Source organism: Streptococcus sp. (assembly GCF_030825805.1).
In the GTDB taxonomy this organism is placed as follows: Bacteria; Bacillota; Bacilli; order Lactobacillales; family Streptococcaceae; genus Streptococcus.
In genome coordinates, this window is the sequence record NZ_JAPJPF010000006.1 from 1 (window position 1) to 51,082 (window position 51,082).

Genomic DNA, 51,082 nt, shown 5'->3' on the forward strand with positions numbered 1-51,082 from the left:
AGAGCGCATCCATGGTAAGGATGAGGTCGCCGGTTCAATCCCGGCAACTAGCATATAAGAAGAGAGAAGCTTAGAGAGGATCTAGGCTTCTTTTTTGTGCTTTAATTTCTAATTGAGTGCCTATTTATGGATCTTTTTTCAACAATTTTCAAAAAAACGTTGACAAGCACAGAAATCCGTGGTAAAGTTAGAACAACAAAGAGAAAGGAGAAAACCATCATGAACAAAGTAACATTCTTGATGACACAATTGAATACACAACTTCTCCAATCTCAGTTGAGTTCTATGTAAAAAATTGAATGAAACCCAAGATGGAGGAGTCTGTCTTGGGTTTTTTGTATGCATTTTTGCCTGCCTTAACTGAATTGGTGACAGGCATCAGAAGGCCCAAGTGTGGACTGAGCACGTACTCAGCTCCTACTTGGGTTTTTTCTGTGCCAAATTGAAAGGGGAGAAGATGATAGGAGCTTTATGGAAGTACATCTGGGAGCTTAAGTGGCTGTATCTCAGCATTGCTGTGGTCCTAGTAATTTATGATTATACAATTTTAATACCGACACAGGTCATTCAACGACTAGTCGACCAGCTGAGCAAGCAGACCTTGACTCAGGCAAGTTTTACGAGAGATATTGCTCTCTTGTTGGGAGCTACTTTTTTAAATTACATTTCTGCTTACTACTGGCATCTGAAGTTGTTTCAAGCTTCGGTCCATTACAAGGCTAGGCTACAGGGGCAAGCTTTTCGTAAGCTCGTAGTTATGAGACGGCCATTTTATGAAAAGTTTCGCTCAGGGGATCTCCTGACTCGTTTTACCACGGATGTAGACGGGATGATGGGGATGGTCGGCTATGGGATGCTGATTGTCCTTTACGGGGGAGGCTTGTTCCTTTTTATCATTCCAGCCATGTTCTTGATTTCCTGGCAGTTGAGTTTAATTTCCTTTATTCCTATGAGTTTTCTGGTTTTATCAACCTATCTCCTGGGGAAAAAGGAAGAGATCTATGTGGATGAAAACCGTGATGCCGTGGCTAACTTGAATGATGAGGTCCTAGAATCCATCGAAGGGATTCGGGTCATGCGGGCCTATAGCCGCAAGGAGCGTCAGGTGCGACAATTTCAAGAGCGGACAGAAAGTTTGGCCAAGACGGGGGATAAGATTGCCTCTATTCAAAATGCCTTTGGTCCTTTTGCCCTCTGCTTTATCGGGGTTTCAACCGTCCTGCTTTTGGTCTGTGGGGGTCACTTCTTGAAGACTGGACAGATTAGCTTGGGTCAACTGCTAGGTCTAGAATTGTATCTAGTGGCCTTGATTGAGCCGATGTGGATGCTAGCAGACTTCATCCTTGTCTATCAAACAGCCAAGACATCCCACAAAAAGTTGTCAGAATTGGTCGAAGAGGATGATGACTTGGAAAGAGATGGAGATGATTGGCTAGAGGAACTGAATGAGGTAGTTTTCGAAAACTATTCTTTTACCTATCCGATGGCGGAGAAGGAGAGTCTTTCGCAGATTTCTTTGCAGTTCAATAAAGGGCAAACCATTGGGATTGTGGGTCGAACAGGAGCAGGAAAGACAAGTTTGGTCCGTCAATTTTTACGTCAATACCCACTTGGGCAAGGGACGTTTACCATTAATGGGGAGTCCGTTACACACTATGTGAGACGCTCTATTGAGGAAAAAATCGGTTACGTCTCTCAGGAACACATCTTATTTTCGAAGTCTATTTTAGAAAATATTTCCCTTGGTAAGAAGGGAGCTAGTCAAGAGGAAATCATGGATGCTATCGCTCAGGCAGCCTTCGCAGATGATTTGGAACGGATGTCGGATGGTCTGGACACTTTGATCGGAGAAAAGGGAGTATCTGTATCGGGAGGACAGAAGCAGCGGATTTCCTTGGCACGCGCCTTTTTACGTGATGCCCAGTTGCTCCTCTTGGATGATTCTTTATCCGCAGTGGATGCCAAGACGGAACAGGCCATTATTGAGACCATTCAAAGAGAGCGACAAGGAAAGACAACCTTGATAGTCTCTCACCGTCTCTCAGCTGTCCATCAGGCAGATTGGATCCTTGTGTTAGATCAAGGACGGATTGTAGAAGAAGGAACAGCTAGTGATTTACTAGCTCAAGAGGGTTGGTATTACGAACAATACCAACGGCAACAAAGACAGGAAGGAGAATAAGATGGGTATTTTAAAACGACTCTTACAAAAACTATCCCTTTTTCCTGGTATTTTTGGGCTAGGTTTCATCTGTCTTTTGCTGGCAACGATTTTGTCAGATCTATCGCCGTTTATTCTGCAAAAAATGATTGATGGTCCCTTGACAGCCTTGAGTCAGGGAGGAGAGTTAGGAGCACTCTATCCTATGGGTGTCCTCTATCTGATTGTTTTGGCTGTGGGTCAGATTGTCAGTTATATAGGCAATCGGGTTTTGATCCATGGAGGCAATAAGGTAACTGCACAGCTACGCGATCAAGCCTTCCTTGTGATGCAACAACTACCGATTTCCTACTTTGATGACAAGCCAGCAGGGAAAATTGCTACACGAATTGTTAATGATACAGAGACCTTACGGACTCAATTTTACAATTCCTGCATGTATTTGGTGATTCATTTGATGCGTTTCTTCTTTATCATGGGAGTTCTCTTTACTATCAATCCCATGATGGGTCTCCTCTTATGTTTGATGTTCCCTATCTTTTACGGGATTCAGGCCTTGTATAAGCGTATGACGGACAAGCCCATGAAGGACTTCTTTGATTCCAGAAGTGAGATCAATACCCAGGTTAATGAACTGCTTCATGGAGCGAGTATGATCCAACTTTACGGACAAGAAGAGCGCGTGATTGATGAGTTTGATCAGACGACAGACAAGATGACTGTGGCCTATGATCGTTTGGTTCTAGCAGACTCCATTGCCTCTTGGAGCCTGACAGAATTCTTGAAATACATCGTCATTGCAGGAATTTTAACTATTGCAGGCCTATCCTATCTTGGGGGAGATTTGGGGATGACTGCAGGTTTCTTATTTATCAATCTCAATTATGTTATTCAGCTTTTTGATCTCATGGCCAATTTGATCCGCCGTCTTCCAGATATCCGGCGCTCTCTGGAAACAGGGGAGCGGGTCTTGACTTTCCTAGATGAAAAGGAAGAGGCAGATGCAACCGAAGAGATCCAAATAGATCGGGCGGCTGTGGAGTTTGATCAGGTCACTTTTGCCTATGAAGAAGGCAAGCCAGTTCTGAAGGACATTTCCATCCAAGCTCATCCGGGTCAAACCCTTGCCTTGGTTGGCCATACCGGTTCGGGTAAATCCTCCATTATGAACTTGCTCTATCGTTTCTATGATCCGCAGGAGGGGGAAATCCGGATCGACGGCCAGAATATTCGCCATTTCTCTAGAGAGAGTATTCGCTCCCATATGGGAATTGTCTTACAGGATCCCTATCTGTTCTCAGGGACCATTGCTAGCAATGTGGCCATGAGTCAAACAGATATCGACCTTGATCGCGTCTTGGATGCTCTAAAACAGGTCGGTGCCCTGCCTATGATCCAGAGATTAGAAAAAGGAATCGACCATCCAGTGGTTGAAAAGGGATCTGCCTTCTCAAGCGGGGAGCGCCAATTGATTTCCTTTGCGCGGACCCTCTACATGAACCCGAAAATTTTGATTCTGGACGAAGCAACCTCCCACATTGATACGGAGACAGAGGAGATCATTCAGAAGGCTATGGCAGTCCTGCAAAAGGGCCGGACGACCTTTATTATTGCCCACCGCTTATCGACCATTCAAGATGCAGATCAGATCTTGGTTCTATCAGAAGGGCGCATTGTCGAACGTGGGCAACATGCAGACTTGATTGCTCATGGTGGCATCTATGCCCAGATGCAAGCTATCCAACAGACGGTTGAATAAAAGGGCATTCTTCAAATAGTAAAAGTAGCGTGTATTCTAGTATATACGCTATTTTTATGCTATAATTGAAATGATAGTGAGGTGATCCAAGATGTATATTGAAATGGTTGATGAGACCGGTCAAGTCTCTGAAGAAATGATCAAACAAACCCAGGAAATTTTAGAATTTGCTGCAAAAAAATTGGGCAAAGAAGACAAGGAAATGGCAGTGACCTTTGTAACCAACGAACGTAGCCATGAATTGAACTTGGAATACCGGGACACGGATCGCCCAACGGATGTAATCAGTCTGGAATACAAACCAGAGATGGACATTGCTTTTTCGGAAGAAGATTTAGAAGACCATCCAGAGTTAGCCGAGATGATGGCAGAGTTTGATACCTATATTGGAGAGCTTTTTATTTCTGTAGACAAGGCGCGTGAGCAAGCAGCTGAGTATGGTCATAGCTTTGAGCGCGAGATGGGCTTTTTAGCAGTGCATGGCTTCCTTCATATCAACGGTTATGATCACTATACGCCGGAAGAAGAAAAGGTAATGTTTGGCTTACAGGAAGAGATTTTGACAGCCTATGGACTCACAAGACAATAAACGAAAATGGAAAAATCGAGAACTGATTGCCAGTCTTGAATTTGCTTTAACAGGGATTTTCACAGCCTTTAAAGAGGAACGAAATATGCGTAAGCATGCACTTTCAGCTATCTTAGCGATTGTTGCAGGCTTCCTTTTTGGCATTTCAGCAACAGAGTGGCTCTTTCTACTCTTAAGTGTTTCTTTGGTCATTGCCTTTGAAATCATGAATTCTGCTCTTGAAAATGTAGTGGATTTGGCAAGCGATTACCATTTCTCCATGCTGGCAAAGAATGCCAAGGATATGGCGGCAGGAGCGGTTCTCGTTATTTCGGGCTTTGCCTTTGTGACAGGTCTCATCATATTTGTGCCCAAGTTGTGGGCTTTGGTATTTGGATAAGAGGGAGAATTCCCTCAAGAAAGGAAACTATGACATTTAAATCAGGCTTTGTAGCCATTTTAGGACGTCCCAATGTCGGGAAGTCAACTTTTTTGAACCACGTCATGGGGCAAAAAATTGCCATCATGAGTGATAAAGCGCAGACAACGCGCAATAAGATTATGGGAATCTACACGACCGATAAGGAACAGATCGTCTTTATCGATACCCCAGGGATTCACAAACCCAAGACAGCGCTTGGAGACTTCATGGTAGAGTCGTCCTATAGCACCCTTCGAGAAGTGGATACCGTTCTCTTTATGGTGCCAGCAGACGAGCCACGTGGGAAAGGTGATGACATGATCATCGAACGCCTCAAGGCTGCTAAGGTTCCTGTGATTTTGGTGGTGAATAAAATTGACAAGGTTCACCCAGATCAACTCTTGGCGCAAATCGATGACTTCCGTAGTCAGATGGATTTCAAGGAAATTGTGCCGATTTCAGCCCTTCAAGGAAACAATGTTTCGCATTTGATTGATATTTTGAGCGAAAACTTAGAAGAAGGTTTCCAATATTTCCCGGCTGACCAAATCACTGATCACCCAGAGCGCTTCTTGGTCTCTGAAATGATCCGCGAGAAGGTCTTGCACTTGACGCGAGAAGAAATTCCCCACTCTGTGGCAGTAGTAGTGGATTCTATGAAGCGGGATGAAGAGACAGATAAGGTCCATATCCGAGCAACCATCATGGTTGAGCGCGATAGCCAAAAAGGCATTGTCATCGGAAAAGGCGGTGCCATGCTCAAGAAGATTGGAACCCTTGCGCGTAAGGATATCGAGCTCATGCTAGGGGACAAGGTCTTCCTAGAAACCTGGGTCAAAGTCAAGAAAAATTGGCGGGATAAGAAATTGGATCTTGCTGATTTCGGATACAACGAAAAAGAATATTAAGAAGAGGTGGGCAGAAGGCCTGCTTCTTGTTTTTGAAAGGAGTTCTATGCCTGAATTACCAGAAGTAGAGATTGTCCGACGCGGTCTTAAGAAATTAATTCTTGGAAAAATCATCCAGTCAGTGGAAGTAAAGTATCCAAAGATGATTCATACGGATCTAGATGCTTTTCGCCAAGATCTTCCAGGTCAGGAAATTCGGGCCATGGGGCGTCGCGGAAAATACCTCTTGTTTTATCTGACGGATCTGTTCCTCATCTCGCATTTGCGAATGGAAGGCAAGTATTTCTTTTATCCAGACGAGGTTCCTCTTCGCAAGCACGCCCATGTCTTCTTTCATTTTACAGATGGTAGCACTCTGGTCTATGAAGATGTCCGCAAGTTTGGAACCATGGAAGTCATCACACCTGAGCTTGTCGACAGCTATTTTTTGGCGAAAAAGATTGGTCCAGAGCCGACAGAAGCAGATTTTAAAGAACCAGCCTTCCAAGCAGCTCTTAAACAATCAAAGAAACCCATTAAATCAGCTCTTTTGGACCAAAAATTAGTGGCTGGTCTGGGCAATATCTATGTAGATGAGGTCCTTTATCGAGCTAAGGTTCATCCAGCCCGTTTGGGTCAAAGTTTAACTGTTAGAGAAGCCAAAGCCATCCGCAAAGAAACGATTGCTGTGCTTGCTCAGGCTGTTGAAAAGGGGGGGTCCACCATTCGCTCCTACAGCAATGCTTTTGGCGAGGATGGCACCATGCAGGAAGAACACCAGGTCTATGGGAAAACAGGTCAGCCTTGTTTGCGCTGCGGGACACCGATTGAGAAAACCCAGCTGGGGGGACGCGGAACCCATTTTTGCCCTCACTGCCAAAAGGAGAACTAGATGGCAAGAATCATCGGATTAACAGGAGGGATTGCTTCAGGAAAGTCCACTGTCACCTCTTATTTGAAAGAAAAAGGCTATCCTGTCATTGATGCTGATCGAGTAGTCCATGACCTGCAGGCACCAGGTGGAGAACTCTATCAAGCTTTGGTAGAGCATTTTGGAAGGGACATCCTCCTAGATACTGGAGACTTAAATCGTCCTACTCTGGCTCAACGCATCTTTTCAAGCCAGAAAGAGATTGCCTGGTCCAACCAAGAACAAGGAGAGATCATTCGCAAAGCCCTGGCGCGAGAACGGGACCGACTAGCTGCAACAGAAGACCTCTTTTTCATGGATATTCCCTTGTTAATCGAGCAGGGATATCTGGACTGGTTTGACCAAGTCTGGCTGGTCTATGTGACGGAAGAGACCCAGTTGCAACGTTTGATGGAGCGCAATGCCCTAACGGAGTTCCAGGCGCGCGATCGTTTGGCAGCCCAGATGCCTCTAGATGAGAAAAAAGCTCTTGTCGATCTCGTGATCGATAACAATAGCCAGCGTGATCACCTCTATAAGGAAATCGATCGGGCTTTAGAACAAATAGAAAGAAGATGATCCTATTTCACTGGAAATCAATTGGCGTAAAAATCTTTTTATTGCCTGGATTGGCTGTTTTTTCGTAGGTGCCAGTCTTTCGTTAGTGGTTCCCTTTATGGCTCTCTTTGTTGAGGAGTTGGGGGTGAAAGGTCCGGCAGTTCCTTTTTATGCTGGGATTGCAGTCGCCTCCTCCTCTTTGACTTCCGCTCTAATGGCCCCAATCTGGGGGAGTTTGGCGGACCGTTATGGTCGGAAACCCATGATGTTGAGAGCCTCGATTGCTATGACCTTGACCATGGGAGGAATTGCTTTTGTCCCTTCCGTCTTTTGGTTGCTGCTCCTACGCTTATTAAATGGTGTCTTCTCAGGCTTTGTGCCTAATAGCACGGCTCTCATTGCCAGTCAGGTACCAAAGAATCAATCTGGATATGCTCTAGGAACCTTATCGACGGGAACCGTTGCCGGTACCTTGATGGGCCCCTTGTTGGGGGGATTGATCGCAGAGCAATTTGGTATGCGGAATGTCTTTCTCCTCGTTGGTTTTTTCCTCTTTCTCGTCTCTGTCTTGACTTGGTGGGGCATTGAGGAAGACTACCAACAAATATCGAAAGAGGAGCACCTTTCAAGCTGGGAATTACTGGCTTCTATCCAGCATAAGGACATTTTACTGGGACTCTTTTTGACCAGTATGACCATTCAGATGATCGGTCAGTCCATTTCTCCCATTCTTCCACTCTATGTGAGAGAACTTGGCCAGAGCGACAATGTTATTTTTGTATCTGGACTGATCGTATCATCGATGGGGATTTCCAGTATCCTGACATCGGGATGGATGGGAAAGCTCGGAGATAAAATTGGCAACCATCGCCTCTTACTTTTAGCTCTTCTCTATAGTGGCATCCTCTATATCTTCTGTGCACTTGCTCAGACCCCTTTTCAATTAGGCCTTCTTCGCTTCCTATTTGGAATTGGAACAGGAGCCTTAATGCCCGGAGTGACGGCTCTCTTAAACCGTATGACTCCCAAGGAAGGAATTTCTCGGATTTTTAGTTACAATCAGCTCTTCTTTTATGTTGGGGGAGTTCTTGGTCCCCTGATGGGCTCTAGTATTGCCATGCATGTCAATTACCATTGGGTATTCTATGGGACTGCTATCCTAGCCTTTATAGATTTGGCCTTCCTTTTATTCATCTTTAGAAAGTATTTGAAAGTGAGAGAAATCAGTGCGCATTAAAGTACAACTAACCTGCACGAGCTGTGGTAGTCAGAATTATTTGACAAGTAAAAATATGAAGACACACCCTGAAAAAATTGAAGTTTTGAAGTATTGTCCCAAAGAGAGAAAAGTGACATTACATCTTGAAACAAAATGATTTTTATGGTAAAATAGATAAGATTTTAAGGAGTTTTTTAATTATGACTAAACCGTTGATTACTATTTTATTGGTACTATCTGTATTAATTGTTATTGCTATCTTCATGCAACCAACTAAAAATCAATCTAGCAACGTATTCGATGCAAGTTCAAATGACTTATTCGAACGTTCAAAAGCTCGTGGATTCGAAGCAGTCATGCAACGTTTAACAGGAGTCATGATTTTCCTTTGGTTACTGATTGCGATGATTCTAATGGTATTATCCAGTAAATAAGATAGGCTTAGACATTGTCTTTGCCTATTTTTTCATCTATAGGTCGTTTGATAGGGAGTTTGTCACTTGTAAAGAAATCTCTCTGAAAGAAAGAAAATAAAGGAGGCTGGGTGACCAGCACAAGATATGAAAAGTAAAATTATTGATTATTTAAAACAGGAGGGAAAAGCTCAGGTTGATCAATTGGCTCAAGCCATTGGGAGTACTGACGCCAAAGGTTTTCGTGAACTGATTAAGACCATTTCGCTGATGGAGCGACGTCGTCAACTAACCTTTGAAGAAAATGGTTTTTTAAGTCTCCTTGATGCCAAGCCAAAAGGCGTCATTACTGTGAAAGGGATTTTCCATGCTCATAAGAGTGGCTTTGGATTTGTCAGCTTAGAGGGGGAAGAAGAGGACCTTTTTATTGGACGAAATGATGTCAACCATGCCATTGATGGGGATACAGTTGAGGTTGTAATCACCAAGGTCGCCGATCGGCAAAAGGGGACAGCGGCAGAGGGGAAAATCATTGATGTCTTGGAGCATAGCCTCCAAACAGTCGTCGGACAAATCGTTTTGGATGAGGAAAAACCCAAATATGCAGGCTACATCCTTTCAAAGAATCAAAAGATTAGTCAACGCATTTACGTAAAAAAACCTGCCCTACAATTAGAGGGAACGGAAGTTCTCAAGGTAGCTATTGAACAGTATCCAAGTCGGAAGCACAACTACTTTGTAGCCTCAGTACAAGATGTGGTTGGGCATGTGACAGATCCTGGGATCGATGTCTTGGAAGTCTTGGAGTCTATGGATATTGTCTCAGAATTTCCAGAAGCGGTCCTCAAAGAAGCAGAAAGCATCCCAGACCAGCCTAGTGAGAAGGATATGGAGGGGCGTTTGGACCTTCGAGATGAAATCATCTTTACCATTGATGGTGCCGATGCCAAGGACTTGGATGATGCGGTTCACATCAAACGCTTGGAGGGTGGAAATTATGAACTTGGCGTTCACATAGCCGATGTCTCTTACTATGTGACCGAAGGTTCCGCCTTGGACAAGGAAGCCCTCAACCGGGCGACCTCTGTCTATGTGACAGACCGTGTCGTGCCCATGTTACCAGAGCGTCTCTCTAATGGGATTTGTTCCTTAAACCCTCAAGTGGATCGCTTGACCCAATCTGCCATTATGGAAATCGACCAGCGTGGTCGGGTCCTTCGTTATCAGATCACCCAAACGGTTATTAAAACCACCTTCCGGATGACTTATAGCGATGTCAATGAGATCATTGCTGGGGACCAAGAGAAGCGTGAGGAATACCAAGTCATTGTGCCAAGTATCGAAGCCATGGTTGGTCTTCATCAGATCCTAGAAGGAATGCGGGAAAAACGAGGCGCCCTGAACTTTGATACCAGTGAAGCTAAAATCCTGGTCAATCCTCAAGGAAAACCAGTAGACATCGTCTTGCGCCAACGTGGGGTTGCAGAACGGATGATTGAATCCTTCATGCTGATTGCAAATGAGACAGTAGCTGAGCATTTTGCCAAACGAAAACTTCCCTTTATTTACCGGATTCACGAAGAACCCAAAGCAGAGAAAGTGCAAAAGTTTATCGATTATGCTTCTAGTTTTGGCCTTCCAATTTATGGTACTGCTAGTTCCATGAGTCAGGAAACCTTGCAGGACATCATAAAGAAGGTAGAAGGGGAACCCTATGCTGATGTCTTGTCTATGATGTTGCTCCGTTCCATGCAACAAGCGCGATATTCCGAGCACAACCACGGCCACTATGGGCTAGCAGCTGAGTTCTATACTCACTTCACCAGTCCGATTCGCCGGTATCCAGACTTATTAGTCCACCGCATGGTGCGAGAGTATGGAATAGATTCTGAAGTAGCTAGTCATTTTGAACAGGTCATTCCAGATATTGCTAGCCAATCCTCTAGTCGGGAACGCCGCGCCATTGATGCGGAACGGGAAGTGGAAGCCATGAAGAAGGCAGAGTACATGGAGGACTATGTTGGCGAAGAGTACGATGCTTTGGTGTCCAGTGTCGTCAAGTTTGGTCTCTTTGTTGAATTGCCAAATACCGTAGAAGGTTTGATCCACATCACCACCTTACCTGGTTTTTATCATTTTAACGAGCGAGATTTGACCTTGCGTGGGGAAAAATCAGGCGTGACCTTCCGTGTCGGTCAGGAGATCCGAATCAGGGTCGAAAGAGCGGATAAGATGACTGGCGAGATTGATTTTTCTTATATCCCAAGTGAGCTGGATTTGATTGAAAAAGTCACTAAAACATCGGGTCGTAAAGATCGAAATGGACACTCTAAGCGCGCTTCTTCTAAGAAAGAAGAACGAAAGCAAGGAGGCATTAGAGAGAGCAAGCGCAAGCATTCTTCAAAAGACAAGAAGAAAAAGAGTAAGAAACCTTTTTACAAGGAAGTAGCTAAGAAAGGAGCTAAGCATGGCAAAGGGCGAGGGAAAGGTCGTCGCACAAAATAAGAAAGCAAGCCACGATTATACAATTGTTGAAACCATTGAAGCAGGAATGGTCCTGACTGGTACAGAAATCAAGAGTGTTCGAGCAGCTCGTATCAACCTCAAGGATGGATTTGCCCAAGTCAAAAATGGGGAAGTCTGGCTCAGCAATGTTCATATTGCTCCCTATGAGGAAGGCAATATCTGGAACCAAGACCCAGAGCGTCGTCGCAAACTCTTGCTGCATAAGAAGCAAATTCAAAAGTTGGAGCAGGAGACTAAAGGAACAGGGATGACTCTAGTTCCCCTTAAGGTTTACCTTAAGGATGGCTACGCCAAGCTCTTGCTGGGCTTAGCCAAAGGGAAGCACGATTATGACAAACGTGAATCTATCAAACGGCGGGAGCAAAATCGTGACATTGCTCGTGTCATGAAGCAATACAATACGCGTTAAAGTAAGAAATAGGAACAGCTGAAGCAAGGGCTGAAAACTGTTCCTATTTTTAAATTTCCTTTCTTGAAACCGCTTGTATTATTATCTGGATAAGAGTATACTGAAGGTAGCGTTGGTATAGTTGTTTTTCGTCGGCTTGAAAATGATTTTCTAGCCTCTTTTGTAGTCATAAAGGAGATCGACTATGAGAAAACTACTGGTCAAACTGATGATTGCTTTGATGGCCTTTGCCTTGATTCCAGTTCAAGTTGCGCAGGCCTGCTCAGCCTTCATTGTTGGGAAGGAACTCACGACAGATGGTTCCATGCTCTTTGGGCGGACTGAAGACTATCCTTATGCTCCCGATGGTGGTCGCCACAATAAAACTTACGAAGTGGTACCTGCCAAAGACTATAAGGATGGGGATATGTTGGAGGACGAATCCAACGGCTTTGCTTATCCCCACTTGAGTCATGAAATGAAATATACCGCAACTTATGATGCAGCCCATGGAGATGGTTCCAACGGGAATTTCGGAGCACACGGCTTTAACGAAGCGGGCGTTTCCATGACTTCTACCGTATCTGCAACCCCACACGATAAGATTTTAGAAGCAGATCCACTTGTGAAAAATGGCTTGGCTGAAGCTGCTATGGTAGACTTGGTTCTCCCACGTGCCAAAACAGCTCGTGAAGGAATTGAGTTGGTTGCCAAGGTACTTGATGAAAAAGGATCTGCCGAAGGAAACATCATTGTCGTAGCAGATAAAGATGAACTCTGGTACATGGAAATCCTCTCTGGTCACCAATATGTAGCCATCAAATTCCCTCAAGACCGCTATGCCATCTTTGCCAATACCTACTATCTAGGACATGTGGATTTCAAGGACAAGGACAATGTCATTGCTTCAAAAGATGTGGAAGCAGTTGCTAAAAAGGCAGACCACTACAAGACTGATAAAGATGGTAACTTCCATATTGCAGACTCATATGGTCCAGATGAATATACCGAACGCAACCGCTCACGGACCTATGCAGGGATTACTTTGATGGATCCTAAAGCGGACATCAAATATGATGATAAGCACTTTGATCTCTTGCGCAAACCAACGGATCCTTCTAAAAAGTATAGTCTAGAAGATGTGTTTGCTGAACAACGGAACCGGTTCGAACACCTCAAACAATACACACCAGATGACTTAGTGGAACCAGGTAAAGAAGTCGATACCAATAAATACAAATATGCTTTAGGAAATGAAAACGTCATTAACGCCCACGTATACCAAATTAAGAAGGACTTGCCAACACCATTTGGTGGTGTCGTTTGGTTAGGTCTCGCTCAAAGCCGGAACACGCCTTATGTGCCATTCTATGGTATTGTCAACGATACCTACGCACCATTCAAAGTTCGCTCTGCCAAATACGATCCAACTTCTTGGTATTGGGCTGTTTGGCATATTGACCAAATGGTCATGAAATACCCAGACCTCTTTGGCAACAGCATCCAAGAGAAGTGGAAAGAAATGGAAAAAGGCTGGATCAAAGAACAAGCGGCTTTGGATCAAAAATACAGTGGACTCACTGATGACCAAGCGAAAGCTACTGCAGACGAAGTAACTAGCGACTCACTTAAACGTGCGGAAACCATCTTCAAACAAATCAAGCAAGTTGAAAGTGAGATGGAAGATAAGATTCGTACAGAAAAAGGTTTGGAAGCAGACTTTGTTTATGATGGCTATAACAAGGCCAATCTGGTAGCAGCAGCTCAAGCTGAAAAAGATGCATCGAAAGAAACAGATAAGAAGGAAGAAACAGCTTCTAGTCAATCATCTAGCAAGGCAAGTGATTCAAACAGCAGTTTGTCTGCCGTCTTAGGAGTTTTGGCACTTGCAGGATTTGGCTTGGCAGGTTTCTACTTTAAAAAATCAAAAAAGAATGAAAATGAAGAATAAGTAGACAGAGACTGCTAAATCAGCATCCTGCCTCAACTAGATTCTAAGAGAGTGGAATAGAAGTCTTCACAAAAGGAGCTTGTAATTCCACTCTTTTTATTGTTATTTGCATGCAATTTTTGTATGATAGGGATAGATAGAAAGAAGGAGAAGAAACGGATGCCTGAAAAATTAATTGCCTATAAACGGATGCCTTTGTGGACCAAGGATACCATGCCTGAAGCAGTCCAAAGAAAACACAATACCAAAGTAGGTACTTGGGGAAAGATTACCGTTCTCAAAGGAAAACTCAAGTTTGTTGAGCTGACGGAAGATGGGGAAGAAGTAGCCAGCCATATTTTTGAGGCAGGTGCGGATAACCCGATGGCACAACCGCAAGCTTGGCACCGCGTAGAGGCCCTTACAGATGATGTGGAATGGTTTTTGGAATTCTACTGTGAACCCAAAGATTATTTCCCCAAAAAATATAATAGCAATCCCGTCCATTCGGAAGTGCTAGAAGCCATGGAGTCCCTTTCTCCAGGCAAGGCCTTGGATTTGGGGTGTGGACAAGGACGAAACGCCCTCTTTTTAGCCCAACATGGCTTTGAAGTGACAGCAGTCGATCAAAATGAATTGGCCCTAGAGATCCTACAAAGTATTGTAGAGCAAGAAGATTTGGAAATGACTGTGGGACTCTATGATATCAACTCAGCGAACCTAAAACAAAGTTATGACTTGATTGTTTCAACGGTTGTCCTCATGTTCTTGCAAGCGGATCGCATTCCAGCGATTATTCGAAATATGCAAGACCAGACCAATCCAGGTGGCTATAACTTGATCGTTTGTGCCATGGATACAGAGGACTATTCTTGCCAGGTTCCTTTTTCCTTTACCTTTAAGGAAGGCGAGCTAGCAGACTACTACAAGGATTGGGAACTCATTAAATACAATGAAAATCCAGGGCATCTGCACCGACGTGATGAAGATGGCAATCGAATTGCCTTACGCTTTGCGACCATGCTAGCCAAGAAAAAATAATAGCCTCACTAGACAAGGAGACTCTTGCAGTCGTCCTTGTCTTTTATATCTGAAAACTTACTGAAAATACTTGATTTTTTACAGAAAAGGAGTAGACTGTTAGTGTATCTTTCAAGAATTTTGAGGAGAAGCGCGTGAAACTCTATGTTCAACTGATGATTATCTTTACCATCTCTTTGATTGGGGAAGGGATATCGACCCTCTTTCATTTGCCAATTCCAGGAAGTATTATTGGTCTACTGATTTTATTTCTTTGCTTGCAGTTGAAATGGCTTCGTATCCGCCATGTGAATCTGGTCGGATCTTTTCTCTTAGCCAATATGACGATTTTATTTTTACCTCCAGCAGTTGGGATTATGGATAAGTTTGATGTTATCCAGCCTTATTTATTGCCTATCGTATTGATTATTTTAGGGGCTATCATCATCAATGTAACCCTCATTGCTTTAGTCGTCGGTTTTATCAAGACTCGGTATGAAGGGGATTATGAAGGAGGAAAGAAATAATGGAAAGTTTGTGGTCAAATCCTCTCTTTGGGATTTCTTTATCAGTCTTTGCCTATCTGATTGGGATGATGGTTTTTCGTCGCTTTCCCCATCCGATCACGACCCCCCTCTTAGTTGCTACGGTCTTGATCATTGGATTCTTAAAGCTGACAGGGATTTCCTATAAGGCCTATAATATTGGCGGGACCTACCTCAGTAATTTGATTGTGCCCTCAACGGTTGTCCTGGGAATTCCCTTGTATAAAAGTTTTCATTTGATGAAACACCATGCCAAGAGTATTCTTCTTAGTAGTTTTCTAGCAGTAGTAGTCAACACACTTTTTACAGCTGTCTTGGCTAAGCTTTTTGGGATGAAGTACTTTCTAGCTATTTCCCTCTTTCCAAAGTCTGTGACAACAGCTATGGCAGTGGGGATTTCTGAAAAAATGCAGGGAATTACTACCATTACCCTGGTTGTCGTTGTAGCGACAGGTATCCTGACAAGTGTTCTAGGACCAACGATTCTTAAATTCCTAAAAGTAGAGGACCCTGTTGCCATTGGTTTGGCTCTTGGGGGTACAGGTCATGCGGTAGGGACTGGTACAGCCTTTCAGTATGGTCAAGTAGCCGGAGCTATGGGTGGTTTAGCAATTGGGATAACTGGCGTTTTCTACGTCTTTATAAGTCCCCTTGTCGCGAGCCTGATTCTTTCCTAAAAAGGTAGAGATTATTCAGAAAAAGCTTGGAAGCAGTTCCAAGCTTTTTAGTGTACAGTTAGATAGAGAAGGTTGTTAGATAATTTGAAGGTCAAATAATTTTCAGATAGATTACTAATTGATTACAGTCGTTGTAAGCGCTTGCCAAATCTTAGTTCAGAAGGTATACTAAAAGAGGTTATACGGTTAATATCTAGTTAAAGGAGTTCAATATGAAGAAACGTTATGCTCGATCAGCCTTGGGCTTGATCACTGCTCTCTTCCTCTTTGCCCAACCGGTAGAGGCCTGTACAGGTTTTATCATCGGTAAAAAGTTAACAGCAGATGGGAATGCTTTGTACGGACGTACGGAGGACTTAGAACCGAACCACAATAAGAACTTTGTGGTCAGAGAACGAACTTATAACAAGAAAGGGGATGTCTTTGAAGATGCCACCAATGGTTTTAAGTATGAGCTCCCAGAAGTAAGTTATAAATATACAGCTGTCCCAGATGTTACACCAGAACAGGGTGTATTTGATGAGGCTGGTTTTAATGAACATGGAGTGTCCATCTCAGCGACCGTCTCAGCTTCAGCAAATGACAACATTAAAAAGGTCGATCCTTATGTAGAGGACGGCTTGGCTGAGTCTGCCCTCACCACTGTCGTTCTTCCAAGTGTCAAAACGGCTCGTGAAGGAGTCGAGCTTATTGCGAAAATTGTGGAAGAAAAAGGGGCAGCAGAAGGAAATATTGTGACGATTGCGGACAAGGAAGGAATCTGGTACATGGAGATCCTTTCTGGTCACCAATATGTAGCGATTCTCTTCCCAGAAGATCGTTATGCAGTCTTTCCAAATACCTTCTTCTTAGGACATGTCGATTTTTCAGATAAGGAACGGACTATTGCCTCGAAGGATGTTGAAAAAGTGGCCCGTGATGCAGGAACCTATAAAGAAATCGATGGCCAGTTCCATGTTTCCCAATCCTACAATCCTCCTTTGCATGAGGCAGATCGTTCTCGTGTTTGGTCTGGTATTAAGTCACTGGATCCAGATGCAGATGTGAACTACGATGACGAGTATTTTGACTTGATGCATACAACGGATCGGAAATTGACGCTACGAGATGCGATGAATCTCCAACGCAATCGGTTAGAAGGAACAGACTTCAAACCTCAAGATCAAATGGAGTTAGATGGAAAAGGGATTCCAGAAAAAGGGAAGTTTGATGAAGTCTATAAATACCCGATTTCGAACCCGAATGTCATGGAAGCCCATATTTTCCAATTGAAGGACAATGTTCCTGATAGTGCAGGTGGGGGAACCATGTGGTTAGCGATGGGAAGCCCACGAAATGCTCCTTACCTGCCTTACTATGGCAATATCACCAATACCTACCAAGCCTATCAAGAATTAGGAACAGCCTATAATCCCCAATCTTGGTATTGGACCATGTCTCGCATTAATGATTTAGTTGCCAAATATCCTGATTTGTTCGGAGATGGAGCCATCCGTACTGAAATGGAACGCCTCGAATCTCAATGGATGGCTGAGCAAGAAATCAGTGATCAAGAACAAATCGCCCTCGCTTCACAGCCAGAGCAGGCGAGTCTAAAAGCGACAGAAACAAGCATGACTCGAGCTCAAAAGACCTTTGATCGTCTGCAAGAAATTCGTCAAGAAGCAGAAGAAAAGGTGATTGCTCAATATGGACAAGGTGCTATTGACGATTTAACAGATGAAGAAGATGCAAACCAAGAAGAAGAGATCAATTTAGTACCGTTTGACTATGACTTCGTCATTACGATTGGTTTAGCCCTTGTGACAGTGATAGGAGTAGGAATATTCTTCATCAAATCAAAGAAAGCAAAGGGAGGTAAGAAGGATGAATAAGTTTCAACGAATATTGCTCTTCCTATTTCTGGTCTTAGCAGGGATTGGGATGGAGTTTGAGCTAGGCTCTCTCTCTCAACAAGAGTTTAACCAAGTAGCAGGAAGAGATTTGGTATTAAATCTGCTCGTTTTAGCGGTGATTGTCGTTCCTCTTTATCTCTTTATTAAGCGACTTGCAAAAAGATTTGAGGTTCCTCTTCTTGTTTTGTGGGCGACCATGTTTGGCGGTGGTTTTGTTGCTGGCTGGCTCAGCTTTTCAGGGAACAGCCTCATTGACCATTTCAATAGCCATCTCATTCAGGATGTTAGTACCTTTAATAAATGGACAGATGCTTTGACAGCCCCTTTTGCTGAAGAATTTTTTAAAGCTCTAGTGGCCTTCTGGATCCTCTTGATTTTGGGTCGTAAGGATTTGAAATCGATTTTAATTGCCGGCTTTGGATCTGGTCTTGGTTTCCAAATCATTGAAGATCTAGGTTATGTGGCGCGTCAAACGCGAACTGGAGACCTCTCAGCAGTAACAGAGGCAGTGAACCGCATTTCTGGTGGTTTAGCATCTCATGCAGTCTACACAGCTGTTGTATCTGTTGGAGCCTTTCTCATCCTGTCTCAGTGCACCAAGCAAAAAGAAAAGCTCTTTGGTCTCTGGTGTGTAGTTTCCACGGTGGCCAATCACTTCTTATGGAATTCCCCATTCTATGAAACAGACCATCGGGTCAATATTTTGGTAGGCTTGCTCTTTGCCTTCCAAGTGGGAACCTTTATTGAGGTCGTGCTCTTTGCTCATAAAAATCCGAATCTAAACCTTTTAAAGAAACAGTAAGAGATGGATTTGGTAGTCAGGAAATAAAAAATAGTCTGGGACAACATTGTTCTCAGTCACAAAAAAGCTAGAGATTTCCAATTGTGGAACTCTAGCTTTTTAATTTTGAGTCATTCTCTTATTGTATTTGAGGAGGTTATTGGCCATGAGAACCAATCCCATGTCAATTTTAACCTGTCATTTGCCTCTTAGATTACATCTCTTGTAACCCAAACAAGCCTTTGTCTGCCCAAAGACAGGTTCCACATCAACCTTGCGTTGGGCAAAGATGTGACTGCCTTCGACAGATAAAAGCGCTTGGCTTTCTTTTACTTTTAGGAGCTGATACCTCTCATTCACATAGAGCCCCTTTTGTGAAGCCAAGTCAGCTTGTTCTGCCTTATAAACCCTAATTTCCTGTCTAAAATCTGTTGTGGTATGGTTGTGTTTGAGGTGATCAAACTGCTATACCCAACTCTCTGGATGGGTGTAGGTATCTGTTGTTTCATCGTAAGTCCAATTATCCAAATTCCTATCAGATTCTTTGTATTTTTTCTTCTGTTCCTTGTCAAAAAGACTTTATTTAATCAAATGCTCAATACCCATCCTATCCAAGTTGATAAGATCTGGCAAATATTTTTAAACGCTTGTTAGACCTAAAGGTTCCACTAGTTGGCGGAGCTGATCATGGCTATAGTGAAGCTGTCTATCTAGAAGATTTAGAGGGCAATGGCATTGAACTCAACAGAGACAAGCCTGTGAACGAGTGGGATATTCGTGAGGATGGTCGAATTACTGGGATCACAGAAGAGCTGTCTGCGCAAGATATCTATGAATTAGGCAAAGAACTTGATCCTTTTGTGATCGCAGAAGGCACTCGCATGGGCCATGTTTACCTATCTGTTAAAAATAGCCGAGAGGCATGTGCATTTTATCAAGAGTCTCTAGGTCTTGAGGATAAATTCACGATTCCACATGTCAGTTGGATAGCATCAGGGAATTATCACCATCATCTAGCAGTAAATGAATGGGGTGGTAAAAACTTAGCTCCTGGTGAGAATGGAATGGTAGGTCTTGCCTACTATTTGGTTGAAGTTGAGAATAAAGAGTTTTTGGGCAATTTGCTTACGCAAGCTCAGAGAAACAAGGCTAGAACCCACTGGATTTCTCTTTCTGAATTCTCCATTACAGATAAAGATGGAATTATAACGAGAGTCAGAGTGGAGAACTAGAAGTCTTTGTCTTTAAGATAAGTGCTCCTTTTGACAAAGGACTGTATTAGAGATATAATGTAGAAAAATCGTTTTAGGATAAAGATATGACAAGATCAAAGTACATTACACGCCTCAAACGCTCAGAAGGTCAATTGCGAGGTATTCAAAAAATGATGGAGGAAGAGCGTGATTGTATTGATATCATTACTCAATTAACAGCAGTGCGGTCCAGTGTTGATCGTATTATTGAACTGATGATAACGGAGAATTTAACAACTTGTATTAACGACCCTTTAGAGGATCCTCAAGCACAGAAGGAAAGATTGGAAAAGGCGGTTAAATACTTGATTAAACGCAAGTAATAAAAAACATACGTTTCTCTTAAATAGTGAACAAATGATTAAAAGAGCAGTTGGTTTTCTTGAAATTAGACCAATTGCTCTTTTTGATTTTTATTTATTCAACATCACCAGGCCAAGCGCTCATACCACCTCGGACGTTGATAACATCATAGCCTTTTTTCTTGAGCTTTTTAGCAGCCATCTTGCTTCGAACACCGGAATGACAAATGACATAAAGTGTTTCATTTGTCGCAGGTGTGTAAGCTCCGATTTCGGTTAGAGGAACATTCTTGGCGTTTTTGATATGGCCTCTACGGAATTCCGTAGGCGTCCGCACATCCAGTAGCTGAATTGGTTCCTTGAGTTTAGCTTCTAATTCGCTGGTAGAAATACTATCAATTTTTGTAAATAAGTGAAACATAGGCACCTCCGATATACCCTTATGGGGTATATTAAATCACTAAGCAACGCTTTTGTCAAGTAAGTTGAATTGATTAGTATTGTTTCTTTTTCAGTATACAAGATGCCAACTTACAAACTAAAGAGTTGGTTGATAGGTTAATGAATAGAACCTGTCTTATTTATTCAACAACTACTTGTCTAGAAAATTACCTTTTCTGAAAACAGACCACATGCCCTGTTGTAAAATGAAGTGCAACACAAAAGACATGTTCATCTGATATACTAGAGTTGCGAAAAACAGTATAAAGGAAGTTGAACATGTCTGCTAATTATCCTACCACAAATCAATCCTACAAGCACTTATCTGAAGCTGAACGAGGGAAATTGAAGCTTATTTAAGCGTAGGACTCAAACCTGCTTACAACCTACAAATCGCTACTGAAAATCAGTTCGTCCTTCACGATGACATCTATCAAAATCCAACAGATACCAGAACGCTGTTGCCATTTTTAGAAACCTATCCACATGAGTTAAAAAGAGCTGTCGCCGATGCGGGATACGGTAGCGTGGAGATTCTTCTTACCTTGGATAGGATGGGTATTGAGCATTTTATTAAATATAGTCTTTTTGACAAGGAACAGAAGAAAGATACAAAGAATCTGATAGGAATTTGGATAATTGGACTTACGATGAAACAACTGATACCTACACCCATCCAGAGAGTTGGGTATACCAGTTTGATCACCTCAAACATAGGCATAGCACAACAGGTTTTAGACAGGAAAATATGGTTTATAAGGCAGAACAAGCTGACTTGGTTCCATAAAAGGGGCTCTATGTGAATGAGAGGTATCAGCTCTTAAAAGTAAAAGAAATCCAAGCGTCAGGTAAAAAATGACATGGGATTAGTACTCATGGCCGATAATCACCTCAAATACAATAAGAAAACTACTCAAAATTAAAAAGCTAGAGGTCCATAATTGGAAATCTCTAGCTTTTTTGTGGCTGAGAACAATGTTGTTCCAGACTATTTTTTACAGTGACTATTCGTTTTCTTCTTTTTTCTTAAGACCAAAGAAGGCTAGGATGGATGTCAACAGAGCGAGCATATAGATAGCAGGAGAGTCGGCTGTTCCTGTTTCTGGTAGGCTTGTAGCTGCTGGTTTAAATGTTTTTGCTGAGGTGAAGGACAGGTGATGGTTGTTGGCTTTGATCTGTGTATCGTCCTTAGCAGATGTAAAAGTATTCTTTGTTTGGCTAGCTAGTTGATTAGGAGAATTCGTACCAACTAGAGCTGGAATATATGTTTGATCCATTTTACCGGTAGATGGGATAACTGGTTGGTTATTGCTTCCTGGGTAGGACTTTGGATTAGCAGGATCTGTTCCTTGTTTGATTTCCTCAATATCTGCCACACCATCTCCATCTGTATCTTTGCTAGCAGAAATAGAAATGGTACGAGAATTTGGATTGATGGTTACATAGGCTGTGAGATCTGACTTAGCAAGGTAATCTGCAAAGGCAACGTCCATGGAAGGACCTTCCTCACGAGCTCCACCTAACATGGTGTAGCCATCCCCACCTGCTGCTAAGAAGTCATTAGTAGTCAAGTAATAATCTTTAGCAAGGTTGAGCGGTTCATATTGACCAGTTTCTGGGTTTTTAATTTCGATATAGAGGACGCGTTTTTCAGCTGGTAGGGTTGTATCGTAATAAACTTTTGCTCCAGAGACTTGGAGGAAGCCACCGCTTGGTTCAAGAAGGGGTTGACCGTTTTCGTCAAGAACCGTTTTGCCATCTTTTTCTTGTAAAATGGATCCAAGAGATTTAGCAAACATATCAGCAATATTCTGACCAGTTACTTTAATTTGAGAGATGGTATTCCCAAATGGAAGAACAGCAATGACGCTTCCTTTGGTGATTGGCTTGTCTTTGGCGATGGTTTCGCGTAAGCCGCCACCGTTGGTTACAGCAAGGTCTGTCTTATGGCTAAAACCAGTTTGTCCATATTCGTAGAGGGCATCTGCCACGACATTTCCTAGGTTGGTTTCACGGACACGGACATTTTCCCGTTGACCGTTTAGTTCTACCGGACTATTGTCACGAACGATTTTTGCATTCTCAGCATCGTACTGTTCCTTGATTTTTTGGACCATGGCAGCTACTTTGGCATTTGGCACGACATTTTTTGTTGAAGCAGCTGAAATTTGTTGAGGGTTACCAAGCAATTGGTTGGCTTGGTAGGTGATTTTACCGATATTGTTCAGGTAGCTACCGGTTTGGTTATAGGTGACATTGTCTCCGTAAGTGGTTGATTGAACAGTATGGGAATGCCCATCAATAACGGTGACGCGTTTTCCTTTCAGTTTTGAGTTTTTAGAAAGTTCTTCAGCTAAGGTAGATCCTCGCCATTCGATTGGTGTAGTAGTATCTACTCCCAAGTGAGCAAGGACAACATAGTTTTTGTAAGTCTTGCCTTCAGCAGTCGCGCGTGCCTCAATTTCATCGATGACCTTGTTTACTTCTGAAATAGGATCTGTAAAGGTTACACCTTGGACATTCTTAGGGTGAGTTTTAGTGGCTGTTTCAGGCGTTGTCACCCCGATGACGACAAACTCATCCCCAACGACATTCTTATCTTTATCGACGATGGTGGAAGCCTCAAATAAGCGAGCACCGTTGATGTAGGTGTTGGAGCTGAGAAGTGGGAAGTTCAAGATTTCTTTGTATTTCTTAGCCTCATCCAAACCAAAATCGAACTCATGGTTTCCGACTGCCATAGCATCGTAGCCAATTTCGTTCAAAATTTTAGCTCGTTCTTCCCCTTTTGAACTATTTGAAATCGGTAGTCCTTGGAAGGCATCTCCAGCATCTACGACCAAAGTAGATGGATTTTTCGCACGTTCTTCATCGATGACTGCGGCTAATTTAGCATCACCAATCACACCCTTTTCTTCGACGATCCGACCATGGACATCGTTGGTATGAAGGATATTTGCTTCAGGCAAGTCAGCTGAGCTCTCTGTAGCGCCTTCTGAAGTAGCTGTATTAGCTTCTGTTGAAGCAGGAGTAGCAGCATCTGTAGCATTTGTGGAAGCAGCAGCTACTTCAAGGTTAGTTTCTGGAGCTGTTTGCTCATCTGCAACTACCTGAGAAGCTAGGAAGGCAGGAGCAAGCAATAAGATCGGCAAAAGAAGTTTCTTCTTTTTCATAAACGGTCCTCATTTCTATTTTATTGCATACTAAATATTATAGCTAAAAAGGAAAGAAAAGGAAAACGTTTTCTGATAGTTGGGCAAATAATCTTGTGAGTGCGTTGAGGTTCCAGCTAGTTGCTCTTATCCATAAAAAAAGAAAACTTTCGTTTTCTCATTTTCTTATTCTGTTATGGGTTGGTTCCAAGTGGTAAAGTCAGTCACACTTAACACGACTGTCGCGATTTCGATCGGCTCTTCTTTTGCACCAGTTGACAACCATTTTGTGATTACGGCTTCAATCGTAGCTGCAAAGATCTCAACAGCATACTTATAAGGAACTTGGAATTTATTAACCAAGTGGTCTTTGGCGTGTGGAGTATCGTCAAGAAGTTGCAGGGTGAAATTTTTCATTAGAAAATGAAATTCTTGGTAATCCATCTGCATCAAGGCATAGATAAAGTCATAATTATCTTGAATATATTGAAGTGAGGCAAGAAAATTTGCTCGATTGACGGTGCTTGTAGCGAAAAGTTCTCCCAACTCGCCTAAGAGTTCAGATTTAAGCTGGTTGAACATATCTTGTTTGTCTACATAATGGAGGTAAAAGGTACCTCGATTAATGCCGGCTTCCTTTGTTAGTTGGCTAATTGTAAGGCTTTCAAGTGATTGTTCAAGAAGCAGGCGTGATAGGGCGCTTCGGATAGCATTTTTAGAATTCGTTTTTCTCTTTTTTCGGGTCATAGTTCCTCCTTTATCATGTATTTGGTATAAATGATTGTTCACTAATCATCATATTATACAGAAATCAAATTTATTCATCAACAGAATAAAATTTTAGTATCATTCTATAAGTCTAAATGGCTTGAAATCAGGTCTTATTCTTATACTATAAAAGCCATTTTGGAAGGATTATAAAATTTTTTCCCAGATCTACTTTCAAAGGGGCTATTATATAAAAATGAAAGAAAAACTTGAAATATCAGTTATTTAAACGATCATTACAATTCATACTTATTTGTTATTATATCACAAACTAAGGAGAGGAGGGCAGATGATGCTTGGAGATTTCTATATCAGGAACTAGATAAGATCAAGCTTTTTCCTTGTCTATTTTTGCATAGAAAAGTATTAGTTTGTTGGATGGCTTTATTCATAAAATAGAGGAAATGCATCCCTCACAAATTTCTTGTTTTTTAGTCGTTTTAAGGGATTGATTGTACTTGGTCTTCCGGTAAAAAAGGACTATAATAAAGATAGGAACTTGTGTTTAAGTGGGAGATAAGATATGGCTTATATTGAGATGAAACATAGTTACAAGCGCTATCCGTCAGGAGAAACTGACATCATTGCCAATAAAGATGTTACTTTTGAAATTGAGAAAGGCGAATTGGTCATCATTTTGGGGGCATCAGGCGCAGGAAAATCAACAGTCCTCAATATTTTGGGAGGTATGGATAGCAATGATGAAGGGGAGGTACTAGTGGATGGGAAAGCCATCTCAAGCTTCTCCTCGCACCAACGAACGGATTATCGCAGAAATGATGTTGGCTTTGTCTTCCAGTTTTATAATCTCATCCCTAATTTGACAGCCAAGGAAAATGTTGAGCTGGCTTCTGAAATTGTTTCTGATGCCTTAGACCCTGAACAAGTCTTGAGAGAGGTTGGATTGGGTGAGCGTTTGAACAACTTCCCAGCCCAGCTATCTGGTGGGGAACAACAACGGGTAGCCATTGCGCGCGCAGTGGCGAAGAACCCTAAGATTCTCCTTTGTGATGAACCAACAGGGGCTTTAGACTACCAAACCGGTAAACAGGTTTTAAAGATTCTTCAGGACATGTCTCGTAAAAAAGGGGCAACAGTGATTATCGTCACCCATAATGCTTCTTTAGCGCCAATAGCCGATCGTGTCATTCAGATGCATGATGCCCAAGTAAAATCGGTGACCATCCATAACACTCCACTAGATATTGATAGCCTAGAGTATTAGGGAGGTTGTTCATGAAGCGAAAAGTATATTGGAAAGATCTATGTCATTCCTTTACCAGTTCCAAAGGGCGCTTTTTGTCCATTTTAACGCTGATGATGCTGGGTAGCTTAGCCCTGGTCGGTTTAAAAGTAACGACTCCAAATATGCATCGGACTGCCCAGCGCTTTATAGACAAACAAGAGATGCTGGACCTCGCTGTCATGGGAGATCTTGGTTTGGATAAGACTGACCAAGAAGAGCTACAAGGATTGACGGGGGCCAGCTTGGAGTTTTCCTACCTGACAGATGTGACGCTTGACGGAAAGGACGAAGCTGTTCGACTGTTTTCCATTCCAGAAACCATCTCACGCTTTCAGCTGGCTTCAGGACGGCTTCCGCAGAAGGAAGATGAGGTCGCTCTAGCAGCGTTTTGGAAAGATCGTTACCAGATTGGGGATCAGCTAAGGATACATGAAAAAGCTGGAAGTCCATCTGTTTTAAAGACAAAAAACTATCGAATTGTTGGCTTTGTAAAGTCTGCTGAGATGTGGTCCGAAAAAGACTTGGGACAAGCTAGGAGTGGGAGTGGTTCCTTGGATGCCTATGGCGTCCTCTCAAAAGAAGCCTTTACTAGTCCTGTTTATAGCCTTGCTCGGATTCGGTTTGATGATTTGAGGGGGTTCAATCCATTCTCAACCAGCTATCAAGATCGTCTGGCCTCCCATCAAAAGGACCTGAAAAAACTCTTAGCTGGAAATGGTCAGGAGCGCTATCGAAAGCTGCAGGCTGATGGGAAACAAAAGATCCAAAAAGGGCGAGAAGAACTTGATGCTGCAAATAAACAGTTAGCAGACGCACGCGAAAAGGCAGGTCAAGCACAGACACAATTGACGGAGCAATCCAATAATCTGAATCAACTATCTACACTCTTGCCCAAGGAAGAATTAGAAGCAAGACGACTCGAGTTGGCAGAAGCTCAAAAGCAACTAGATTATCAATTGGTCAACATTCAGACAGGTGAATCGGAACTAGCAACTAAACAGAAGGACCTGGAAAAGGCCAAGGAAGATCTGAAAAATCTAGAGCAACCAAACTATCATGTCTATGATCGAAAAACCATTCCAGGTGGCCAGGGTTACCTCATGTATAGTAATGCCAGTGCCAGTATCTCCGCCGTAGGCAATCTATTTCCTGTGGTACTCTACGCAGTCGCTGCCATGGTCACGTTCACGACCATGACTCGTTTTGTTGATGAAGAACGGAGCCATGCGGGCTTGTTCAAAGCCTTGGGCTATCGAACGAAAGATATCTTGGCAAAGTTTCTCTTGTATGGCTTGGTTGCTGGAACTGTTGGGACAGGCATCGGAACTCTTCTCGGTCATTATGTTTTATCAGGAACCATTTCACAAATTATCACTCAGGGGATGGTCGTGGGTACTAGTCAACAGTATTTTTATGGGTCCTATAGCTTATTAGCCTTGGGGCTCTCCCTTCTTTCTAGCGTCTTTCCAGCTTATCTAGTCGCTAAGAGAGAGTTGAAGGAAGAAGCCAGTCACCTCCTTCTTCCAAAACCGCCAGTTTCCGGATCCAGTATTTTGCTCGAACGCCTTCCGTTTTTGTGGAAACGTTTGAGTTTCACCCAAAAGGTGACTGCTAGAAATATTTTTCGCTACAAACAGCGGATGGTGATGACCATATTTGGTGTTGCTGGTTCGGTTGCTCTTCTCTTTGCGGGTCTTGGTATTCAATCCTCAGTCGGTGGTGTGCCCCAACGTCAGTTTGGGGAAATCCTCAAGTATGATATGATTCTCTCGACCAAATCCAGTCTGACAGACGAAGAGGAAGAATCCTTGAAGAAGCGCTTGAAGCAAGCAGATATTAAAGAGACAGAAGCCATTTTTACAAAACAAGTGGAGGCTTCTTATCCATCAGGACGTGGAAAACAAAGCATGACCTTGATGGTGTCCTCTAAAGACAGCTTGGAACCCTTTATCAGTCTCCGCTCAGAAGGGGGAAGAATCGACCTATCCAATGGGGCGGTGATTACCAGTAAATTAGCGCAGCTGGCCAAGGTGGGAGTTGGGGATGATTTGTGGATAGATGGCCATAAGATTAGGGTGGCTGCGATTACCGAAAATTATGTAGGCCATTTTGTCTATATGAATCAAGCGACCTATCAGAAAACCTATGGAAGAAGCGCTAATATGAATGCCTATTTGGTCCGATTACAGTCTTCTTCTCAGCAGTTCGTCCAGAAGGTCAGTCGGGACATGATGGAAGAAGGGGCGGTGCTTGCTGTTACGCAAAATACTTCCTTGATTTCTCTCTTCAGTTCTGTGGCACAATCATTGAATAAGACCATGATGATTTTAGTTCTGGTATCTATTTTGCTAGCGATGGTTATTTTGTATAATTTGACCAATATCAATGTGGCAGAACGAATCCGTGAGTTATCCACCATTAAGGTATTAGGTTTTCATCATCAAGAAGTCACCCTTTATATTTATCGAGAAACCATCCTCTTGTCTCTTGTAGGGATAGGATTGGGTTTGCTAGGAGGTTTTTATCTCCATCGCTTCTTGATTGCCATGATCGCCCCAGATGCCATTCTCTTCTATCCGCGGGTAGCCCTTGGTGTCTATCTTTATCCTATCGCTGGCGTCATTCTGATCCTAGCTAGCTTAGGAATCTTGGTTAATCATCATCTTCGTAAGGTAGACATGCTGGAGGCTTTGAAATCTGTTGAATAAAAAAAGAAACTTCTACCCTAGGGTGGAAGTTTTTTAGAGCTTTGGTATAATGAGAGAAGGAGAAGAGACATGACAAAAATTGCTTTGCTTTCGGATATACATGGGAATACAACTGCTTTAGAGGCTGTGCTTGAAGATGCCAAGCGGGCAGGTGTAGAAGAATACTGGTTATTAGGGGATGTCCTTATGCCGGGGACTGGTAGACGACATCTTTTGAACCTACTTGAAGAATTGCCTATCACCGTACAGATTTTAGGAAATTGGGAAGATAGCTTGTGGCGAGCGATGAAGGGGATGCTGGATCCATCAAGGGCTAGTCACCGTTATTTGATGCGCCATTGTCAGTATATCTTAGAAGAAATTCGTCCAGAAGAAATAGAGGCCATGCAAAGTCTGCCCATGCAAGTGCATCGGGAAATTTCCGGCTTAAGAGTGGGCATCACCCATCATCTGCCAGACAAAAACTGGGGACGCGAATTGATCCATATAGGAGACCAGAAAGATTTTGATCGCCTCGTAACCAATCCCCCTTGTGATCTAGCAGTCTATGGTCATATCCACCAACAATTTTTCCGATATGGAAGTGGTGGAGAGCTCATCTTGAACCCGGGTTCCATCGGTCACCCCTTCTTTTTGCAAGCCAATCTTCGAAAGGATCTCCGGGCCATGTATGCTATTCTAGAGTTTGATGAATCGGGTTTGAAAGATGTTGCCTTTCGGCGGGTGTCCTATGACATTGAGAAAGAACTCCAACTCGCTAAGGATCTGAAACTCCCTTACTTCCAAGTTTACTATGAAAGTTTAGTCAATGGGGTCCACCATACTCATAATCATGAGCTTCTACATGAAATAGCCCAGCGAGAGGGACACAATGTAGAAGTAGACGCATGGTTGAGAGATTTTTTCAACTAGTGTAACAGTTGACATTACAACAAATAAGGGTATAATAGACTAAAAGAAAGAACTTTAACGTCGGAAGAGTAAATGTATCTAGTTACTGATGGCCTTAGATCCAGTTTAAGACATCCCTATCTAGATGGAAGAGAGGAGTATCCATGCAAATTTCAAGTCGTTTCACCATTGGAACCCATGTATTAGTCATGATTGCTTTAAAAGGAGATTGCACCAAGGTGACCAGTGATATGATTGCTGGCAGTGTTGGGGTGAACCCGGTCATTATTCGGAAAACCTTGTCTCAATTAAAAAAGGCAGGCTTGATCCATGTAGCGCGTGGAACAGGTGGGGCCGAGATGGCCAAAGAATTGGAAGCCATTAGTTTGTTAGATATCTACCAGGCGGTTGAGTGCCTTGGGAAGACTGGTCAATTATTTGGTTTCCACGAGCACCCAAATCCAGCTTGTCCGATTGGAAATAGCATCCATGGTGTCCTAGATGGGAAGCTGGAAGAGATTCAGTTAGCTATGGAAAAGGAAATGTCTCAGACCAGCCTCAAAGAAGTGGTGGAGCAAACCAAGAAACAAATGGAACTAGCAACCGTTTCTTGATTTGAGTCTGTAAGAAACTTGATGTAAAAAAGCCTTTCAGTATATACTGAAAGGCTTTTTTTTGTTGAATGAAATGATTTAAAGTTTATCTAATTTTTATTTTTTAATAAATAAGACACTAACTAGAATAAATCCAATTACATAAATCCATGTCCAGTAACGATTAGGAATGAACATGAAGGAAGAACGATCGCGGAAAGCAATGCGTTGCCCTGTTTCCTCATCAATCATATATCGAACTTGATCGGAAACAAATTTCTTTGTTAGCAAATAATTGACTGCTGCAGCAAGAATTCCCAACATACATCCTAAGATGATACTATCTGTACTCTTATTTACATTAAGATGCAGGAAGGAATAAATCATATTCGCCAAAGCTCCTCCAATCATAAGAGCAAGGGGAACGAGCAAGCCTTTACCACGCCAAACAATCATACAACAATCTCCTTATTATCTAACTTAATCAAAATAGAGCAAGTCTTTGCTGGTTTCGGTAAAGAGACCAAAGCCATCTTTTGTGACATAGCCACAGTCTTCAATCCGAACTCCGACTTTTCCAGGGATGTAGATGCCTGGTTCGACTGAGAAGCACATGCCTTCTTCGATGACCATGTCATTTCCTTCCATGATAGAAGGGAATTCATGCACATCCATTCCGATACCGTGTCCGAGGCGGTGGTTGAAGTATTCGCCGTATCCTGCTTTTTCAATGACGCTTCGGGCAGCACGGTCTATTTCATGCGCCGTTACACCTGGTTTGATCATATCTAGAGCAGCCTGTTGAGCTTCTAAAGTCAAGTGGTAGATTTCTTTTTTAAAGTCATCGGGTTTTCCAACCGCAACGGTTCGCGTCATATCTGAAGCATAGCCATTCACCATACAGCCCAAGTCGAAGAGAAGAAGAGCATCTTTTTCAATTTTGTTGCTTCCTGGGATGCCGTGTGGGTTGGCTGCATTATTACCAGTCAAGACCATAGTTTCAAAGCTCATTTCATAGCCCAAGCGTTTGATGCCAAAGTCGATTTCTGCGACGATATCAGTTTCTGTTTTATCCAGTGAGATGGCGTCAAATCCCATATTGACAGCCTTATCCGCATATTGACCAGCAACTAACATCTTTTGGATCTCATCAGCAGATTTAATCAAGCGCATGCGGTTAATCCGAGGGCTGAGATTGGTAAATGTTGCTTGTTCAAAGACTGAACGAAGCCCATGGTACTTGGTCAAAATCAAATTATCAAATTCCAAAGCGACCTTTTTGGCTTCTGGATTAGCGCTAGCCCCTTTGATTTTTTCCCAAGGATTTTCAGAATCCACGTACCCTACCACTTGGAAATCCACAACTGCAGTCGCCCGTTCTACCTCAAGAGCAGGGACAAAAAGAAGTGGTTCATGGTCTGGATAAACGAACAAGAAGAGCTGACGCTCGTGAGGATCACTGTAAAATCCAGTTAGGTAATTGATGGTGACAGGATCGGATACAACAGCAACATCCGTTTTTTCGGTTTCAAGAAATGCTACAATTTGATCTAATTTAGACATAAGCTACCTTCTTTCTATTGATAATATTTTGTCAGATTTTCCCTAAAAAATCAAGAGTTTGCAAAAAGATGTTAAAATGCTTGAAAGTGTTTACAATAAGTGATAGAATAGTTGTTATAGAAGACTGAAAACGAAATTTTCAATAAAGAAAGGAAGTATTATGAATACAGACGATACTGTAACCATTTACGACGTTGCCCGAGAGGCGGGTGTCTCAATGGCGACTGTTAGCCGTGTCGTGAACGGAAATAAGAACGTTAAGGAAAATACTCGTAAAAAAGTATTGGAAGTCATTGAACGTTTGGACTATCGTCCGAATGCAGTAGCTCGTGGACTTGCGAGTAAGAAAACCACAACCGTAGGTGTTGTGATTCCAAATATTACCAATAGTTATTTCTCTACTCTGGCAAAGGGGATCGATGACATTGCTGAAATGTACAAGTACAACATCGTCCTTGCCAACAGCGATGAAGACGATGATAAAGAAGTTTCTGTTGTCAATACTCTTTTCTCAAAACAGGTCGATGGGATTATCTTCATGGGTTATCACTTGACAGAAAAGATTCGTTCAGAATTCTCTCGTTCTCGGACACCGGTGGTCCTTGCTGGGACAGTTGATGTCGAACATCAATTGCCAAGTGTCAATATTGATTACAAGCAAGCGACAGTAGACGCGGTTACACTATTGGCTAAACGAAATAAAAAGATTGCTTTTGTAAGTGGACCATTAGTAGATGATATCAACGGTAAGATTCGCTTGGCTGGCTACAAAGATGCTTTGAAAGCAAAAAAATTGTCTTACAGTGAAGGCTTGGTTTTTGAGTCTAAGTACCGCTATGAAGAAGGCTATAACTTGGCTGAACGCATCATTGCATCTAAAGCGACAGCAGCCTTTGTAACTGGGGATGAATTGGCAGCAGGTTTGCTTAATGGTCTAGCTGATCAAGGTGTGAACGTACCGGAAGATTTTGAGTTGATTACCAGTGATGATTCACAAATTACACGCTACACTCGTCCAAATCTTTCAACTGTAGGCCAACCACTTTATGATTTGGGGGCTATCAGTATGCGGATGCTGACAAAAATTATGCATAAGGAAGAATTGGAAGAAAGAGAAGTTCTTCTTGCCCATACCATCAATCATCGTGGGACTACGAAGAAGTAAAAACAAAAGGAAGCCAAGGCTTCCTTTTTTCTTGTCTCTGCATGAATCTCCGGTAAAACTTGAAGGGGTCTGCTAAATTAGGTATAATAGAGGGTATGAAAGTATTACTGTATCTTGAAGGAAAATCCGTTTTACAAAAATCGGGGATCGGTCGTGCCCTCCAACACCAGATGCATGCCTTGGATTTGGCTGGAATTCCCTACACCACAGATATTTTAGGAGACTACGATGTCGTTCATATTAATACCTATGGTCCTCGGAGTTTGTTGCTATTGCATGTTGCCAAACGTCGGGGGAAAAAGGTCATTATGCATGGGCATTCCACACGGGAAGATTTCCAAAATTCATTTATTGGGTCCAATTTGTTTGCTCCCTTATTTGGCAAATATTTGGCTCATATGTATAAAAAAGCCGATTTTATTATTACCCCTTCAGAGTATTCGAAACAACTGATTCAGTCCTATGGGGTCAAGACTCCAATTGTCGCTGTTTCTAATGGGATCGATTTGTCTAAATATAAAAAAGATCCCAAAAAAGAAGAGGTTTTTCGGAAGCACTTTAATATCCAAGAAGGAGAGAAGGTCGTTTTATGTGCGGGTCTCTACTTTAGACGAAAAGGGATTGAAGACTTTGTAGAAGTGGCTCGTCGGATGCCAGATGTCCGCTTTATTTGGTTGGGATCGATTAATAAATGGTTGATTCCTCGGGCTATTCGTCGTCTGGTCGAGAAAGATCATCCTAACAATGTTGAATTCCCTGGCTATTTTAAGGGAGCTGTATTCCAAGGGGCCATGACAGGTGCGGATGCCTTCTTCTTCCCGTCTTATGAGGAAACGGAAGGGATTGTTGTCCTAGAGGCCTTAGCGGGTCACCAGCATGTTGTCCTCCGGGATATTCCAGTTTATCATGGTTGGGTGGACCAAGAGTCGGCAGAATTGTGTCATTCAGTGGATGAGTTTGTGGACTCTCTTGAAAAAGTCTTGTCTGGTCAAGTGGATAAGCGAGATGCGGGAGACCAGGTCGCTCAAAGTCGCTCAATTGATTTGGTAGCCGATCAACTAGTGAAAGCCTATCAGCAGGTATTGGAGATGTAATATGCGTATTGGATTATTTACAGATACTTATTTTCCGCAGGTATCGGGGGTTGCGACCAGTATTCGAACCCTTAAAACAGAATTGGAAAAGTTGGGACATACTGTTTTTATCTTTACGACGACGGATAAGGATGTCAACCGCTATGAAGACTGGCAAATTATCCGCATTCCAAGTATCCCTTTCTTTGCTTTTAAGGATCGGCGGATTGCTTATCGTGGCTTTACCAAGGCTTTGGCCATTGCCAAACAATACAAGCTGGATATGATCCATACACAGACGGAGTTTTCTTTAGGACTACTTGGGGTATGGATTGCTAAGGAGCTTCGGATTCCAGTGATTCATACCTATCATACCCAGTATGAGGATTATGTGCGTTATATTGCCAAGGGGATGGTTATCCGACCAAGTATGGTCAAATACATTGTTCGTGGATATATGAATGACTTGGATGGGGTCATCTGCCCGAGTGAGATTGTCTATGACCTCTTACTGAAATATAAGGTCAAGGCTGAAAAACGGATTATTCCGACAGGAATTGAGCTGGCGAAGTTTGAACGCCCTGAAATCACACAAGTGGAAACGCAAGCCCTTCGTGAAAAATTAGGCATTCAAGAGGGTGAAATCATGCTCTTGAGCTTGTCACGGGTTTCTTACGAGAAAAATATCCAAGCTGTTATTGCGGCCTTGCCTAAAGTGCTAGAAGAAAATGCGCATATTAAATTGATTGTGGCTGGAGATGGGCCTTATCTGGATGATTTAAAAAAACAAGCGGCCAAGCTTGGTGTATCAGATGCGGTGGTCTTCACAGGAATGATTCCACCAAATGAAACAGCTCTTTACTATAAGGCGGCAGATTTCTTCATTTCAGCTTCGACTAGTGAGACGCAAGGCTTGACCTATTTAGAGAGTATTGCTAGTGGGACACCCCTAATTGCTCAGAGTAATCCTTACTTAGATAATGTGATCAATGATCGGATGTTCGGAATCTTGTATGACCAGGAAGAAGATTTGGCAGCAGCTATTTTAGAAGCGACCTCAGCCACACCAGAAAAGGATGAGGCTAAGTGGGAGGAGAAGCTGTATGAAATTTCTTCGACAAACTTTGGTCGCAGGGTCTATGAGTTCTATCTGGATGCCATTATTTCGAAAGATTTTTATAATGAACGTCATCCTGAGGAAAGCCGTACCAAACGGGTAACCAAGTCTATTGTGAAAATTCCAAAAAAAGTTATCGCTATGCCTGTGAATGGGTCTGTGAGAATCATGAAGGGTTCCTTTAAACAGGTGAAAAAGATTCGCAACATTACCAAGTTATTGGATTAGAGTTCATCTCAAAAGCTAAGGGGCCTAAAGTAAGGCTCCTGGCATAGGGGATAGGAAGCTTTTTCCTCTTGCAAAATATTTCAATCGTGCTATAATACTAGTCAGAGACATATCAAATCTAGGAAATCTAAAAGAGAGCGCGTGGGGCTGGAAATCGCGTAGAGGATAGGTTTGGGACTACTCGGTGAACTTTTTATGCAAACATAAAACGGTGGCCACGTTAGAGCCAATCAGAGGTGTTCCTCTTTTTTGAGGAACATAAATGAAGGTGGAACCACGTTGCGACGTCCTTTCGAGGAGGTCGCTTTTTTGTTTCTTTTGATGAAGAAATCAAAAAGAGTTTCCCCACAACTAAGATATTTAAAAATTTATAAGGAGAAGATCATGATTAAGATTACTTTCCCAGATGGCGCTGTTCGTGAATTCGAATCTGGCGTTACAACTTTTGAAATTGCCCAATCTATCAGCAATTCCCTAGCTAAAAAAGCTCTTGCTGGTAAATTCAACGGCAAACTCATTGACACTACTCGTGCTATCACTGAAGATGGAAGCATTGAAATCGTGACACCTGATCACGAGGATGCTCTTCCAATCTTGCGTCACTCAGCAGCTCACTTGTTTGCTCAAGCAGCTCGTCGCCTTTTCCCAGATATCCACTTGGGTGTCGGTCCAGCCATCGAAGATGGTTTCTACTACGATACAGACAACCAAGCTGGTCAAATCTCTAACGAAGACCTTCCTCGTATCGAAGAAGAAATGAAGAAAATCGTGAAAGAAAACTTCCCATCAATCCGTGAAGAAGTGACCAAAGATGAAGCGCGTGAAATCTTCAAAAACGATCCATACAAATTGGAATTGATTGAAGAGCACTCAGAAGACGAAGGTGGGTTGACCATCTACCGTCAAGGTGAATACGTAGACCTTTGCCGTGGCCCACACGTCCCATCAACAGGCCGCATCCAAATCTTCCACCTTCTCAATGTAGCTGGTGCCTACTGGCGTGGAAATAGCGACAACGCTATGATGCAACGGATCTACGGTACAGCTTGGTTTGACAAGAAAGACTTGAAGAACTACCTTCAAATGCGTGAAGAAGCTAAAGAACGTGACCATCGTAAACTTGGTAAAGAATTGGATCTCTTTATGATTTCTCAAGAAGTTGGTCAAGGTCTTCCATTCTGGTTGCCAAATGGCGCCACTATCCGTCGTGAGTTGGAACGTTACATTGTCGACAAAGAGTTGGCTTCTGGCTACCAACACGTTTACACTCCACCACTTGCTTCTGTTGAACTTTACAAGACTTCTGGTCACTGGGATCATTACCAAGAAGATATGTTCCCAACTATGGATATGGGAGACGGTGAAGAATTTGTCCTTCGTCCAATGAACTGCCCACACCACATTCAAGTCTTCAAACACCATGTTCACTCATACCGTGAATTGCCAATCCGTATCGCTGAAATCGGAATGATGCACCGCTATGAGAAATCAGGTGCTCTGACTGGTCTTCAACGGGTGCGTGAAATGTCTCTCAACGACGGTCACCTCTTTGTGACTCCAGAACAAATCCAAGAAGAATTCCAGCGTGCTCTTCAATTGATTATTGATGTATATGGGGACTTCAACCTAAACGAATACCGCTTCCGCCTCTCTCTTCGTGACCCTCAAGATACTCACAAATATTTTGATAACGATGAGATGTGGGAAAATGCCCAAACCATGCTTCGTGCTGCTCTTGATGAAATGGGCGTGGACTACTTTGAAGCAGAAGGGGAAGCAGCCTTCTACGGACCAAAATTGGATATTCAGGTGAAGACTGCCCTTGGTAAAGAAGAAACTCTTTCTACTATCCAGCTTGACTTCTTGCTTCCAGAACGCTTCGACCTTAAATACATCGGAGCTGATGGTGAAGAACACCGTCCAGTGATGATTCACCGTGGGGTTATCTCAACTATGGAGCGCTTCACAGCTATCTTGATTGAAAACTACAAGGGTGCCTTCCCAACATGGCTGGCACCACACCAAGTAACTCTTATACCAGTTTCTAACGAAAAACATGTGGATTACGCTTGGGAAGTGGCGAAGAAACTTCGTGATCGTGGGGTTCGTGCAGACGTGGATGAACGCAATGAAAAAATGCAGTTCAAGATCCGTGCTTCACAAACAAGCAAGATTCCTTACCAATTGATCGTTGGTGACAAGGAAATGGAAGACGGAACTGTCAATGTTCGTCGCTATGGACAAAAAGAAACAAACACTGTGTCAGTAGATGAGTTTATAGCAGCTATCCTAGCTGATATCGCCAACAAATCTCGTGTTGAGAAATAAAACGATAAAACCTGGGATAAAAATTCCAGCTACCTAAAAAAGAGGTTGGGACAAAAGATCCCGACCTCACTTTTTATTAGCAATCAAACTTTGACGCGGTAGCTGATTGAACTTTTTGTTCGTCTTTTAGACTTCAAAAAGCTCCTAATCATCCTTGCGGGGCTGGGACTAAGAAATCGAGACTTTATCTATCGATTTCTGTCCCACCGCCTTTTTATATTTTGTTTAACCTGAGCTAGTAGTGATTGGTCAAACCACCACAAATAGTATCCTCATCAACAATCCTTTCTATCCATTAACTTTTGGATATAGGATATCCCCCAAGATTTGCTTCCATGAGTTAGATAAGTTGACTATCCTCAATCCTTGTCTGCCTCATTTTCTTTTACGAGATCGTTTTGTGAATCTTTTTCAGAGAGTTTTTGATCGATATACTTGTCAATGTTTTCGTAAAATTCCTTGGTCGTCTCACTATCTAATTTTGTCGAATTATGGACTTGATTGACTTTCAATTGAACAGATTGAATACCGTAAGAGGCTTGTTTTTGGTGGAGTGTTTCTAATTCTTCTTCTGAAATCGGATCTCCAACAACCGTCAAGACCAATTCATTGTTACTTGACTTGTAGACTTGATTAATGACCGTATGATTAGCGAATTCTTTTCCTACAAACTGTTTGATCCCTTCTTTTCGCGCTTGATCCATCGTCAGAGTGACTGCTGAATAGCTGGCTGGAAGGATCAATAATACAATCAAGGATATCAACCCAATTTTCATTTTAATGTTTAGCTCATTAAATGAACTTAAGGGAGATTTTCTCATCAAAATTCTTGTTCCAACAATGTTGATTAGCATGATAAAGACACAGTTGATCAAGAAAAGATAGAGAGCTCCAAATAAGAATCGTACATTTCCATTAGCTAAACCATAACCTGCAGTACAGATAGGTGGCATTAGAGCAGTTGCAATGGCTACTCCTGGCACGATATTGTTTGCTTCTTTTTTCCTTGAACCAATAAAACCTGCTATCCCACCAGCAATAGCAATGAGAACATCCCAAATGGTTGGAGATGTTCGTGCAATCAACTCGCTACTTGCATAAGATAAGGGAGAAATCCAGAAATATAGAGTCGATACAAGCAAACTGACCAATACTTGAGTAAATAAAACCTCTAGAGATTGCTTGATTAAACGCGTATCAAAAATAGCTAAACCAAACCCCAGTCCAATAATCGGTGTCATAAGAGGGGAAATCAGCATGGCTCCAATAATGACAGCTGTTGAATTCGTATTTAGACCTATAGAGGCAATAAAAATCGCACACATCAAAATCACTGTATCTCTTAATCGAACATGAAGGTCATCATATAGTTTCTCGCGGAATTCACGTGTTGAATAGTTTCTGGTCATTGGTTACTCCTTTTATTTCATATAATCTTGTTTCTGCCTGGATGATGGTAGAGAGACTTATGTCCAATTTGACATATTTTTAGTTCTCATTTGTAATTCTTTTGAACATTATCTTTTAAATATCCATCAATCCATCCTTAACATTATATCAAAAATTTTACAGCCTTTTCTGAAGAAATCTATCAATTGAACAGATAGAGAAAGTCAGAAATTTTAGATTCCTTATTCAAAGAAGGAAGAACGGTATGTCCTCTGAAAGAAGATACCGTTTTAATGATTAAACATGATGAGTGTGTTGCAACAATCCTAGGTGATATCGCCAACAAATCCCGTGTTGAAAAATAACAGATAGAAAAGCTAGGCTTCAAACCTAGCTTTTTTGTGGATTGAAAATAATTATTCAAGCACTATTTTAGTGACTTCTATGTTGTTATTATCATTTTTTCTATTGCACAACCTTTTTCTTTCTCTTTCTTTACAAATCAAAGTATAACTCCCATTTTTCAAAGAAATTTGCTATAATGAAAGGACAGAGATTTGAAGAAGCAAAGAAAAAATAGAAGTAGGTACATGTATGAAGAAAATTCTTGTTGTAGATGATGAAAAGCCGATTTCGGATATTATAAAATTCAATATGGCCAAAGAAGGCTATGAAGTCTTGACTGCCTTCGATGGAAAAGAAGCACTGGCTATTTTTGAAGCTGAGAGCCCAGATATTTTGATCTTGGACCTCATGCTTCCTGAAATTGATGGTTTGGAAGTAGCACGTACCATTCGAAAGACCAGTAATGTGCCGATTATTGTCTTATCTGCAAAAGATACAGAATTTGATAAGGTCATCGGTCTTGAAATTGGTGCGGATGACTATGTGACTAAGCCATTCTCAAATCGTGAGCTTCAAGCTCGCGTAAAAGCTTTATTGCGTCGGACAGAACTAACGGTAGAATCACAGACAGAGTCTACATCAGATTCAGATATTGTGATTGGTGATTTGAAAATCATTCCGGATGCCTTCCTTGCTCAGAAAAAAGGCAAAGAGCTCGAGTTGACCCATCGCGAATTTGAGCTGCTCTATCACTTGGCAACCCATGTAGGCCAAGTCATGACCCGTGAGCATTTGCTGGAAACAGTCTGGGGCTACGATTATTTTGGAGATGTTCGGACAGTGGACGTAACGATTCGACGTTTGCGTGAAAAAATCGAAGATATTCCAGGCCGTCCGGAGTATATTTTAACGCGCCGCGGTGTCGGTTACTATATGAGAAACAATGATTAATCACATCAAAGAAGTCATGACCTCTTATAATTTTGTTTTTATATTACTCACTCTTGGATTTATTATCGTGGTGGCCTTGCTGATTCTAGAAAATCGTCGGGATAACATGAAGCTACGCCTGTTGAATGATAAAATTAAGAGTTTGATTGCTGGAGAATATTCAGATATTATTGATTTACAAGGAGGTCCTGAATTGACAGAGATTTCCAACAGTATCAATGATTTATCAGAAGTTATCCGTTTGACGCATGAAAATTTGGAGCAAGAAACCAAGCGCTTGACCAGTATTCTTTCCTATATGACAGATGGGGTTTTAGCGACCAATCGTCGTGGGCAGATTATCCTAGTCAATGAAATGGCTGCCAAACAACTTAATGTCGTGGTCGAAGAGGTCATGAACATCAGTATTCTGGATTTGCTTGGTATTAGTGAAGAGTATGAACTGCGAGACTTGATTACCAATGTTCCAGAATTGACGATCGATTCGCAGGATGAAAATGGGGAGTACATCTCTTTACGGGTTCGCTTCGCCTTGATTCGGAGAGAATCTGGTTTTATTTCTGGTCTAGTTGCCGTTTTGCATGACACAACCGAACAGGACAAGGAAGAGCGGGAACGTCGTTTATTCGTATCCAACGTTAGTCATGAACTCCGAACCCCACTGACCAGTGTCAAATCCTACTTGGAGGCCTTGGATGACGGAGCGATTTCCGAGCCAGTTGCACCGGAATTTGTTAAAGTATCTTTGACAGAGACCAACCGGATGATGCGGATGGTGACGGATTTATTGAGTCTTTCACGGATCGATAATGAAACCAGTCAATTAGATGTTGAATTGACTAACTTTACAGCCTTTATCACCTTCATTTTGAACCGCTTCGATAAGATGAAGAACCAGGCTGGAGAGAAGAAATATGATATTGTTCGTGATTATCCTATTTCTCCTGTCTGGGTTGAAATTGACACAGATAAGATGACGCAGGTTTTAGACAATATCTTAAATAACGCTATTAAATATTCCCCAGATGGTGGGGAAATTCGTGTGGGGATGAAAACAACGGATGCCCAGTTGATTATTTCGATTTCAGATGAGGGATTAGGGATTCCTAAAAAGGACCTTCCTCGTATTTTTGACCGCTTTTATCGCGTGGATAAGGCACGTAGTCGCGCCCAGGGTGGGACTGGTTTAGGACTTGCCATTGCGAAGGAAATTATCAAGCAGCACAAAGGATTTATTTGGGCCAAGAGTGAATATGGAAAAGGTTCTACTTTCACGATTGTTCTACCATATGATAAAGATGCTATCCTGGATGATGGATGGGATAATGAAGGTGAATAAGAAAACAAATGGATGAAAAAGGGTTTAAGTATAGTATTTTAGCTTCGGGTTCGAGTGGTAATTCATTTTACCTAGAGACACCTAAGAAAAAAATTCTAGTAGATGCAGGCTTGTCCGGGAAGAAGATTACAGGTTTGCTTGCAGAAATTGATCGAAAACCCGAAGATCTTGACGCTATTTTGATTACACATGAACATTCAGATCACATTCATGGTGTTGGTGTACTAGCTCGTAAATACGGGATGGACCTATACGCCAATGAAGCTACATGGAAGGCCATGGAGGGAAGCAAGTACCTTGGGAAGGTTGATGACTCCCAGAAACATCTTTTTGAAATGGGCAAGACCGTAACCTTCGGGGATTTGGATGTGGAAAGTTTTGGTGTCAGTCATGATGCTGCGGCTCCCCAGTTCTATCGTTTCATGAAGGATGGGAAGAGTTTTGTCATGCTGACGGATACAGGTTATGTCAGTGATCGAATGGCAGGGATTGTTGAAAATGCAGATGGCTATTTGATCGAGTCCAACCACGATGTGGAAATCCTACGAGCTGGCTCTTATGCTTGGCGATTAAAGCAGCGGATTTTATCTGATTTGGGCCACCTCTCTAATGAAGATGGTGCAGATGCCATGATTCGGACTCTAGGCAATAAGACCAAAAAGATTTATCTGGGCCACTTATCCAAGGAAAACAATATCAAGGAATTGGCCCATATGACCATGGTCAATCAACTGGCTCGAGCAGATCTAGCAGTGGGGCATGATTTTGACGTCTTGGATACATCTCCAGATACAGCGACTCCATTAGTAGATATCTAAATGATTAAAAAGAGAGTGGGACAGAAATCGGTAATTCGTTAGACTTCGATTTCGTCGTCCCACCTCCGCACAGTTGAGTAGGGCTGTAAAGCTGATGAAATCAGCGTAGTAGAGCCCACTCAACCACTGCGTCTTGCTCGGAAATCCAAAGACAATTGAGAGGCTAGGAGTTTTGTCTCAGCCTCTTTTAGGTCAGTGTTGTAGGCTTGAAATGAGTGGAAGGATAGGAGCAGTTAGTTTGAAATATGTGTATATAACAGTAGGGTTTATTTCCTTAGGATTAGGGATTATTGGGATTCCTTTACCTATTTTACCTACGACCCCGTTTCTTTTATTAGCCATGGCTTGTTTTGCCAAGAGTTCTCAACGGTTTGAAGACTGGTTACATGGGACCAAGTTGTACCAAACTTATGTAGCGGATTATCGGGAAACAAAGTCGATCTCTAAAAAGCGGAAAAAAAGAATTATTCTACAAATTTATCTTTTGATGGGGATTTCCATTTACCTGGCACCACTCTGGTTTGTGAAATTAGGTCTACTGGGATTAACTATTTTTATCAGTTATTATTTGTTCAAAGTGATTCCGGATAAAGAAGAATGATATAAGGACAGAATAGGTCCTAAATCCTATCGTGAAAACAAGGGAAAGGAGTGCGAGACGCACTCTTTTTTGGTATAATAGAGGGGTGTATCTTTTGGACGGAATAGGTCACAGGATTCAATCCAGATGCATAAATGAAGAAAGAAAGTAGTAACGTGATGCAAGCCTTATATAACCTTCTTGCTGAGAAATTTCGGCTGACTTTTGACGATACAGAATTGTTGGAGACAGCTTTTACACATACCTCATATGCGAATGAGCATCGCCTCTTAAAAATTTCACATAATGAACGTTTGGAATTTTTAGGAGACGCTGTTCTCCAGTTAGTGATTTCCGAATATTTATTTGCCCTCTACCCAAGTAAGCCAGAGGGTGATTTGTCAAAAATGCGTTCCATGATTGTTCGTGAGGAAAGCCTGGCAGGTTTTTCTCGTGATTGTGGTTTCGATCAATTCATCAAACTTGGCAAGGGAGAGGAAAAATCTGGAGGACGTAACCGAGATACCATCTTAGGAGATTTGTTTGAAGCTTTTTTAGGGGCCTTGCTCTTGGATAAGGGAGTGGAGACTGTTCGGAATTTTATTCAGCAAGTCATGATTCCTAAAGTCGAGGCAGGTCAATTTGAACAAGTGATTGACTATAAGACACGCTTGCAAGAAATCCTTCAGATCCACGGTGATGTACTGATTACCTATGAGGTGACGAGTGAGTCAGGTCCGGCTCACGCTAAAGAATTTGAAGTTCAAGTGTCTGTCAATGGGAAACTCATCGGCCAAGGACGTGGCCGGTCTAAAAAGGCTGCAGAGCAAGAAGCAGCAAAAATAGCAGTGGAAAATAAGGTGGATCCCTCATGTATTTAAAGGAAATTGAGATTCAAGGATTTAAGTCTTTTGCAGATAAGACCCGGGTTATCTTCGACCAAGGGGTTACCGCAGTTGTTGGCCCTAATGGATCTGGAAAATCAAACATTACAGAAAGTCTACGGTGGGCTTTAGGGGAATCGAGTGTCAAGAGCCTACGTGGAGGCAAGATGCCGGACGTGATTTTTGCAGGGACTGAAACTCGTAAACCTTTAAATTACGCCTGTGTAACGGTAGTGCTGGATAACCGGGATGGCTTTATCAAACATGCTGCTAAGGAAATTCGAGTAGAACGACATATCTACCGCTCGGGTGACAGTGAGTACAAGATTGATGGCAAGAAAGTCCGTTTGAGAGATGTCCATGACCTCTTTATGGATACTGGGCTTGGGAGAGACTCTTTCTCCATTATTTCCCAAGGGAAGGTCGAGGAAATCTTCAACTCGAAACCAGAAGAGAGACGGGCTATTTTTGAAGAAGCCGCTGGGGTTCTTAAATTTAAGACGCGTCGTAAGGAAACGGAATCTAAATTGTTCCAAACCCAGGATAATTTGGACCGTTTGGAAGACATTATTTTTGAGTTAGAGGGGCAAATCAAACCTCTTGAAAAGCAAGCGCTCGTTGCAAAACGTTTCTTAGAATTGGATCAGCAACGTCAAGTTCTCTATTTGGATGTCTTGATCGCTCAGATTGAAGTCAATAAAAAAGACTATGATCAAGCAGTCCAAGAAGAAGCCTCCATTCAGGAACAATTAAAGGCTTATTACCAGAAAAGAGAAGAGTACGAAGCAGAAAGCCTCCGATTGAAACAGAGTCGTCAGGCTCTTCAACATCAATTATCGGATGATCAAGCTAGTCTCATAGAATTGACTCGCCTCTTAAGCGATTTAGAAAAACAAATCGAATTGGCACGTTTGGAGTCACAACAGGTCGCTCGGAGTCGTCAGGAAAATCAAGAGCGGGTCAATAATCTGGAAGAACGCCTACAAGTTCTTCGGAATCAGTTGGAAGAAAAACAAGCCAATACAAAAAGTCTTCAAGAAGAACTCCAAAAGAGCCAAGAAGCTCTCGAAAGTCTGGAGAAAGAATTGGCGAGTTTCTCAGAAGATCCAGATCAGGTGATCGAGTATCTACGTGAAAAATACGTGGCCTTGATGCAGGATGAAGCAGAGCGGTCAAATGAATTAACCACCATTGAAAATCAATTGGAAGCTTCAGCTCAATTGTCACAAAGTAAAAAGGAAGATTACCAAAATCAAATCCAAATGGTGACAGAATTGCAGGAAAAAGAGCAAGTTGCTAAAGAGGCTTATCAACTCGCTCAAGAGCATCTGAAACACTTGCTTGAGACCTATCAGTCAGAAGCGAAAAGATTTGAGGAAGCTCGCCAGGCCTATCAAACGGGGCAAGCCAAGATGTTTGCTCTACTGGATCAAAGTAAGGAAAAACAGGCTCGCATTAATAGTTTAGAGGCGATTCAAAAAAATCATAGCAATTTTTATGCAGGTGTCAAGAGTGTCCTACAAGAAGCGGCTCGTCTGGGAGGGATTGTAGGAGCTGTCAGTGAAAAACTCTCCTTCTCACCAAAGTATCAGACTGCCTTGGAGATTGCTCTAGGTGCCAGCAGTCAGCATATCATCGTAGAAGACGAAGGGGCAGCAACACGGGCGATTGAACATCTGAAGAAGAATCGCTCAGGTCGGGCAACCTTCCTTCCTCTGACCACCATCAAACCACGCTACCTAGCTGGAAAAAATCAAGAACTGATTGAAGCCTGTCCCGGTTTCCTTGGGATGGCTAGCAGTTTGGTTGATTATGATCCTTCCCTAGAGTCGATTTTCCAAAACCTCCTGGGGGTTACGGCCATTTTTGATACCATTGACCATGCCAAGGCAGCTGCTCGTAAGGTCGCCTACCAGGTTCGTATGGTGACGCTCGATGGAACCGAACTTCGCACAGGTGGTTCCTATGCAGGGGGAGCGAATCGAACCAATAATTCGATTTTTATCAAGCCTGAATTGGATCGCTTGCACCAAGAATTGGCCTCTATTCAGAAGAATTTGCGAGAAGTAGAAGGCCAGGTTCAAGAGCAACAGGAACAAGTGACCCGATCACAAGAAAAACTAGAATCTTTGAAAAGCCAAGGAGAAGGAGCTCGATTAGAAGAGCAACGTCTTCAACTAGCTTTTGAGCAAGCTCACCAGCAACTATTGGACGCTGAAGAACTGTTAGAAGTTATCCGTACAGAGCTGGATGAAGGGAGTGACCAAGAGCTCCTCCAAAAACGGGATCACTTGCAAGCGCGACTGAAAGAAATTGAGGCAGAAAAAGAGCAGGTCACTGCGGAGATTGAAGAAGTCAAGCTCAACAAAGATGTCATTGTTGAGAAGGTAGAAAGCCTACGAACAGCCATTGCCAAGCTCCAATTGCAGAAAACAGAACTGAAGAGTCAATTGACCTTTGACCAGACAGATATAGAACGTTTGCAACAGGAGTTGGCTTCTACTGAACGGGAAATCCAGGCCCTCCAATATGCGATCGAGCAGGGAGAGGATCGACATGAGCAAATCGATGTTTCTATCCTTGAAAAACAACTGCAAGAAACCCTTGAAGAGAAAACCGCTCTGGAACAAGCTGTGATCCGCAAGCAATTTGAATTGGAGGATTTGGAAGGCCAGTCAGAAGATGTGGCCGGCCATATGGAGCAAGCTCGTCGTCAAAACGAGGAGTGGATTCGCCAACAGGCCAAAGCAGAATCCAATCGTGATCGCTTGGCAGACAAATTGAATAAACTGATGTTGGCTCTGACAGACGAATTCAAGATGAGTTTTGAAGAGGCTTCTAAACAGGCTAATGAACTCGAAAATCTAGCCCAGTCTGAGCAGGCCTTAAAAGACTTAGAAAAAGCCATTAAGGCTTTAGGGCCGGTTAACATCGATGCCATCGAACAATACGATGAGGTCAAGACGCGCTTTGATTTCCTTTCCGGTCAGCGAGAAGATGTCTTGGCAGCGAAGAATCTTCTTCTTGAAACCATTAATGACATGAATGATGAGGTGAAGGAGCGCTTTAAATCTACATTTGAAGCAATTCGTGAATCTTTCCGAGTAACCTTTAAACAGATGTTTGGGGGAGGTTCTGCTGACCTCGTACTCACAGATGGTGACCTCTTGTCAGCTGGGGTCGAGATTTCTGTCCAACCACCTGGCAAGAAAATTCAATCCTTGAATTTGATGAGTGGTGGGGAGAAAGCTTTGTCAGCATTAGCCCTCCTCTTCTCGATCATTCGTGTCAAGACCATTCCATTTGTCATCTTAGATGAGGTAGAAGCGGCTCTAGACGAGGCCAATGTTAAACGGTTTGGAGATTACCTCAACCGTTTTGATAAGGAAAGTCAGTTTATTGTGGTTACCCACCGTAAGGGAACCATGGCTGCAGCAGATTCCATCTACGGAGTGACCATGCAAGAATCAGGAGTCTCTAAGATTGTATCTGTAAAACTGAAAGATATAGAAGGAATGGATAATGGAAATTAAATTAGTCGCAACAGACATGGATGGAACCTTTCTGGATGAAAATCATGAATTTGATCAAGCATTATTCCTAAAGGTGCTAAAGAAATTTCAAGAAAAAGGGATCTACTTTGCGGCAGCAAGTGGTCGGGCTCTCCTCTCTTTGAAGACAATCTTTAAAGAGGTTCAGGATCAGATTATTTTTATAGCTGAAAACGGTAGTGTTGTTGAGTTTCATGGTGAAGATGTCTATGAGGCAACCATGAGTCCTGATTTTTACCAAGCCATGTTTGCCAAGTTGCAAGAATGTCCTTATTTCGATAAAAATAAGTGCTTGTTAACGGGAAAACGCGGGAGCTATGTTCTAAAGACGGTTGATCCAGACTATCTAGCTGCTTCACAAAACTACAACGAAAACATTCAAAAGGTGTCAGATCTTTCAGAAATTGATGATATTGTCTTCAAGATGACCACTAATTTTGATCAAGAAGTATTGGCGGAAGGTGAGGCCTGGGTTACCCAAAACGTTGAAGGGGTTAAGGCCATGACCACTGGTTATGAGAGCATTGATATTGTCTTGGATTATGTGGACAAGGGAGTAGCCATCCAAGCCCTCATGGATCAGTTGGGCATTAGTCGGGACCAAGTCCTAGCTTTTGGAGATAACCTCAATGATCTTCATATGATGCAGGTAGTTGGTCATGCGATTGCGCCAGAAAATGCCCGTCCAGAGATTTTGGAGTTGGCTGAAACAGTAGTAGGTCACCATTCGACAGGATCTGTCCTTCGCTATATGGAGGAAGAACTATGAGTCACATTAAAGTTATCGCACTAGACTTGGACGGCACTCTCTTAAACTCAGAAAAGAAAATCTCCCCTCGGAATCTGGCTGCGATTCGTGCAGCACAAGAAAAAGGGGTTAAAGTGGTTTTGACCACGGGGCGTCCCCTCAAGGCCATGGATTTTCTGCTCCAAGAAATTGGGACTGCCGGCTTGTCAGATGAATTCACCATTACCTTTAATGGAGGCTTGGTACAAAAGAATACAGGAGAGATCATTGCCAAAACAGTTTTCTCTCGCGACGATGTCCTTCGGATTTATGAAGAGACAGAGGCCCTTGGCTTGCCCTTGGACGCTATTAGCGAAGGGGATGTTTATACACTTGCATCTGATCAAGAGTCTCTTTATCCCCTCTATAATCCTTATTTGAACTTTATTCCTGTTTCTATTGAAGATTTGTCCAGCCAGATTTCCTATAACAAGTGTGTGACAGCCTTTCATCAGGACTATTTGGATAGCGCTATTCCAAAGATTTCTCCTGAATTAGGGGAGCGTTTTGAGATTTTTAAATCGAGGGACATGCTCTTGGAATGGTGCCCCAATGGAGTTCAAAAGGATCGAGGCTTGGAGGCCTTGGTGGAGTATTTAGGGATCGATGCTAGTCAAGTCATGGCTTGCGGTGATGAAGCCAATGATGCCAGCATGTTAAAATGGGCAGGACTCGGAATCGCTATGGCCAATGCGGTGGATGAGGTGAAGGAGATTGCAACCCTAGTCTCAGACTACACCAATGATCAAGATGCTGTCGGAAGAGCGATTGAAGAATATGTATTGAAGGAGGGTCAATAATGGGATTATTTGACCGACTATTTGGAAGAAAAGAAGAAACAAAACCACAAGCCCAAGATCTTACAGAAGAGATTGGGGGAAGCGAGGAAAAAGCAAGCTCGCCAGCTGAGCCGGTATCAAATAAGCCTTCACAAAGTGATGAGGCTAAAATTTCGGCAATGGAAGCCTATTATGCGGAATTGAAAGAGCGAATGGCTGCCGAATCAGCGAGACCATCTCAAGAGTTGAGAGCCTCTAGTGAAGAAGTGACTTCAGAAGAGCCGGTAAATCAGGAAACAGCTATTGAGGAAGAGTTAGTTTCTCAAGCAGAGCAGGAGACCTCTCCTGAGGAAGGAACTGAGCCTGCTCCTGTGACTGAAGATCAGACCTTAGAAGCAGAAACTTTACAAGAAGTGAGTCTTGATGAGGAGCACCTAGATTCTTCATCAGATCTTGTCCAAGAAGCCCTTGAAGAGGAAGTTCTTGTAGGGACTGAAACAAAAGCTGAGACTTCAAGCCCTTCCCAAGAGTCTGACAAAGTAGTGGATGAAGAGCCTGAAGATGTGCCAGAATGGGCAGCGGTAAGGGAAGTACCTATCGTTGAAGAAGCAAGCTCTGAAAGTTCAGAGGAAGGAACCGAAGAGCTCGAAGCAGTATCGCCAGTAGAGGAAGATACTAACGAAGCCGAGATTTCAGAAGAGGTTGAGGAAGAATTTTTAGTAGAAGAACCTACAAGTGAGCCAGTGATTGCTGAACCTACAGAAACGGTTCAAGAAAAATACAATCGGAGCTTAAAGAAAACTCGGACTGGCTTTGGAGCAGCTCTTAATGCCTTCTTTGCCAACTTCCGTTCCGTCGATGAAGATTTCTTTGAAGAATTAGAAGAACTCTTGATTATGAGTGACGTCGGGGTCCAAGTAGCATCGAATCTGACAGAAGAGCTCCGTTACGAAGCTCGCTTGGAAAATGCCAAGAAACCGGATGTCTTGCGTCGCGTGATCATTGAAAAATTGGTGGATCTCTACGAAAAAGATGGCCAATACAATGAGCAAATCAACTTTAAAGACGGCTTGACGGTCATGCTCTTTGTGGGAGTGAATGGCGTTGGGAAAACAACCTCCATCGGAAAACTGGCTCATAAGTACAAGAAGGAAGGGAAAAAGGTGATGTTGGTCGCAGCAGATACCTTCCGAGCAGGTGCTGTTGCGCAGTTGGCTGAATGGGGACGCCGTGTAGATGTGCCTGTTGTCACTGGACCTGAAAAGTCAGATCCTGCAAGTGTCGTCTTTGATGGGATGGAACGGGCCGTGGCAGAGCATGTCGATGTTTTGATGATTGATACGGCTGGTCGCCTTCAGAACAAAGACAATCTGATGGCTGAATTAGAAAAAATTGGTCGCATTATCAAGCGAGTAGACCCTACGGCCCCTCACGAAACCTTCTTGGCCTTAGATGCTTCCACAGGACAGAATGCCCTGGTCCAAGCCAAGGAATTCTCTAAGATCACGCCTATTACTGGAATAGTCCTCACTAAAATTGATGGAACAGCTCGAGGAGGAGTGGTCCTTGCAATCCGAGAAGAGTTGGATATCCCTGTAAAATTAATTGGTTTTGGTGAAAAAATCGATGACATCGGTGAATTCAATTCTGAAAACTTTATGCGTGGCTTGTTAGAAGGTCTGCTATAAAAGAAAATCCTGCAAGAATACTTGCAGGAATTTTTTTATTCTAGACGACCATCTTTACGATAGGCAATATCTGGTTGATGGCTTTGTCGTAGGTGTAGCGGCGGTTGAATGCAATACAACAAAGGCCGTCTGAAAGTTGGCTGCAATTGGTTGGGAATCAGACGGCCTGAGAGGTTATTGGAACAAAAAAACGCATGCATACCTTTCGCACCCAGTACGCAGGTTACAGCTTGTTATTTACTTTAGTTAATTGATTATATTTACGTAATTTGGCTATATCTTTCCCTGTTTTTATCATTTCAATACAATTAAATTGTATTTTATAATCTTCTTCATAATACATATCAAGCTGTTCATAATCTGTTTCGTAATACATAATATCAATTGTTTCAATTACTTTATCACTACAATTTATAATAAAAATTAATTCATTATTATTTACGAAATCATATAGATATGATAATCGTATCATAGAATGTTGGTTA

The 51,082-nt window shown here is 42.5% G+C and carries 45 protein-coding genes and 3 pseudogenes; 40 read left to right on the top strand and 8 right to left on the bottom strand.

Annotated features, from left to right (window positions below; translation table 11 throughout):
* Window positions 1-457: 457 nt before the first annotated feature.
* The 18 genes from RCH62_RS01750 (at window position 458) to RCH62_RS01835 (ending at window position 18,679) form a co-directional block, all read left to right on the top strand.
* On the top strand, window positions 458-2,182 hold the full coding sequence (locus tag RCH62_RS01750) for an ABC transporter ATP-binding protein (protein ID WP_306474480.1): 1,725 nt from the start codon (window positions 458-460) through the stop codon (window positions 2,180-2,182).
* 1 nt (window position 2,183) lies between these two features.
* On the top strand, window positions 2,184-3,920 hold the full coding sequence (locus RCH62_RS01755) for an ABC transporter ATP-binding protein (RefSeq protein ID WP_306474481.1): 1,737 nt from the start codon (window positions 2,184-2,186) through the stop codon (window positions 3,918-3,920).
* 91 nt (window positions 3,921-4,011) lie between these two features.
* Window positions 4,012-4,509: an rRNA maturation RNase YbeY gene (ybeY, locus tag RCH62_RS01760; protein WP_306474482.1), complete on the top strand. Its 498-nt coding sequence runs from the start codon at window positions 4,012-4,014 to the stop codon at window positions 4,507-4,509.
* Complete coding sequence (locus RCH62_RS01765; RefSeq protein ID WP_048689618.1) at window positions 4,490-4,888, top strand: diacylglycerol kinase family protein; 399 nt, start codon at window positions 4,490-4,492, stop codon at window positions 4,886-4,888. Before ybeY ends, RCH62_RS01765 begins: the two co-directional genes overlap by 20 nt.
* Before the next feature lie 29 nt (window positions 4,889-4,917).
* Window positions 4,918-5,817 carry a GTPase Era gene (era, locus tag RCH62_RS01770; protein WP_306474483.1) on the top strand — a complete coding sequence of 300 codons (900 nt, stop codon included), beginning with the start codon at window positions 4,918-4,920 and terminating at the stop codon, window positions 5,815-5,817.
* 46 nt (window positions 5,818-5,863) lie between these two features.
* A complete protein-coding gene (gene mutM, locus RCH62_RS01775; protein WP_306474484.1) occupies window positions 5,864-6,688 on the top strand; it encodes a DNA-formamidopyrimidine glycosylase in 825 nt (274 codons plus the stop codon).
* Window positions 6,689-7,285 carry a dephospho-CoA kinase gene (coaE, locus tag RCH62_RS01780; protein ID WP_306474485.1) on the top strand — a complete coding sequence of 199 codons (597 nt, stop codon included), beginning with the start codon at window positions 6,689-6,691 and terminating at the stop codon, window positions 7,283-7,285. It begins immediately after the preceding gene.
* 16 nt (window positions 7,286-7,301) lie between these two features.
* Complete coding sequence (locus RCH62_RS01785; RefSeq protein WP_306474502.1) at window positions 7,302-8,501, top strand: multidrug efflux MFS transporter; 1,200 nt, start codon at window positions 7,302-7,304, stop codon at window positions 8,499-8,501.
* Window positions 8,491-8,640, top strand: coding sequence for a 50S ribosomal protein L33 (gene rpmG, locus RCH62_RS01790; protein ID WP_081453577.1), 150 nt, complete (start codon window positions 8,491-8,493; stop codon window positions 8,638-8,640). The genes RCH62_RS01785 and rpmG overlap by 11 nt, the downstream gene beginning before the upstream one ends.
* Before the next feature lie 43 nt (window positions 8,641-8,683).
* A complete protein-coding gene (gene secG, locus RCH62_RS01795) occupies window positions 8,684-8,917 on the top strand; it encodes a preprotein translocase subunit SecG (RefSeq protein ID WP_048689602.1) in 234 nt (77 codons plus the stop codon).
* Window positions 8,918-9,043: 126 nt separating this feature from the next.
* A complete protein-coding gene (rnr, locus tag RCH62_RS01800) occupies window positions 9,044-11,401 on the top strand; it encodes a ribonuclease R (protein WP_306474486.1) in 2,358 nt (785 codons plus the stop codon).
* On the top strand, window positions 11,364-11,831 hold the full coding sequence (gene smpB, locus RCH62_RS01805; protein ID WP_048689598.1) for an SsrA-binding protein SmpB: 468 nt from the start codon (window positions 11,364-11,366) through the stop codon (window positions 11,829-11,831). The genes rnr and smpB overlap by 38 nt, the downstream gene beginning before the upstream one ends.
* 184 nt (window positions 11,832-12,015) lie before the next feature.
* Window positions 12,016-13,761 (top strand): C69 family dipeptidase, encoded by a 1,746-nt coding sequence (locus RCH62_RS01810; RefSeq protein WP_306474487.1) that lies wholly within the window; start codon window positions 12,016-12,018, stop codon window positions 13,759-13,761.
* A gap of 159 nt (window positions 13,762-13,920) precedes the next feature.
* A complete protein-coding gene (gene tehB / locus RCH62_RS01815; protein WP_306474488.1) occupies window positions 13,921-14,781 on the top strand; it encodes an SAM-dependent methyltransferase TehB in 861 nt (286 codons plus the stop codon).
* A 134-nt stretch (window positions 14,782-14,915) separates the two neighbouring features.
* Window positions 14,916-15,287, top strand: a complete 372-nt coding sequence (locus RCH62_RS01820) for a CidA/LrgA family protein (RefSeq protein ID WP_061564218.1) — start codon at window positions 14,916-14,918, stop codon at window positions 15,285-15,287.
* Window positions 15,287-15,982: an LrgB family protein gene (locus RCH62_RS01825; protein ID WP_061564217.1), complete on the top strand. Its 696-nt coding sequence runs from the start codon at window positions 15,287-15,289 to the stop codon at window positions 15,980-15,982. The genes RCH62_RS01820 and RCH62_RS01825 overlap by 1 nt, the downstream gene beginning before the upstream one ends.
* Window positions 15,983-16,194: 212 nt before the next feature.
* Window positions 16,195-17,856 carry a C69 family dipeptidase gene (locus RCH62_RS01830; protein ID WP_117744512.1) on the top strand — a complete coding sequence of 554 codons (1,662 nt, stop codon included), beginning with the start codon at window positions 16,195-16,197 and terminating at the stop codon, window positions 17,854-17,856.
* The gene (locus RCH62_RS01835) at window positions 17,849-18,679 is read left to right on the top strand and encodes a PrsW family glutamic-type intramembrane protease (protein WP_306474489.1); all 831 of its coding nucleotides are present in this window, start codon (window positions 17,849-17,851) and stop codon (window positions 18,677-18,679) included. The genes RCH62_RS01830 and RCH62_RS01835 overlap by 8 nt, the downstream gene beginning before the upstream one ends.
* 177 nt (window positions 18,680-18,856) lie before the next feature.
* Here RCH62_RS01835 and RCH62_RS01840 read toward each other — a convergent pair whose 3' ends face one another.
* The gene (locus tag RCH62_RS01840; RefSeq protein WP_048789590.1) at window positions 18,857-19,018 is read right to left on the bottom strand and encodes a transposase; all 162 of its coding nucleotides are present in this window, start codon (window positions 19,016-19,018) and stop codon (window positions 18,857-18,859) included.
* A 266-nt stretch (window positions 19,019-19,284) separates the two neighbouring features.
* On the opposite strand from RCH62_RS01840, the pseudogene RCH62_RS01845 reads away from it, so the two are divergent.
* Both RCH62_RS01845 and RCH62_RS01850 read left to right on the top strand, forming a co-directional pair.
* A pseudogene (locus RCH62_RS01845) lies at window positions 19,285-19,890 on the top strand (VOC family protein); the annotation flags it as partial.
* Window positions 19,891-19,976: 86 nt separating this feature from the next.
* Complete coding sequence (locus tag RCH62_RS01850) at window positions 19,977-20,234, top strand: metal-sensitive transcriptional regulator (protein ID WP_048689573.1); 258 nt, start codon at window positions 19,977-19,979, stop codon at window positions 20,232-20,234.
* Between the two features lie 94 nt (window positions 20,235-20,328).
* Here the strand turns inward: RCH62_RS01850 and RCH62_RS01855 are convergent, their stop codons facing one another.
* Entirely contained in the window at window positions 20,329-20,634 is a 306-nt protein-coding gene (locus RCH62_RS01855) for a rhodanese-like domain-containing protein (protein ID WP_048689571.1), read from the bottom strand.
* A 293-nt stretch (window positions 20,635-20,927) separates the two neighbouring features.
* Between RCH62_RS01855 and RCH62_RS01860 the strand changes: the two are divergent.
* The 3 genes and pseudogenes from RCH62_RS01860 to RCH62_RS01870 all read left to right on the top strand — a co-directional run.
* Window positions 20,928-21,034, top strand: a pseudogene (locus tag RCH62_RS01860) (IS30 family transposase); the annotation flags it as partial.
* Between the two features lie 48 nt (window positions 21,035-21,082).
* A pseudogene (locus tag RCH62_RS01865) lies at window positions 21,083-21,205 on the top strand (hypothetical protein); the annotation flags it as partial.
* A gap of 80 nt (window positions 21,206-21,285) precedes the next feature.
* Window positions 21,286-21,441 (top strand): hypothetical protein, encoded by a 156-nt coding sequence (locus tag RCH62_RS01870; protein ID WP_306474504.1) that lies wholly within the window; start codon window positions 21,286-21,288, stop codon window positions 21,439-21,441.
* Window positions 21,442-21,658: 217 nt separating this feature from the next.
* Here the strand turns inward: RCH62_RS01870 and nt5e are convergent, their stop codons facing one another.
* The gene (gene nt5e, locus RCH62_RS01875) at window positions 21,659-23,827 is read right to left on the bottom strand and encodes a cell surface ecto-5'-nucleotidase Nt5e (RefSeq protein WP_306474491.1); all 2,169 of its coding nucleotides are present in this window, start codon (window positions 23,825-23,827) and stop codon (window positions 21,659-21,661) included.
* A gap of 165 nt (window positions 23,828-23,992) precedes the next feature.
* Window positions 23,993-24,553, bottom strand: a complete 561-nt coding sequence (locus RCH62_RS01880) for a TetR/AcrR family transcriptional regulator (RefSeq protein ID WP_048789594.1) — start codon at window positions 24,551-24,553, stop codon at window positions 23,993-23,995.
* Window positions 24,554-25,097: 544 nt separating this feature from the next.
* Here RCH62_RS01880 and RCH62_RS01885 point away from each other — a divergent pair.
* The 4 genes from RCH62_RS01885 (at window position 25,098) to RCH62_RS01900 (ending at window position 30,033) form a co-directional block, all read left to right on the top strand.
* A complete protein-coding gene (locus RCH62_RS01885) occupies window positions 25,098-25,799 on the top strand; it encodes an ABC transporter ATP-binding protein (RefSeq protein ID WP_048789595.1) in 702 nt (233 codons plus the stop codon).
* A gap of 11 nt (window positions 25,800-25,810) precedes the next feature.
* A complete protein-coding gene (locus RCH62_RS01890; protein WP_306474492.1) occupies window positions 25,811-28,528 on the top strand; it encodes an FtsX-like permease family protein in 2,718 nt (905 codons plus the stop codon).
* A 69-nt stretch (window positions 28,529-28,597) separates the two neighbouring features.
* Window positions 28,598-29,440 carry a metallophosphoesterase gene (locus tag RCH62_RS01895; RefSeq protein ID WP_306474493.1) on the top strand — a complete coding sequence of 281 codons (843 nt, stop codon included), beginning with the start codon at window positions 28,598-28,600 and terminating at the stop codon, window positions 29,438-29,440.
* Window positions 29,441-29,583: 143 nt separating this feature from the next.
* Window positions 29,584-30,033 carry an Rrf2 family transcriptional regulator gene (locus tag RCH62_RS01900; protein WP_048789598.1) on the top strand — a complete coding sequence of 150 codons (450 nt, stop codon included), beginning with the start codon at window positions 29,584-29,586 and terminating at the stop codon, window positions 30,031-30,033.
* 96 nt (window positions 30,034-30,129) lie between these two features.
* Here the strand turns inward: RCH62_RS01900 and RCH62_RS01905 are convergent, their stop codons facing one another.
* Both RCH62_RS01905 and RCH62_RS01910 read right to left on the bottom strand, forming a co-directional pair.
* A complete protein-coding gene (locus RCH62_RS01905) occupies window positions 30,130-30,468 on the bottom strand; it encodes a cytochrome O ubiquinol oxidase (RefSeq protein WP_219074529.1) in 339 nt (112 codons plus the stop codon).
* Window positions 30,469-30,492: 24 nt separating this feature from the next.
* Window positions 30,493-31,575, bottom strand: a complete 1,083-nt coding sequence (locus RCH62_RS01910; protein ID WP_023023931.1) for a Xaa-Pro peptidase family protein — start codon at window positions 31,573-31,575, stop codon at window positions 30,493-30,495.
* A 160-nt stretch (window positions 31,576-31,735) separates the two neighbouring features.
* Here RCH62_RS01910 and ccpA point away from each other — a divergent pair, with 160 nt between their 5' ends.
* The 4 genes from ccpA (at window position 31,736) to thrS (ending at window position 37,486) form a co-directional block, all read left to right on the top strand.
* Complete coding sequence (gene ccpA / locus RCH62_RS01915) at window positions 31,736-32,740, top strand: catabolite control protein A (RefSeq protein WP_006595886.1); 1,005 nt, start codon at window positions 31,736-31,738, stop codon at window positions 32,738-32,740.
* Window positions 32,741-32,835: 95 nt separating this feature from the next.
* A complete protein-coding gene (locus tag RCH62_RS01920) occupies window positions 32,836-33,834 on the top strand; it encodes a glycosyltransferase family 4 protein (protein ID WP_306474494.1) in 999 nt (332 codons plus the stop codon).
* A gap of 1 nt (window position 33,835) precedes the next feature.
* Window positions 33,836-35,158 carry a glycosyltransferase family 4 protein gene (locus RCH62_RS01925; RefSeq protein ID WP_306474495.1) on the top strand — a complete coding sequence of 441 codons (1,323 nt, stop codon included), beginning with the start codon at window positions 33,836-33,838 and terminating at the stop codon, window positions 35,156-35,158.
* Between the two features lie 384 nt (window positions 35,159-35,542).
* The gene (gene thrS, locus RCH62_RS01930; protein ID WP_306474503.1) at window positions 35,543-37,486 is read left to right on the top strand and encodes a threonine--tRNA ligase; all 1,944 of its coding nucleotides are present in this window, start codon (window positions 35,543-35,545) and stop codon (window positions 37,484-37,486) included.
* Window positions 37,487-37,845: 359 nt separating this feature from the next.
* On the opposite strand, the gene RCH62_RS01935 is transcribed toward thrS, so the two are convergent.
* Complete coding sequence (locus RCH62_RS01935) at window positions 37,846-38,895, bottom strand: DUF389 domain-containing protein (RefSeq protein ID WP_306474496.1); 1,050 nt, start codon at window positions 38,893-38,895, stop codon at window positions 37,846-37,848.
* Window positions 38,896-39,469: 574 nt separating this feature from the next.
* Between RCH62_RS01935 and yycF the strand changes: the two genes are divergently transcribed.
* From yycF to ftsY, 9 genes are all read left to right on the top strand, one after another.
* Complete coding sequence (yycF, locus tag RCH62_RS01940; protein WP_125374347.1) at window positions 39,470-40,171, top strand: response regulator YycF; 702 nt, start codon at window positions 39,470-39,472, stop codon at window positions 40,169-40,171.
* Window positions 40,164-41,510 (top strand): cell wall metabolism sensor histidine kinase VicK, encoded by a 1,347-nt coding sequence (gene vicK / locus RCH62_RS01945; RefSeq protein ID WP_125374346.1) that lies wholly within the window; start codon window positions 40,164-40,166, stop codon window positions 41,508-41,510. The genes yycF and vicK overlap by 8 nt, the downstream gene beginning before the upstream one ends.
* 8 nt (window positions 41,511-41,518) lie before the next feature.
* Window positions 41,519-42,328, top strand: a complete 810-nt coding sequence (locus tag RCH62_RS01950) for an MBL fold metallo-hydrolase (protein ID WP_023023917.1) — start codon at window positions 41,519-41,521, stop codon at window positions 42,326-42,328.
* A 211-nt stretch (window positions 42,329-42,539) separates the two neighbouring features.
* Window positions 42,540-42,929: a YbaN family protein gene (locus RCH62_RS01955; RefSeq protein ID WP_373689705.1), complete on the top strand. Its 390-nt coding sequence runs from the start codon at window positions 42,540-42,542 to the stop codon at window positions 42,927-42,929.
* A 158-nt stretch (window positions 42,930-43,087) separates the two neighbouring features.
* On the top strand, window positions 43,088-43,789 hold the full coding sequence (gene rnc, locus RCH62_RS01960) for a ribonuclease III (protein WP_125374528.1): 702 nt from the start codon (window positions 43,088-43,090) through the stop codon (window positions 43,787-43,789).
* Complete coding sequence (gene smc, locus RCH62_RS01965) at window positions 43,780-47,325, top strand: chromosome segregation protein SMC (RefSeq protein WP_306474497.1); 3,546 nt, start codon at window positions 43,780-43,782, stop codon at window positions 47,323-47,325. The genes rnc and smc overlap by 10 nt, the downstream gene beginning before the upstream one ends.
* A complete protein-coding gene (locus tag RCH62_RS01970; RefSeq protein ID WP_306474498.1) occupies window positions 47,315-48,112 on the top strand; it encodes a Cof-type HAD-IIB family hydrolase in 798 nt (265 codons plus the stop codon). Before smc ends, RCH62_RS01970 begins: the two co-directional genes overlap by 11 nt.
* The gene (locus tag RCH62_RS01975; RefSeq protein ID WP_306474499.1) at window positions 48,109-48,930 is read left to right on the top strand and encodes a Cof-type HAD-IIB family hydrolase; all 822 of its coding nucleotides are present in this window, start codon (window positions 48,109-48,111) and stop codon (window positions 48,928-48,930) included. Before RCH62_RS01970 ends, RCH62_RS01975 begins: the two co-directional genes overlap by 4 nt.
* The gene (ftsY, locus tag RCH62_RS01980; RefSeq protein WP_306474500.1) at window positions 48,930-50,597 is read left to right on the top strand and encodes a signal recognition particle-docking protein FtsY; all 1,668 of its coding nucleotides are present in this window, start codon (window positions 48,930-48,932) and stop codon (window positions 50,595-50,597) included. Before RCH62_RS01975 ends, ftsY begins: the two co-directional genes overlap by 1 nt.
* 223 nt (window positions 50,598-50,820) lie before the next feature.
* On the opposite strand, the gene RCH62_RS01985 is transcribed toward ftsY, so the two are convergent.
* Window positions 50,821-51,082 (bottom strand): hypothetical protein (locus RCH62_RS01985; RefSeq protein ID WP_306474501.1); only part of this gene is annotated, 262 nt, incomplete at its 5' end.

Bases quoted from the DNA above. Each gene is read 5' to 3' on its own strand.
- mutM (WP_306474484.1), top strand. From the start codon at position 5,864: ATGCCTGAATTACCAGAAGTAGAGATTGTCCGACGCGGTCTTAAGAAA.
- rnr (WP_306474486.1), top strand. From the start codon at position 9,044: ATGAAAAGTAAAATTATTGATTATTTAAAACAGGAGGGAAAAGCTCAG.
- RCH62_RS01950 (WP_023023917.1), top strand. From the start codon at position 41,519: ATGGATGAAAAAGGGTTTAAGTATAGTATTTTAGCTTCGGGTTCGAGT.
- RCH62_RS01880 (WP_048789594.1), bottom strand. From the start codon at position 24,553: ATGACCCGAAAAAAGAGAAAAACGAATTCTAAAAATGCTATCCGAAGC.
- RCH62_RS01835 (WP_306474489.1), top strand. From the start codon at position 17,849: ATGAATAAGTTTCAACGAATATTGCTCTTCCTATTTCTGGTCTTAGCA.
- ftsY (WP_306474500.1), top strand. From the start codon at position 48,930: ATGGGATTATTTGACCGACTATTTGGAAGAAAAGAAGAAACAAAACCA.
- smpB (WP_048689598.1), top strand. From the start codon at position 11,364: ATGGCAAAGGGCGAGGGAAAGGTCGTCGCACAAAATAAGAAAGCAAGC.
- RCH62_RS01895 (WP_306474493.1), top strand. From the start codon at position 28,598: ATGACAAAAATTGCTTTGCTTTCGGATATACATGGGAATACAACTGCT.
- RCH62_RS01910 (WP_023023931.1), bottom strand. From the start codon at position 31,575: ATGTCTAAATTAGATCAAATTGTAGCATTTCTTGAAACCGAAAAAACG.
- RCH62_RS01920 (WP_306474494.1), top strand. From the start codon at position 32,836: ATGAAAGTATTACTGTATCTTGAAGGAAAATCCGTTTTACAAAAATCG.
- nt5e (WP_306474491.1), bottom strand. From the start codon at position 23,827: ATGAAAAAGAAGAAACTTCTTTTGCCGATCTTATTGCTTGCTCCTGCC.
- RCH62_RS01750 (WP_306474480.1), top strand. From the start codon at position 458: ATGATAGGAGCTTTATGGAAGTACATCTGGGAGCTTAAGTGGCTGTAT.
- RCH62_RS01830 (WP_117744512.1), top strand. From the start codon at position 16,195: ATGAAGAAACGTTATGCTCGATCAGCCTTGGGCTTGATCACTGCTCTC.
- RCH62_RS01765 (WP_048689618.1), top strand. From the start codon at position 4,490: ATGGACTCACAAGACAATAAACGAAAATGGAAAAATCGAGAACTGATT.
- era (WP_306474483.1), top strand. From the start codon at position 4,918: ATGACATTTAAATCAGGCTTTGTAGCCATTTTAGGACGTCCCAATGTC.
- RCH62_RS01905 (WP_219074529.1), bottom strand. From the start codon at position 30,468: ATGATTGTTTGGCGTGGTAAAGGCTTGCTCGTTCCCCTTGCTCTTATG.
- thrS (WP_306474503.1), top strand. From the start codon at position 35,543: ATGATTAAGATTACTTTCCCAGATGGCGCTGTTCGTGAATTCGAATCT.
- RCH62_RS01855 (WP_048689571.1), bottom strand. From the start codon at position 20,634: ATGTTTCACTTATTTACAAAAATTGATAGTATTTCTACCAGCGAATTA.
- RCH62_RS01850 (WP_048689573.1), top strand. From the start codon at position 19,977: ATGACAAGATCAAAGTACATTACACGCCTCAAACGCTCAGAAGGTCAA.
- vicK (WP_125374346.1), top strand. From the start codon at position 40,164: ATGATTAATCACATCAAAGAAGTCATGACCTCTTATAATTTTGTTTTT.
- RCH62_RS01970 (WP_306474498.1), top strand. From the start codon at position 47,315: ATGGAAATTAAATTAGTCGCAACAGACATGGATGGAACCTTTCTGGAT.
- tehB (WP_306474488.1), top strand. From the start codon at position 13,921: ATGCCTGAAAAATTAATTGCCTATAAACGGATGCCTTTGTGGACCAAG.
- coaE (WP_306474485.1), top strand. From the start codon at position 6,689: ATGGCAAGAATCATCGGATTAACAGGAGGGATTGCTTCAGGAAAGTCC.
- RCH62_RS01900 (WP_048789598.1), top strand. From the start codon at position 29,584: ATGCAAATTTCAAGTCGTTTCACCATTGGAACCCATGTATTAGTCATG.
- secG (WP_048689602.1), top strand. From the start codon at position 8,684: ATGACTAAACCGTTGATTACTATTTTATTGGTACTATCTGTATTAATT.
- RCH62_RS01810 (WP_306474487.1), top strand. From the start codon at position 12,016: ATGAGAAAACTACTGGTCAAACTGATGATTGCTTTGATGGCCTTTGCC.
- ybeY (WP_306474482.1), top strand. From the start codon at position 4,012: ATGTATATTGAAATGGTTGATGAGACCGGTCAAGTCTCTGAAGAAATG.
- RCH62_RS01890 (WP_306474492.1), top strand. From the start codon at position 25,811: ATGAAGCGAAAAGTATATTGGAAAGATCTATGTCATTCCTTTACCAGT.
- RCH62_RS01825 (WP_061564217.1), top strand. From the start codon at position 15,287: ATGGAAAGTTTGTGGTCAAATCCTCTCTTTGGGATTTCTTTATCAGTC.
- rnc (WP_125374528.1), top strand. From the start codon at position 43,088: ATGCAAGCCTTATATAACCTTCTTGCTGAGAAATTTCGGCTGACTTTT.
- RCH62_RS01755 (WP_306474481.1), top strand. From the start codon at position 2,184: ATGGGTATTTTAAAACGACTCTTACAAAAACTATCCCTTTTTCCTGGT.
- RCH62_RS01925 (WP_306474495.1), top strand. From the start codon at position 33,836: ATGCGTATTGGATTATTTACAGATACTTATTTTCCGCAGGTATCGGGG.
- RCH62_RS01975 (WP_306474499.1), top strand. From the start codon at position 48,109: ATGAGTCACATTAAAGTTATCGCACTAGACTTGGACGGCACTCTCTTA.
- RCH62_RS01955 (WP_373689705.1), top strand. From the start codon at position 42,540: ATGAGTGGAAGGATAGGAGCAGTTAGTTTGAAATATGTGTATATAACA.
- RCH62_RS01885 (WP_048789595.1), top strand. From the start codon at position 25,098: ATGGCTTATATTGAGATGAAACATAGTTACAAGCGCTATCCGTCAGGA.
- RCH62_RS01935 (WP_306474496.1), bottom strand. From the start codon at position 38,895: ATGACCAGAAACTATTCAACACGTGAATTCCGCGAGAAACTATATGAT.
- yycF (WP_125374347.1), top strand. From the start codon at position 39,470: ATGAAGAAAATTCTTGTTGTAGATGATGAAAAGCCGATTTCGGATATT.
- ccpA (WP_006595886.1), top strand. From the start codon at position 31,736: ATGAATACAGACGATACTGTAACCATTTACGACGTTGCCCGAGAGGCG.
- smc (WP_306474497.1), top strand. From the start codon at position 43,780: ATGTATTTAAAGGAAATTGAGATTCAAGGATTTAAGTCTTTTGCAGAT.